The organism is Streptomyces sp. NPDC086077 (genome assembly GCF_040686175.1).
Classification (GTDB): domain Bacteria; phylum Actinomycetota; class Actinomycetes; order Streptomycetales; family Streptomycetaceae; genus Streptomyces.
On the sequence record NZ_JBFBJT010000027.1, the window covers coordinates 1 to 55726 of the forward strand.

At 71.4% G+C, this 55726-nt stretch carries 57 protein-coding genes and 2 riboswitches (1 of these 59 cut by a window edge); of the genes, 39 read left to right on the top strand and 18 right to left on the bottom strand.

Annotated features, from left to right (window positions below):
- The 3 genes from AB0O67_RS10875 to AB0O67_RS10885 all read left to right on the top strand — a co-directional run.
- A partial coding sequence (locus tag AB0O67_RS10875; RefSeq protein ID WP_365448437.1) for a cbb3-type cytochrome c oxidase subunit I occupies positions 1-1186 on the top strand: 1186 nt, incomplete at its 5' end.
- Entirely contained in the window at positions 1183-1581 is a 399-nt protein-coding gene (locus AB0O67_RS10880) for a cytochrome c oxidase subunit 4 (protein WP_365448439.1), read from the top strand. The genes AB0O67_RS10875 and AB0O67_RS10880, both read left to right, overlap by 4 nt.
- Positions 1582-1721: 140 nt before the next feature.
- The gene (locus tag AB0O67_RS10885) at positions 1722-2984 is read left to right on the top strand and encodes an Ig-like domain-containing protein (protein WP_365448441.1); all 1263 of its coding nucleotides are present in this window, start codon (positions 1722-1724) and stop codon (positions 2982-2984) included.
- Positions 2985-3078: 94 nt separating this feature from the next.
- On the opposite strand, the gene AB0O67_RS10890 is transcribed toward AB0O67_RS10885, so the two are convergent.
- Positions 3079-3480 (bottom strand): hypothetical protein, encoded by a 402-nt coding sequence (locus AB0O67_RS10890; protein ID WP_365448443.1) that lies wholly within the window; start codon positions 3478-3480, stop codon positions 3079-3081.
- 192 nt (positions 3481-3672) lie between these two features.
- On the opposite strand from AB0O67_RS10890, the gene AB0O67_RS10895 reads away from it, so the two are divergent.
- The 6 genes from AB0O67_RS10895 to AB0O67_RS10920 all read left to right on the top strand — a co-directional run bounded on the left by AB0O67_RS10895 (position 3673) and on the right by AB0O67_RS10920 (position 10777).
- Positions 3673-4293 (top strand): heme-copper oxidase subunit III, encoded by a 621-nt coding sequence (locus tag AB0O67_RS10895; protein WP_365448445.1) that lies wholly within the window; start codon positions 3673-3675, stop codon positions 4291-4293.
- Between the two features lie 64 nt (positions 4294-4357).
- Positions 4358-5170 carry a c-type cytochrome gene (locus AB0O67_RS10900; RefSeq protein ID WP_365448447.1) on the top strand — a complete coding sequence of 271 codons (813 nt, stop codon included), beginning with the start codon at positions 4358-4360 and terminating at the stop codon, positions 5168-5170.
- Positions 5167-6216: a Rieske 2Fe-2S domain-containing protein gene (locus tag AB0O67_RS10905; protein ID WP_365448449.1), complete on the top strand. Its 1050-nt coding sequence runs from the start codon at positions 5167-5169 to the stop codon at positions 6214-6216. The genes AB0O67_RS10900 and AB0O67_RS10905 overlap by 4 nt, the downstream gene beginning before the upstream one ends.
- A complete protein-coding gene (locus AB0O67_RS10910; RefSeq protein ID WP_365448451.1) occupies positions 6213-7850 on the top strand; it encodes a cytochrome bc complex cytochrome b subunit in 1638 nt (545 codons plus the stop codon). The genes AB0O67_RS10905 and AB0O67_RS10910 overlap by 4 nt, the downstream gene beginning before the upstream one ends.
- A gap of 137 nt (positions 7851-7987) precedes the next feature.
- Positions 7988-9052, top strand: coding sequence for an anthranilate phosphoribosyltransferase (gene trpD / locus AB0O67_RS10915; protein WP_365448453.1), 1065 nt, complete (start codon positions 7988-7990; stop codon positions 9050-9052).
- A gap of 84 nt (positions 9053-9136) precedes the next feature.
- Positions 9137-9253, top strand: a riboswitch (SAM riboswitch).
- 162 nt (positions 9254-9415) lie between these two features.
- Complete coding sequence (locus tag AB0O67_RS10920) at positions 9416-10777, top strand: aminotransferase class V-fold PLP-dependent enzyme (protein ID WP_365448455.1); 1362 nt, start codon at positions 9416-9418, stop codon at positions 10775-10777.
- Between the two features lie 129 nt (positions 10778-10906).
- Here the strand turns inward: AB0O67_RS10920 and AB0O67_RS10925 are convergent, their stop codons facing one another.
- The gene (locus tag AB0O67_RS10925) at positions 10907-11188 is read right to left on the bottom strand and encodes an Lrp/AsnC ligand binding domain-containing protein (protein ID WP_365448457.1); all 282 of its coding nucleotides are present in this window, start codon (positions 11186-11188) and stop codon (positions 10907-10909) included.
- A complete protein-coding gene (locus AB0O67_RS10930; RefSeq protein ID WP_365448459.1) occupies positions 11185-11919 on the bottom strand; it encodes a rhomboid family intramembrane serine protease in 735 nt (244 codons plus the stop codon). The genes AB0O67_RS10925 and AB0O67_RS10930 overlap by 4 nt, the downstream gene beginning before the upstream one ends.
- Positions 11920-12092: 173 nt before the next feature.
- Here AB0O67_RS10930 and AB0O67_RS10935 point away from each other — a divergent pair, with 173 nt between their 5' ends.
- The 9 genes from AB0O67_RS10935 (at position 12093) to AB0O67_RS10975 (ending at position 21443) form a co-directional block, all read left to right on the top strand.
- Entirely contained in the window at positions 12093-12332 is a 240-nt protein-coding gene (locus AB0O67_RS10935; RefSeq protein ID WP_365448461.1) for a hypothetical protein, read from the top strand.
- Positions 12333-12367: 35 nt separating this feature from the next.
- Complete coding sequence (locus AB0O67_RS10940) at positions 12368-13717, top strand: NYN domain-containing protein (RefSeq protein ID WP_365448463.1); 1350 nt, start codon at positions 12368-12370, stop codon at positions 13715-13717.
- Between the two features lie 240 nt (positions 13718-13957).
- On the top strand, positions 13958-14992 hold the full coding sequence (locus AB0O67_RS10945; protein WP_365448465.1) for an NlpC/P60 family protein: 1035 nt from the start codon (positions 13958-13960) through the stop codon (positions 14990-14992).
- Between the two features lie 246 nt (positions 14993-15238).
- The gene (locus tag AB0O67_RS10950) at positions 15239-16261 is read left to right on the top strand and encodes an NlpC/P60 family protein (RefSeq protein ID WP_365448467.1); all 1023 of its coding nucleotides are present in this window, start codon (positions 15239-15241) and stop codon (positions 16259-16261) included.
- 33 nt (positions 16262-16294) lie between these two features.
- A complete protein-coding gene (locus tag AB0O67_RS10955) occupies positions 16295-17467 on the top strand; it encodes a hypothetical protein (RefSeq protein ID WP_365448469.1) in 1173 nt (390 codons plus the stop codon).
- 105 nt (positions 17468-17572) lie between these two features.
- The gene (locus AB0O67_RS10960; RefSeq protein ID WP_365448471.1) at positions 17573-17983 is read left to right on the top strand and encodes a VOC family protein; all 411 of its coding nucleotides are present in this window, start codon (positions 17573-17575) and stop codon (positions 17981-17983) included.
- Positions 17984-18110: 127 nt separating this feature from the next.
- Positions 18111-20504, top strand: coding sequence for an excinuclease ABC subunit UvrA (locus AB0O67_RS10965; protein WP_365448473.1), 2394 nt, complete (start codon positions 18111-18113; stop codon positions 20502-20504).
- A gap of 128 nt (positions 20505-20632) precedes the next feature.
- Positions 20633-21007: a helix-turn-helix transcriptional regulator gene (locus AB0O67_RS10970; protein WP_365448557.1), complete on the top strand. Its 375-nt coding sequence runs from the start codon at positions 20633-20635 to the stop codon at positions 21005-21007.
- A gap of 10 nt (positions 21008-21017) precedes the next feature.
- Complete coding sequence (locus AB0O67_RS10975) at positions 21018-21443, top strand: VOC family protein (RefSeq protein WP_365448475.1); 426 nt, start codon at positions 21018-21020, stop codon at positions 21441-21443.
- Here the strand turns inward: AB0O67_RS10975 and AB0O67_RS10980 are convergent.
- Positions 21412-22644 carry a glycosyltransferase family 87 protein gene (locus AB0O67_RS10980; protein WP_365448477.1) on the bottom strand — a complete coding sequence of 411 codons (1233 nt, stop codon included), beginning with the start codon at positions 22642-22644 and terminating at the stop codon, positions 21412-21414. The genes AB0O67_RS10975 and AB0O67_RS10980 overlap by 32 nt on opposite strands.
- 180 nt (positions 22645-22824) lie before the next feature.
- Between AB0O67_RS10980 and AB0O67_RS10985 the strand changes: the two genes are divergently transcribed.
- Positions 22825-23967, top strand: a complete 1143-nt coding sequence (locus AB0O67_RS10985; protein WP_365448479.1) for a glycosyltransferase family 4 protein — start codon at positions 22825-22827, stop codon at positions 23965-23967.
- 69 nt (positions 23968-24036) lie between these two features.
- Here the strand turns inward: AB0O67_RS10985 and AB0O67_RS10990 are convergent, their stop codons facing one another.
- On the bottom strand, positions 24037-25833 hold the full coding sequence (locus AB0O67_RS10990) for an AMP-dependent synthetase/ligase (RefSeq protein ID WP_365448481.1): 1797 nt from the start codon (positions 25831-25833) through the stop codon (positions 24037-24039).
- 338 nt (positions 25834-26171) lie between these two features.
- Between AB0O67_RS10990 and AB0O67_RS10995 the strand changes: the two genes are divergently transcribed.
- From AB0O67_RS10995 to AB0O67_RS11020, 6 genes are all read left to right on the top strand, one after another.
- Entirely contained in the window at positions 26172-26969 is a 798-nt protein-coding gene (locus AB0O67_RS10995) for a metallophosphoesterase (protein ID WP_365448483.1), read from the top strand.
- A 123-nt stretch (positions 26970-27092) separates the two neighbouring features.
- Positions 27093-27533 (top strand): SRPBCC family protein, encoded by a 441-nt coding sequence (locus AB0O67_RS11000; protein ID WP_365448485.1) that lies wholly within the window; start codon positions 27093-27095, stop codon positions 27531-27533.
- Between the two features lie 65 nt (positions 27534-27598).
- Positions 27599-28768, top strand: coding sequence for an ArsA-related P-loop ATPase (locus AB0O67_RS11005; RefSeq protein WP_365448487.1), 1170 nt, complete (start codon positions 27599-27601; stop codon positions 28766-28768).
- Between the two features lie 57 nt (positions 28769-28825).
- A complete protein-coding gene (locus AB0O67_RS11010; protein ID WP_365448489.1) occupies positions 28826-29344 on the top strand; it encodes a DUF5304 domain-containing protein in 519 nt (172 codons plus the stop codon).
- A 55-nt stretch (positions 29345-29399) separates the two neighbouring features.
- Positions 29400-30353: an ROK family glucokinase gene (locus AB0O67_RS11015; protein ID WP_365448491.1), complete on the top strand. Its 954-nt coding sequence runs from the start codon at positions 29400-29402 to the stop codon at positions 30351-30353.
- A gap of 131 nt (positions 30354-30484) precedes the next feature.
- Positions 30485-31240, top strand: coding sequence for an endonuclease/exonuclease/phosphatase family protein (locus AB0O67_RS11020; protein ID WP_365448493.1), 756 nt, complete (start codon positions 30485-30487; stop codon positions 31238-31240).
- A 6-nt stretch (positions 31241-31246) separates the two neighbouring features.
- On the opposite strand, the gene AB0O67_RS11025 is transcribed toward AB0O67_RS11020, so the two are convergent.
- Both AB0O67_RS11025 and AB0O67_RS11030 read right to left on the bottom strand, forming a co-directional pair.
- Positions 31247-31879: a hypothetical protein gene (locus tag AB0O67_RS11025; protein WP_365448495.1), complete on the bottom strand. Its 633-nt coding sequence runs from the start codon at positions 31877-31879 to the stop codon at positions 31247-31249.
- Entirely contained in the window at positions 31872-32651 is a 780-nt protein-coding gene (locus AB0O67_RS11030) for an alpha/beta fold hydrolase (RefSeq protein ID WP_365448497.1), read from the bottom strand. The genes AB0O67_RS11025 and AB0O67_RS11030 overlap by 8 nt, the downstream gene beginning before the upstream one ends.
- Positions 32652-32839: 188 nt before the next feature.
- On the opposite strand from AB0O67_RS11030, the gene AB0O67_RS11035 reads away from it, so the two are divergent.
- The 5 genes from AB0O67_RS11035 to AB0O67_RS11055 all read left to right on the top strand — a co-directional run bounded on the left by AB0O67_RS11035 (position 32840) and on the right by AB0O67_RS11055 (position 37788).
- The gene (locus AB0O67_RS11035; RefSeq protein WP_365448499.1) at positions 32840-33625 is read left to right on the top strand and encodes a lysophospholipid acyltransferase family protein; all 786 of its coding nucleotides are present in this window, start codon (positions 32840-32842) and stop codon (positions 33623-33625) included.
- Positions 33626-33649: 24 nt separating this feature from the next.
- Entirely contained in the window at positions 33650-34861 is a 1212-nt protein-coding gene (locus tag AB0O67_RS11040; protein WP_365448501.1) for a DUF5931 domain-containing protein, read from the top strand.
- A complete protein-coding gene (locus AB0O67_RS11045) occupies positions 34858-35541 on the top strand; it encodes a response regulator transcription factor (RefSeq protein WP_365448503.1) in 684 nt (227 codons plus the stop codon). The genes AB0O67_RS11040 and AB0O67_RS11045 overlap by 4 nt, the downstream gene beginning before the upstream one ends.
- A 137-nt stretch (positions 35542-35678) precedes the next feature.
- Positions 35679-36707, top strand: coding sequence for a 6-phosphofructokinase (locus tag AB0O67_RS11050; RefSeq protein ID WP_365448505.1), 1029 nt, complete (start codon positions 35679-35681; stop codon positions 36705-36707).
- Between the two features lie 85 nt (positions 36708-36792).
- Complete coding sequence (locus AB0O67_RS11055) at positions 36793-37788, top strand: 2-hydroxyacid dehydrogenase (RefSeq protein WP_365448507.1); 996 nt, start codon at positions 36793-36795, stop codon at positions 37786-37788.
- On the opposite strand, the gene AB0O67_RS11060 is transcribed toward AB0O67_RS11055, so the two are convergent.
- On the bottom strand, positions 37740-39620 hold the full coding sequence (locus tag AB0O67_RS11060; protein ID WP_365448509.1) for an anthranilate synthase family protein: 1881 nt from the start codon (positions 39618-39620) through the stop codon (positions 37740-37742). The genes AB0O67_RS11055 and AB0O67_RS11060 overlap by 49 nt on opposite strands.
- Before the next feature lie 99 nt (positions 39621-39719).
- On the bottom strand, positions 39720-39776 hold the full coding sequence (locus AB0O67_RS11065) for a trp operon leader peptide (protein WP_365448559.1): 57 nt from the start codon (positions 39774-39776) through the stop codon (positions 39720-39722).
- A 97-nt stretch (positions 39777-39873) separates the two neighbouring features.
- Here AB0O67_RS11065 and AB0O67_RS11070 point away from each other — a divergent pair, with 97 nt between their 5' ends.
- Together AB0O67_RS11070 and AB0O67_RS11075 are read left to right on the top strand one after the other, a co-directional pair.
- Complete coding sequence (locus AB0O67_RS11070; RefSeq protein WP_365448511.1) at positions 39874-41226, top strand: class II 3-deoxy-7-phosphoheptulonate synthase; 1353 nt, start codon at positions 39874-39876, stop codon at positions 41224-41226.
- 159 nt (positions 41227-41385) lie between these two features.
- Positions 41386-41631: a (2Fe-2S)-binding protein gene (locus tag AB0O67_RS11075; RefSeq protein ID WP_365448513.1), complete on the top strand. Its 246-nt coding sequence runs from the start codon at positions 41386-41388 to the stop codon at positions 41629-41631.
- Positions 41632-41639: 8 nt separating this feature from the next.
- On the opposite strand, the gene bfr is transcribed toward AB0O67_RS11075, so the two are convergent.
- A complete protein-coding gene (gene bfr / locus AB0O67_RS11080) occupies positions 41640-42158 on the bottom strand; it encodes a bacterioferritin (RefSeq protein ID WP_365448515.1) in 519 nt (172 codons plus the stop codon).
- Positions 42159-42345: 187 nt separating this feature from the next.
- On the opposite strand from bfr, the gene AB0O67_RS11085 reads away from it, so the two are divergent.
- Positions 42346-42978, top strand: coding sequence for a sulfite oxidase-like oxidoreductase (locus AB0O67_RS11085; RefSeq protein ID WP_365448517.1), 633 nt, complete (start codon positions 42346-42348; stop codon positions 42976-42978).
- A gap of 34 nt (positions 42979-43012) precedes the next feature.
- On the opposite strand, the gene AB0O67_RS11090 is transcribed toward AB0O67_RS11085, so the two are convergent.
- The 6 genes from AB0O67_RS11090 to thiO all read right to left on the bottom strand — a co-directional run bounded on the left by AB0O67_RS11090 (position 43013) and on the right by thiO (position 48738).
- Positions 43013-43483, bottom strand: a complete 471-nt coding sequence (locus tag AB0O67_RS11090) for a DUF4396 domain-containing protein (RefSeq protein WP_365448519.1) — start codon at positions 43481-43483, stop codon at positions 43013-43015.
- A gap of 136 nt (positions 43484-43619) precedes the next feature.
- Positions 43620-44495: a deoxyribonuclease IV gene (locus AB0O67_RS11095; RefSeq protein ID WP_365448521.1), complete on the bottom strand. Its 876-nt coding sequence runs from the start codon at positions 44493-44495 to the stop codon at positions 43620-43622.
- Positions 44496-44529: 34 nt separating this feature from the next.
- Positions 44530-46455, bottom strand: coding sequence for a Stk1 family PASTA domain-containing Ser/Thr kinase (gene pknB, locus AB0O67_RS11100; protein ID WP_365448523.1), 1926 nt, complete (start codon positions 46453-46455; stop codon positions 44530-44532).
- A 118-nt stretch (positions 46456-46573) separates the two neighbouring features.
- Entirely contained in the window at positions 46574-47371 is a 798-nt protein-coding gene (locus AB0O67_RS11105; RefSeq protein ID WP_365448525.1) for a thiazole synthase, read from the bottom strand.
- Positions 47372-47374: 3 nt separating this feature from the next.
- A complete protein-coding gene (gene thiS, locus AB0O67_RS11110; protein ID WP_365448527.1) occupies positions 47375-47575 on the bottom strand; it encodes a sulfur carrier protein ThiS in 201 nt (66 codons plus the stop codon).
- Positions 47572-48738: a glycine oxidase ThiO gene (gene thiO, locus AB0O67_RS11115; protein ID WP_365448529.1), complete on the bottom strand. Its 1167-nt coding sequence runs from the start codon at positions 48736-48738 to the stop codon at positions 47572-47574. Before thiO ends, thiS begins: the two co-directional genes overlap by 4 nt.
- A riboswitch (TPP riboswitch) is annotated at positions 48735-48847 on the bottom strand. (Overlaps the previous gene by 4 nt.)
- Before the next feature lie 52 nt (positions 48848-48899).
- On the opposite strand from thiO, the gene AB0O67_RS11120 reads away from it, so the two are divergent.
- The 6 genes from AB0O67_RS11120 (at position 48900) to AB0O67_RS11145 (ending at position 53800) form a co-directional block, all read left to right on the top strand.
- Positions 48900-49262, top strand: a complete 363-nt coding sequence (locus tag AB0O67_RS11120; RefSeq protein WP_365448531.1) for a hypothetical protein — start codon at positions 48900-48902, stop codon at positions 49260-49262.
- Between the two features lie 96 nt (positions 49263-49358).
- Positions 49359-50522 carry an FAD-dependent oxidoreductase gene (locus AB0O67_RS11125; protein WP_365448561.1) on the top strand — a complete coding sequence of 388 codons (1164 nt, stop codon included), beginning with the start codon at positions 49359-49361 and terminating at the stop codon, positions 50520-50522.
- Positions 50523-50599: 77 nt separating this feature from the next.
- The gene (locus AB0O67_RS11130; RefSeq protein WP_365448533.1) at positions 50600-50965 is read left to right on the top strand and encodes an Rv2175c family DNA-binding protein; all 366 of its coding nucleotides are present in this window, start codon (positions 50600-50602) and stop codon (positions 50963-50965) included.
- A 140-nt stretch (positions 50966-51105) separates the two neighbouring features.
- Complete coding sequence (gene thiE, locus AB0O67_RS11135; RefSeq protein WP_365448535.1) at positions 51106-51762, top strand: thiamine phosphate synthase; 657 nt, start codon at positions 51106-51108, stop codon at positions 51760-51762.
- 113 nt (positions 51763-51875) lie between these two features.
- Positions 51876-52799, top strand: coding sequence for a methylenetetrahydrofolate reductase [NAD(P)H] (gene metF / locus AB0O67_RS11140; RefSeq protein ID WP_365448537.1), 924 nt, complete (start codon positions 51876-51878; stop codon positions 52797-52799).
- 56 nt (positions 52800-52855) lie between these two features.
- Positions 52856-53800, top strand: coding sequence for a hypothetical protein (locus AB0O67_RS11145; protein WP_365448539.1), 945 nt, complete (start codon positions 52856-52858; stop codon positions 53798-53800).
- 122 nt (positions 53801-53922) lie between these two features.
- On the opposite strand, the gene AB0O67_RS11150 is transcribed toward AB0O67_RS11145, so the two are convergent.
- On the bottom strand, positions 53923-55416 hold the full coding sequence (locus tag AB0O67_RS11150) for an NAD(P)/FAD-dependent oxidoreductase (RefSeq protein WP_365448541.1): 1494 nt from the start codon (positions 55414-55416) through the stop codon (positions 53923-53925).
- A gap of 69 nt (positions 55417-55485) precedes the next feature.
- Positions 55486-55726, bottom strand: partial view of a DUF4126 domain-containing protein gene (locus AB0O67_RS11155; RefSeq protein WP_365448543.1) — the final stretch only. Its footprint extends 374 nt past the window's final position; 241 of the gene's 615 nt are visible here — the last part of the coding sequence; its start codon lies beyond the right edge, outside the window — the gene reads right to left on this strand; its stop codon occupies positions 55486-55488.

Genomic DNA, 55726 nt, shown 5'->3' on the forward strand with positions numbered 1-55726 from the left:
CGGCACCATCCTCGGCTCGGTCAACTTCATCACCACCATCATCTGCATGCGCGCCCCCGGCATGACGATGTTCCGCATGCCGATCTTCACCTGGAACGTGCTGCTGACCGGTGTCCTGGTCCTGCTCGCCTTCCCGGTCCTGGCGGCGGCGCTGTTCGCCCTGGAGGCGGACCGCAAGTTCGGTTCCCACGTCTTCGACGCGTCCAACGGCGGAGCGTTGCTCTGGCAGCACCTCTTCTGGTTCTTCGGGCACCCGGAGGTGTACATCATCGCGCTGCCGTTCTTCGGCATCGTCAGTGAGGTCGTCCCCGTCTTCTCCCGCAAGCCGATGTTCGGCTACTCGGGTCTGATCGCGGCGACCATCGCGATCGCGGGTCTGTCCGTGACGGTGTGGGCCCACCACATGTACGTCACCGGTGGTGTGCTGCTGCCGTTCTTCGCCTTCATGACGTTCCTCATCGCCGTCCCGACCGGTGTGAAGTTCTTCAACTGGCTCGGCACGATGTGGAAGGGCTCGCTGTCCTTCGAGACACCGATGCTCTGGGCGACCGGCTTCCTGATCACCTTCACCTTCGGTGGTCTGACCGGTGTCATCCTGGCCTCGCCGCCGTTGGACTTCCACGTCTCCGACTCGTATTTCGTGGTGGCGCACTTCCACTACGTCGTCTTCGGCACCGTCGTCTTCGCGATGTTCTCCGGCTTCCACTTCTGGTGGCCGAAGTGGACCGGCAAGATGCTCGACGAGCGGCTCGGCAAGATCACCTTCTGGACGCTGTTCATCGGCTTCCACGGCACCTTCCTGGTCCAGCACTGGCTGGGCGCCGAGGGCATGCCGCGCCGGTACGCCGACTACCTGGCGGCCGACGGCTTCACCGCCCTGAACACGATCTCGACGATCAGCTCGTTCGTGCTCGGCCTGTCGGTCCTGCCGTTCTTCTACAACGTGTGGAAGACGGCCAAGTACGGCAAGCCGGTCGGCGTCGACGACCCCTGGGGCTACGGTCGCTCGCTGGAGTGGGCGACCTCCTGCCCGCCGCCGCGGCACAACTTCCTCACCCTGCCGCGGATCCGCAGCGAATCCCCGGCGTTCGACCTGCACCACCCCGACATCGCCGCGCTCGAGGAGCTCGGTCATGGCGGGCACGGTGCCAGCGCCCTGGCGGGTAGCAAGGAGGCCGGTAAGTGAAGATCCAGGGCAAGATGTTCATGTGGCTGAGCGTCTTCATCCTGGCCATGGCGATCGTCTATGGCTTGTGGTCGAAGGAGCCGGCCGGCACCACCGCCCTCTTCCTGGCTTTCGGTCTGTCCATCATGATCGGCTTCTACCTGGGCTTCACGGCCCGGCGGGTCGACGTGGGTGCCCAGGACAACAAGGAGGCCGACGTCGCGGACGACGCGGGCGAGCTGGGCTTCTTCAGCCCGCACAGCTGGCAGCCGCTGTCCCTCGGCATCGGTGGCGCCCTCGCCTTCCTGGGTGTCGCGGTCGGCTGGTGGCTGCTGTACTTCTCCGCCCCGCTGATCCTGATCGGCATCTGGGGCTGGGTCTTCGAGTACTACCGCGGTGAGAGCCGCACCCAGTAGGGCGTGCCGAGCGCTCAAGGAGCCCGGTCTCTCCGTCAGGAGGGTCCGGGCTCCTTCGTTCTGCACGTTTCACACCCACGGTGTCCCTCGTCCGGATGACTCACCGCGCCGAGATTGACGAATCTTCCTAGCGTGAAGCCATGAGCCACTCCTCGCGCACCCGCAGAATCGCCGGTTGCACGCTGGTGGTGATCGCCCTCGGCGCGGGCGTCACCGCCTGCAGCAGCGACGGCAACCCGCTGTCCGCCACGCCGTACGACGCGGCGGAGCACATCTCCTTCAACGGCCCCACCAAGGCCGGCAAGAAGGCGGACCCGGACAAGCCCCTGGAGATCACCTCCGAGGGCTCCGAGGGCCGGATCACGGACGTCACGGCCGTGGACGCCGTCGGACGCCACGTCTCGGGCGAACTCTCCGCCGACGGGGGCCGCTGGCACAGCACCTCTCCGCTGGCCGCCAACGCCCACTACACGGTCCGGGTGAGCACCGAGGACGAGGACGGGGCACCCGGCCGACGGGTCGTCACCTTCGACACCGGCAAGCCCCGCACCCAGAAGCGACTCGACGTCACCTTCGGCCCAGAGGCGGGCAAGTACGGCGTGGGCCAGCCCATCACGGCCGACCTGAGCCAGCCCGTCAAGGACAAGGCGCAGCGCGCGATCGTCGAACGCGGCCTGAAGGTGGACTCCAGCATCGTCGTGGAGGGCTCCTGGCACTGGGTCGACGACAAGAAACTCCACTACCGGCCCAAGGAGTACTGGCCCGTCAACGCCACCCTCCAGGTGCGCAGCAACCTCGACGGCATCAAGATCAGCGACCGGCTGTGGGGCGGTACCGCGAAGCCCCTGAAGATCACCACGGGGGACCGGATCGTCGCCGTGGCGGACGGCGGCAGCCACTACATGACGATCTACAAGAACGACAAGGAGATCAACTCCATCCCGATCACCATGGGCAAGCCCGGCTTCGAGACCCGCAACGGGGTCAAGGTGGTCATCGGCAAGGAGTACTTCGTACGCATGCGCGGCACCACCGTCGGCATCGCCGACGGCACGTCCGAGTCGTACGACCTGCCCGTCTACTACGCCACCCGGGTGACCTGGAGCGGCGAGTACGTGCACGCCGCCCCCTGGTCGGTCGGCGACCAGGGCTCCGCCAACGTCAGTCACGGCTGCGTCGGCATGAACACCAGCAACGCCTCATGGTTCTACGAGACCGTCCGCCCCGGCGACATCGTCCAGGTGGTCAACTCCTACGGCAAGACGATGGAGCCGTTCGGCAACGGCTTCGGCGACTGGAACGTCGAGTGGGCGAACTGGCGCAAGGGCAGCGCCCTGGTCACCGGCGACCCCGAGGGCCCCGCGGAGACGGAGCGGGTCAGGCTGCAGCCCCAGACCGTCTGAGGCCCGGCGGAGCAAGCCCCTCAGGGGCGCGGGGAAACCACGCGACAGGCCACACAGGGCCCGCAGCCGCCCGCAACCTGTCGCCCCCACCCCCTCAGGCGCTCGCGAGCTTCTTCTGCCGCAGCAGGGCGGCCAGGGCGTTCGCGAACTCCACCGGCTCCACAGGCAGGGTCACCGCGGCGTCGGCCCGGCTCCACGTGGCCAGCCAGGCGTCCTGCGGCCGCCCGATGAGCAACAGCACCGGCGGGCAGGCGAACACCTCGTCCTTGATCTGCCGGCAGACCCCCATGCCCCCCATGGGCACGGCCTCACCGTCCAGGACGCAGACGTCGATCCCGCCCTTGTCCAGCTCCTTGAGGACGGCGGCGGGGGTGGCACACTCCACGTACTCCACCACCGGAACGTCCGGCGCGGGCCGCTTCCCCGCGGCCAGCCGCACCTGGGCGCGGGTGTTGGAGTCGTCGCTGTAGACCAGCACCGTGGCGGTCGGGTGCATGCTTCCTCCGAGACGTCGGCGTCGTACGCAAAGGCCGGGACGGAACGGCCCGATGCGGCGGATGCTACTCCCTTGAACACCTCGTCAACACCGGTTCGCACACGCCTTCCCTGGGCCATCCGGGCAGTACACACGCTGCGGACACTCCGAACGGCACCCCCCGGAGTGAGGGCGGGATAAGCGACCGACATAATGTCGGTCGTGGCGACAGCAACGACAGTAGATACCGGGCACGCGCACCCGTCGGTCAACCGGCCGAACCTCACCAGCGTCGGAACCATCATCTGGCTGAGTTCCGAGCTGATGTTCTTCGCGGCCCTCTTCGCGATGTACTTCACCCTGCGATCGGTGACCGGTCCCGAGTTCTGGCACGAGAAGGCCTCTGCCCTGAACTTCCCGTTCTCGGCGACCAACACCACGATCCTGGTGCTCTCCTCCCTCACCTGCCAGCTCGGTGTGTTCGCCGCCGAGCGCGGTGACGTGAAGAAGCTCCGGATGTGGTTCATCGTCACCTTCGTGATGGGTGCGATCTTCATCGGCGGCCAGGTCTTCGAGTACACCGAGCTGGTGAAGCACGAGGGCCTCTCGCTCTCCTCCGACCCGTACGGCTCGGTCTTCTACCTGACCACCGGCTTCCACGGCCTGCACGTGACGGGCGGACTCATCGCCTTCCTGCTGGTCCTCGGCCGTACCTATGCGGCTCGGAGGTTCACCCACGAGCAGGCGACCGCCGCCATCGTCGTGTCCTACTACTGGCACTTCGTCGATGTCGTCTGGATCGGCCTCTTCGCCACGATCTACATGATCAAGTAGCCGGGACCCGTTCCCGCGCATTCCAGAAGACTCGACGCAGAAGATCCTGACACCGGGGTAATCCGTGAAAAAGCTCTCCGCACGACGACGCCATCCGCTGGCGGCGGTCGTCGTCCTACTCCTTGCGCTGGCGGCCACTGGGGGGCTGTACGCCGTGTTCGCGCCCGCGGACAAGGCGCAGGCCGACGAAACGGCCCAGTCCCTCGCCATCGACGAGGGCAAGAAGCTCTACGCCGTCGGCTGCGCCAGCTGTCACGGCACCGATGGTCAGGGCACCTCCGACGGTCCCAGCCTGGTGGGCGTGGGCGCCGCGGCCGTCGACTTCCAGGTGGGCACCGGCCGCATGCCGGCGGCGACCTCCCAGGGCGCCCAGGTGCCGAAGAAGAAGGTCATCTACACGCAGGCCGAGATCGACCAGCTCGCGGCCTACGTCGCCTCGCTCGGCGCCGGGCCGAACATCCCGACCAAGGAGCAGTACGGCACGGAGGGCGCGGACATCGCCGAGGGTGGCGAGCTGTTCCGCACCAACTGCGCGCAGTGCCACAACTTCACCGGCAAGGGCGGTGCGCTCACTGAGGGCAAGTACGCGCCGTCCCTGGAAGGCGTCGACCCGAAGCACATCTACGAGGCCATGCAGACCGGCCCGCAGAACATGCCCTCCTTCCCCGACACGACGCTGTCCGAGCAGAACAAGAAGGACATCATCGCGTACCTGGAGGCGGTCAACAGCTCCACGACGGAGAGCCCCGGCGGTCTGGAGCTGGGCGGCCTCGGGCCGGTCAGTGAGGGCCTGTTCGGCTGGATCTTCGGTCTCGGTGGCCTGATCGCCGTCGCCGTGTGGGTCGCCGCCCGGACCGCAAAGGCCAAGAAGTCATGAGTAGCCAAGACATTCCAGAAGAGAAGCTGCCCGCGGAGCGGGCCGGCGCGGTCGACGTCGCCGACGAGAAGAACCCGTTCGCAGACCCCGGTCTGCCCCCGCACGAGCACCGGGTCCAGGACATCGACGAGCGGGCAGCCAAGCGGTCCGAGCGCGCGGTGGCCATGCTGTTCACGCTGTCGATGCTGGCCACGGTGGCCTTCATCGCCGCGTTCGTGGCGGTGCCGGTCGACAAGGCCGTCTACGTCTGGCCGCTCGGCCACGTCAGCGCCCTGAACCTCGCGCTCGGCCTGACCCTGGGCCTGGCGCTGTTCTGCATCGGCGCGGGCGCGGTCCACTGGGCCCGCACCCTGATGTCCGACGTGGAGATCGCCGACGAGCGTCACCCGATCGAGGCCTCCCCCGAGGTCCGCGCGAAGGTCCACGCGGACTTCAAGCAGGGTGCCAAGGAGTCCGCGCTCGGCCGTCGCAAGCTGATCCGCAACACGATGTTCGGCGCGCTCACGCTGGTACCGCTGTCCGGCGTCGTCCTGCTGCGCGACCTGGGTCCGCTGCCCGAGGACAAGCTCCGCCACACCCTGTGGAAGAAGGGCAAGCTCCTCGTCAACATGAACACGAACGAGCCGCTGCGTCCCGCGGACGTCATCGTCGGTTCGCTCACGTTCGCCAAGCCCGAGGGCCTGGAGGAGCACGACCACGACTTCCAGAACGAGATCGCCAAGGCGGCCCTGATGATCGTGCGGCTGCAGCCGGGCGACATCAAGGACAAGCGCGAGCTCGAATGGTCGCACGAGGGCATCGTGGCGTACTCGAAGATCTGCACCCACGTCGGTTGCCCGATCTCGCTGTACGAGCAGCAGACGCACCACGTGCTGTGCCCCTGCCACCAGTCCACCTTCGACCTGTCCGACGGTGCCCGGGTCATCTTCGGCCCCGCCGGCCACGCCCTTCCGCAGCTGCGGATCGGCGTGAACGACGAGGGTTACCTCGAGGCGCTCGGCGACTTCGAAGAGCCCGTCGGTCCTGCATTCTGGGAGCGCGGATGAGCACTACGACCACTTCCGATTCCCGCTCTCGCGGGAAGGCGCCGGCCGGCGAACGCGTCGCCGACTGGGCCGACGGCCGGCTGGGGATCTACTCCCTGGCCAAGGCCAACATGCGCAAGATCTTCCCGGACCACTGGTCCTTCATGCTGGGCGAGATCTGCCTGTACAGCTTCATCATCATCATCCTCACGGGTGTGTACCTGACGCTGTTCTTCCACCCGTCGATGAACGAGGTGGAGTACCACGGCAGCTACGTCCCGCTGCAGGGCCAGCTGATGTCGGAGGCGTTCGCCTCGACCCTGGACATCAGCTTCGACGTGCGCGGCGGTCTGCTGATCCGGCAGATCCACCACTGGGCGGCGATCATCTTCCTCGCCGGCATGTTCGTGCACATGATGCGCGTCTTCTTCACCGGCGCGTTCCGCAAGCCGCGTGAGATCAACTGGCTGTTCGGCTTCCTGCTGTTCGTCCTTGGCATGTTCACCGGTTTCACCGGCTACTCGTTGCCGGACGACCTGCTCTCCGGCACCGGTGTCCGCTTCACCCAGGGCGCGATCCTGTCCGTGCCGATCGTCGGCACGTACATCTCGATGTTCCTGTTCGGCGGGGAGTTCCCCGGGACCGACTTCGTCGCCCGGTTCTACTCGATCCACATCCTGCTGCTGCCCGGCATCATGCTCGGGCTCGTGGTCGGCCACCTGATCCTGGTCTTCTACCACAAGCACACGCAGTTCGCGGGCCCCGGCAAGTCGAACAAGAACGTCGTCGGCATGCCGCTGCTGCCGGTCTACACGGCCAAGGCCGGAGGCTTCTTCTTCCTGGTCTTCGGTGCCATCTCGGCCCTGGCCGGCATCGCGTCGGTCAACCCGATCTGGGTCCTCGGCCCGTACCGGCCGGACCAGGTGTCCACGGGCGCCCAGCCCGACTGGTACATGGGCTTCGCCGAAGGCCTCGTCCGCGCCATGCCCGGCTGGGAGATCAACTTCTGGGGCCACACACTGGTCCTGGGTGTGTTCGTCCCGCTGGTGCTGTTCGGGTTGTTCCTCGGCGTGATCGCCGTGTACCCCTTCATCGAGTCGTGGGTCACCGGCGACAAGCGCGAGCACCACATCCTGGACCGCCCGCGCAACGCCCCGACCCGTACGGCCTTCGGCGTCGCCTGGGTCACCGGCTACATGATCATGCTGATCGGTGGTGGCAACGACATCATCGCCACGCACTTCCATCTGTCGATCAACGCGGTCACCTGGTTCGTCCGGATCGGCTTCTTCGCCGGACCGGTCCTCGCCTTCGTCGTCACCAAGCGGATCTGCCTCGGCCTGCAGCGCCGGGACAAGGACAAGGTGCTGCACGGGCGGGAGACCGGCACCATCAAGCGTCTGCCGCACGGTGAGTTCATCGAGGTCCACGAGCCGCTCAGCCAGGAGGCGCTGTACACGCTCACGGCACACGAGCAGTACCAGCCGGCCGAGATCGGCCCGGCGGTCGACGAGAACGGCGTCGAGCGCAAGGTGACGGGCACCGAGAAGCTGCGCGCCAAGCTCAGCAACTCCTACTACGGTGAGGACGCCCAGATCCCCAAGCCCACCGTCGATGAGTACAAGGAGATCACGAGCGGCCACGGCCACCACTGATCGCCGCACTCGCCACGCCACGGCGAAGGGCCCCGTCCGATGTTCGGACGGGGCCCTTCGCCGTGCCCGGGGCTGGATAGGGTGGACCCAGTTCGAGACACGTGTCCCGTACGACGGGACTGGACCAGGAGCGGCTCATGAGCGCTGTGACCCCCGCTGGAGGCGACACCGCGGCGGGCCGCTCCTGGCCCGCCCTGCTGAACGGCTTGCTGGACGGCCGTGACCTGAGCGCCGACGACACCGCTTGGGCGATGGACCTGATCATGCGGGGCGAGGCGACGGACGCGCAGATCGCCGGCTTCGCGGTGGCGCTGCGGGCCAAGGGCGAGACCGTCGAGGAGATCAGCGGGCTCGTGCGCACGATGTACGAGCACGCGAACGTCATCGAGGTGCCGGGCGAGACGGTCGACATCGTCGGGACCGGCGGCGACGGCGCGAAGACGGTGAACATCTCCACCATGTCGGCGATCGTCATCGCCGGTACGGGCGCGAAGGTCGTCAAGCACGGCAACCGGGCCGCGTCCTCCGCCTCCGGGGCCTCCGACGTGCTGGAGAAGCTGGGCGTCAACCTGCAGCTGACACCGCGGCGGGTCGCCGAGGTCGCCGAGGAGGCGGGGATCACCTTCTGCTTCGCGGTGAAGTTCCACCCGGCGCTGCGTCATGTGGCCGCCGCGCGAGGCCAGTTGGGCATCCGGACGACGTTCAACTTCCTGGGCCCGCTGACCAACCCGGCGAAGGTCAAGGCGCAGGCGGTGGGTGTCGCGGACCTCCGGATGGCGCCGATCGTCGCCGGTGTCTTCGCCGGGCGCGGCAACTCCTCGCTGGTCTTCCGCGGCGACGACGGCCTGGACGAGCTGACGACCACGTCGACGTCGCGGGTGTGGGTTGTCCGCGACGGCAAGGTGACCGAGGAGGCCTTCGACCCGCGCGACGTCGGCCTCGACCTGGTGCCGGTTCAGGCGCTGCGCGGCGCGGACGCCTCGTACAACGCCGAGGTCGCCCGGCGCCTGCTGGACGGCGAGCCGGGCCCCGTACGGGACGCGGTGCTGCTGAACGCCGCGGCGGCGCTGGTGGCGCTGGAGCCCGGCGACGGGCCGCTGGCCGAGCAGATCGGCGCCGGGATGGCGAGGGCGGCGGAGGCGATCGACTCGGGTGCCGCCAGGCGGGTGCTGGACCGCTGGGTGGCGGCGAGCAACGCCTGAGGCCGCCTGCGGTGACGCGGGGCGCGGTCCGGATTCTGGACCGCGCCTTGCGAGCCGAAGATCATGTGGCAGGATGCTGTACCAGGTCATGAGCGACAGCTGAAAGGCCCCGGCCGGCTGTCCGGCAACCCTCCGTCCGTGGCGGGGTGCCCCGGGTGAAGACCAGGTCGTAGGCAGTGAGGCCTACGACAAGCGCGGACCCCTCGCGTCACCAGGGGTCCTGGTCGTCGAGGGAGCCTTCCGTGAGCCAGCGAATGCGATAGGGCCGCAGAGCCCCGCCTCCGCATACCCCTTTCTCTCCACCCCCGCGCTCGAGCGTGTCGCTCGCGTGGTGGTGTCCGTCTGTCTCACGGGAGTACACCCATGTCCGTCGCCACCGCTGCCGCCGACCAGTCCGTTTGTGCCCCGCTGCCCGTTCTGGGCCGGGATGTGACCGTCCCGCTCGTCACCGGGGGCGAGGTCACCTACGCGGCCCTCGACTACGCGGCCAGCGCCCCCGCCCTCCAGCGCGTCTGGGACGACGTGGCGGCCTACGCGCCGTACTACGGCAGCGTCCACCGCGGTGCCGGCTACCTCTCCCAGCTGTCCACCGACCTCTTCGAGAACGCCCGCAGGACCGTCGCCGAGTTCCTCGACTGCCGTGACGACGACCAGGTGATCTTCACCCGGGCCACCACCGACTCGCTCAACCTGCTCGCCGGCGCCCTTCCCGCCGGCTGCCAGGTCTTCGTCTTCGAGACCGAGCACCACGCCTCCCTGCTGCCCTGGCGGGACGCCGACGTCACCTACCTCGACGCCCCGCGCACCCCGCGGCAGGCGGTGCGGACCCTGGAGCGCGCGCTGGCCGGGCGCGGGTCCCGGGGCCCGGCCCTGGTCTGCGTCACCGGCGCCTCCAACGTCACCGGCGAACTGTGGCCCGTACGGGAGCTCGCCGCGGCCGCGCACGCGCACGGCGCCCGGATCGTGCTGGACGCCGCCCAGCTCGCGCCGCACCACCCGGTCTCCGTGCGGGAGCTGGACGTCGACTGGGTGGCCTTCTCCGGGCACAAGCTGTACGCCCCGTTCGGCTCCGGCGTGCTGGCCGGCCGGGCCGACTGGCTGCGCGAGGCCGAGCCGTACCTCGCGGGCGGCGGTGCCAGCCGCACGGTCGCCCGGCGTGCCGACGGCGGCGTCGACGTGGAGTGGCACGACAGCGCCGCCCGGCACGAGGCGGGCTCCCCGAACGTGATCGGCGCCTACGCCGTCGCCTCGGCCTGCAAGGCCCTCGCCGAGGCCGGATACGACGCCCTGGTCGCCCGGGAACAGCACCTGATCCGCAAGGTCCGCGACGGCCTCGCCGGGGTGCCCGAGGTCCGGATCCTGTCCCTGTTCGGCGACGACGCCCCCCGCGTCGGGGTGCTCTCCTTCGTCGTCGAGGGCTGGAACAGCTCGCACTTCGCCGCCGCCCTGTCCGCCGAGTACGGCATCGGCGTCCGCGACGGGCTCTTCTGTGCCCACCCCCTCGTCCGTACGCTGCTGGGCGGCGACCCGCAGACCCAGGGCGAGTGCGGTGCCCCCGAGGCGGCTCCCGGCGAGAAGTCGCTGAACGCCGTCCGGGTGAGCTTCGGCGCGGGGACGCCGGACGAGCATGTCGAGCGGTTCGTCGGGGCGGTGCGGGAACTGGTCCGGGACGGCGCGAAGTGGAACTACCGCACGGTGGAAGGGCGTTGCGTCCCCGCCGTGTGATCCCGCTGTGTGATCCCGCTGTGTGATCCCGCCGTGTGATCCCGCCGTGTGATCCCGCCGTGTGATCCCGCCGCGCTTGCGGGGGGATCGCCACCGCGCGGTTCGACGCCTAGGGGCGGTGTCCGCGGGCTAGCTGTCCAGCCCGATCGCGAACGCCGCCTCCAGGTCGTGCTGGGAGTACGTACGGAACGCCACGTGGGTGTCCGTCGCCTCCACGCCGGCGATCTTGCTGATGCTGCCGGGAATGACGTCGGCGAGGTTCTCGTGCTGCTTCACCCGGACCATGGCGATCAGGTCGTAGGTCCCGGTGACGGAGAAGACCTCACTGACGGAGTCCAGCGCGGCGATCTGCTCGGCGATCTCGGGGATCCGGTCCACGCTGGTCTTGATCAGGACGATCGCGGTGATCACGGCTGGTTCTCTCCCTCGGGGGCCGGAGCAGGGGCGGGCTTCACTCTAGTCGTACGGCCGAATCGCGCCCACGCGTAGGCGAAGCCCAGGCCGAAGCCCACCAGGTGGGCCAGATAGGCCACCCCCGGACCGCTGGAGGCCTGGCCCGCCGCGAGCCACTGGAGAGCCACCCAGAAGGGCAGCACCACCCAGGCCGGGAAGCGCAGCGGCAGGAAGAACAGGAACGGCAGGAGGCTGGTCACCCGGGCCCGGGGGAAGAGGAAGAGAAAGGCGCCGAGGACCGCCGAGATCGCCCCCGAGGCGCCGACCAGGGACTGCTCGGAGTCGGCGTTGGCCACCGCGTACCCCAGCAGCGCGAGGTAGCCGCAGCCTAGGTAGAAGAGGGTGAACTCGACGCGGCCCATCCGTTCCTCGGTCATCACGCCGAAGACATAGAGGAAAAGCATGTTGCCGAGCAGATGCACCCAGGTGCCGTGCACGAAGAGGCCCGTGGCCGGGGTGAGGACGGCCCGGGGGGAACCCTCGAACAGTTCTGCGGGTACCACTCCCCAGCGGCGGAAGTACGCCCGCTGCGCGGCGAGCAGCTCGTCGCCCAGGCCGTACACCGGATTCAGGCCCGAGGCGGGGCCGATCAGGAAGATCAGGCAGCACAGGACGATCAGTGCGTACATCACCGGCGCCTGCCGTCGGGGGCCTGTCCGGCGGCCCACCGTGCTCCAGAAGCTGATCATGGACACAGAGCATGACGTAAGGGGACGCAACCGTGCAGACCGCCTCGCCGCCCGGGACGGACGGGCGTCGAGGACCCGCCAGGCCGTAGGGTTACGAGCCACACGCTCCAGGGAATCTGGCGCAGCACGGAAACGACGCATCACCGAAACTAGAAGGAAAGCGAACAGCCACGATGACGGTTCCCCTGCCGACGGACACCACGCGGTGGCGCTGCACCCTCTGCGGCAATCTGACGCGCTTCGACGTGACGCGCTCCTCGAAGGTCGTCGAGTACGTCCACCTCGACCTCGCCGGTGCGCCGAAGGTCGAGGAACGCGAGGTGGTCAGTGAGACCATCGAGTCGGTGCGGTGCCGGTGGTGCAATGCCGTGGATCAGGTGGAACTCGTGGACAGGCCGGGCACCGGCTCCTGACAGGGACCGGCCCCGAAGGGGTAGTGGGGTGACGGATGGTGGAGACCGCAGGCGGGGGGCCGGGCGACGGCGCCGCTGAGGTGCTCGACCGTCCGCTGCCCGAAGGTGTGCGCCGGAAGGTCGTGCAGATCGTCTCCGACGGTTTCGGCGGCCTGACGATGGCCGAACTGCCCGCGCAGCTACGGCAGTACGCCCGGTTCGCCCCGAATCGCCGGGCCAAGTTCGCCGGCAACGCGATGGCCGCGGCGCTGGAGACCGACCCGCTGTTCCGGCAGCGCATCGGGGAGAAGTTCCGCGAGACCCAGCCCGAGCTGGCCGGTGCCCTCGCCGCCGGTTCGCCGCCCCCGGCCGCGGATCCGCTGGACGTGGCGGCCGCCGCCTACGTGCTGCGCCCGTCCGGCTGGGTGAAGCTGGTCGCGGCCGCCGGTGAGGAGGCCCAGCGGGCCGACGCCGAGCGCGCGGACGAGGAGAGCCGCGCCGAACTGGAGCGGCTGCGCGCCGAACTCGCCGCCGCGCGCGACCACACCCGGGCCGAGACCGAGCGGCTGCGCACCGAGCTGGACGGGGCCCGCAAGGAAGCCGAATCGCTTCACCGCAAGCTGCGGGCCGCGTTCAGCGACGTCAAGCGCGGCGAGGCGGCGTTGCGCAAGGTGCAGGGCGAGATGGAGGCCGTACGCGCGGAGGGGCACGCCCAGGTGTCCGCCGCCGAGAGCGAGACGCGGCGGCTGAAGGCGCGGTTGGGGGAGGTCGAGGCCTCCCTGGAGGCCACCCGGCGCGCCGCCCGCGAGGGCCGCAGCGTCGAGGACATGCGGGTGCGGCTGTTGCTCGACACCGTGCTCGACGCGGCGCAGGGGCTGCGGCGGGAACTGGCGCTGCCGCCGGTGTCCGTCCGCCCCGCCGAGACCGTGGACGCGGTGGAACCGGGACGAATGACCCCGAAGGACATCGCCGCGCGGGCGCTGTCCGACAGTGACCCCGCGGTCCTGGACCAGCTCCTCGCGCTGCCGCAGGCCCATCTGGTCGTCGACGGTTACAACGTCACCAAGACCGGCTATCCCCAAATGCCTCTGGAGAAGCAGCGGCTGAGGCTGCTCGGGCAGCTCTCGCAGCTGGCCGCGCAGTCCGGCGCCGAGGTGACCTGTGTCTTCGACGGCGCCGAACTGGCCGCGCCGGTGCTGCTGGCGCCCCCGCGTGGCGTGCGGGTGCTGTTCTCCAAGCCGGGCGTCACCGCCGACGAGCTGATCCGCCAACTGGCGCGCGCCGAGCCGCCCGGGCGGCCGGTCATCGTCGTCTCGACCGACCGTGAGGTGGCTGACGGGGTGGCCCGGGCCGGGGCACGGCCGGTGGCGTCGGCGGTACTGCTGAAGCGGCTCTCGCGCAGCTGAGACGCGCCCCTTGCGCAACCTAAGTCCCAACCGCCCAATGTGCCCCGGGAATGCCCGAATTGACGGGACCGTCACGCAACGTAGCGTCAACATGCATCACTGCACGTGAGTTGTAGGTAAAGGATGCGCTCGGTCACCGAGATTTTTCATGTGAGGATTTGATCTGATCACAGCTGGGTCACTAGGGTCTGGCCTCGAACCTCCGATCGGGTGATCACTCACAAGAAGGAGATTGCCCCCGTGGCGTCCCACCGTCGACCCAAGCAGCCGAGTCGCACCCGTGTGACCGTGCTGACCACCGCAGCCGCCGCTGCCGTCGCCCTCAGCTCGCAGGCCGCCAACGCCGCGCCGAGCGAGAAGCCGAGCAAGGACGAGGTCAAGGCCAAGGTCGACAAGCTCTACGAGGAGGCCGAGCAGGCCACCGAGAAGTACAACGGAGCCAAGGAGAGGCAGGAGAAGCTCCAGAAGGAGATCTCCACGATCCAGGACAACGTCGCCCGTGGCCAGGAAGAGGTCAACGAGCTGCGTGACGGCCTGGGTTCGATGGCCAGCGCCCAGTACCGCTCGGGCGGCATCGACCCCTCCCTGCAGCTGTTCCTCTCCGCCGACCCGGACGACTACCTCGACAAGGCCTCCACGCTCGACCAGTTGAGCGCCCAGCAGGTCGAGTCGCTGAAGAAGATCCAGGAAAAGCAGCGCGAACTCGCCCAGGACCGCGCCGAGGCCTCGGACAAGCTCAAGGACCTCGCCACCACCCGCAGCGAGCTGGGCAAGAAGAAGAGCCAGGTGCAGGGCAAGCTCGCCGAGGCGCAGAAGCTGCTCAACTCCCTCACCGCCGCCGAGAAGGCGGCCCTGGCGGCCGAGGAGGACCGGGCCAGCCGGGCCAGCGAGCGCACCGCCCTCGGTGGCTCGGGCGCCCCCGCCACCGGCCGCGCGTCCTCGGCCTACGCCGCCGCCCAGAGCGTGATCGGCTCGCCCTACGTCTACGGCGCCTCCGGCCCGTCCTCGTTCGACTGCTCGGGCCTGACCTCCTGGGCCTTCGCCCAGGCCGGTATCGGTATCCCGCGTACCTCGCAGGCGCAGGCCAACGCCGGCACCCGGATCTACTCGCAGAGCGACCTCCAGGTCGGCGACCTGGTGATCTTCTACGGCGACCTGCACCACGTCGGCTTCTACGCCGGCAACGGCCAGGTGCTGCACGCCCCGCGCAGCGGCACCGTCGTGCGCTACGAGTCGATCAACAACATGCCGTACCAGTTCGGCGTCCGGATCTGAGGCCTCCCGGCCCCTTCGAGATCAGGACTCCGTACCGCCCGTTCGGGCGAATTACGGGAACGGGCTGTGACCCCACACCCCGCCGGTGACCTGCGTCAGCGGCGGGGTGTCACGTTGTGTGCCCGCCTCGGTCTTTGGCCGCTGCCCCACGGCGGGGCTACTGTCTGCCGCGTTTCCCCCACCACCGGGCCGCCGCCCGGGGTCGGGGGATTTTCCTGTCAGCCAGTGGAAGGAGCGCGGCTTCCCGTGGGGTCCCATCGCCGCCTTGCACCGTCCGGGTCCGACCGGGGCGCCTGCGTGGCCCGTCTCACCGTCGGCGTGCTGTCCGCCGCCGCGGCCGCCTTCGCCGCCGTCCCGGCGCACGCCGTTCCGCACGACGACACGCGCTCCGAGGTGGACCGCCTCTACGCGGAGGCGGAGAAGGCCACCGAGGCCTACAACAAGGCCGACGAGCGCGCCGACGCGCTGCGTGGGGAGGTGGGCCGGGCGCAGGACCGGATCGCCCGCCAGCAGGAGCGCATCAACTCCATGCGGGACGCGCTGGGTTCGCTGGCCGGGGCCCAGTACCGCTCCGGCGGCCTCGACCCCTCCCTCGCGCTGCTGTTCTCCGACGACCCGGACGACTACCTCGACAAGGCCGCCGCCCTGGACCGGATCACCGTCCACCAGGCCGCGCAGCTGAGGGAGCTCCAGGAGGCCATGCGCGACCTCACCCAGGAGCGCACCCGGGCCGCCGAGAAGCTCGGCGAACTGGAGAAGAGCCGCAAGGCCGTCGCCTCCCACAAGCGCACCGTCGAGAGGAAGCTCGCCACGGCCCGCGAGCTCCTCAACGCCCTCCCGGAAGGCGAGCGCGCCGCCTACGACCGGGCCTCCCGCTCCGGCCGCTACGACATGCCCGAACTCGGGGAGGCCGCCCCCGCCTCGGGCCGGGCCGCCGCCGCGGTCGCCGCCGCCCGTGCCGCGCTCGGCAGGCCCTACGTCTGGGGCGCGTCCGGGCCGGGCGGCTTCGACTGCTCAGGCCTGATGCAGTGGTCGTACGCCCAGGCCGGGGTCGCGCTGCCGCGCACCTCGCAGGCCCAGCGCGCGGCCGGCCATCAGGTCCCGCTCTCCGAGGCCCGGCCCGGCGACCTGATCACCTACCGGGGCGATGCCAGCCACGTCGCGATGTACATGGGCAACGGCCAGGTCGTCCACGCCCCCTATCCGGGCGCGCCGGTGCGCTACGACCCGGTCGGCATGATGCCGGTCTCGGGGGTCACCAGGGTCTGACCCGGCGCCGCCGGCCCCCGTACGATCGGGAACGTGGCAGGTCGAAGGCGGGCGTCGGGTTCCTCGGTGGTGGCGCTCTGTCTGCTGCTCGTCGCCCTCGTCGGCTGCGGGGGCGGCCCCGTCGCCGACACCGCCCGGGACGACGTGCAGCGGCTGCTCGACCGGCGGGCGGCCGCGGTCCTCGGCCGGGACGAGAGCGGGTACCGGCGCACCGGGTCGGCGGCCGGGTTCGCCGCCGTGCGGGCGCTGCCGCTGGCGGACTGGTCGTATCGGGTGACGGGCCTGCACCGCACCGGCGACCGGGCCACCGCCGACGCCGAACTGCGCTACCGGATCGACGGGTTCGACAAGGCGCCCGTGGCGGCGCGGCGCACCCTGGGCCTGGCCCGGGACGCGGGTGGCCGGTGGTCCGTCACCTCCGACCGGCCCGCGCCGCGGTCCCCCGAGCAGCTGTGGGACCGGGGCGAGGTGACCGCCGTCCGCGGCGAGCACACCCTGGTGCTCGGGGCCGGTCAGTCACGGGAGACCCTGGAGACCTACGCGGACCTGGGCGACCGGGCCGTCCCCGCGGTGTCGCGGGCGTGGGGGACGGACTGGAGCGGGCGTGTCGTCGTGCTCGTACCCGAGTCGCTGGAGGCGATGGCCGGGCTCCTCGCCTCGCCCGCCTCCTCGTACCGGGGGATCGCCGCCGTGACGACCGGCGAGACGGGAGCACCACGGGCGCCCGCCGACCGGATCATCGTCAACCCCGAGGCGTACGGCGTGCTGGGCTCCGTCGGGAAGCAGGTGGTCCTCACCCACGAGACCACCCATGTCGCCACCCGCGCCCACACCGGCACCGGCACCCCGCTGTGGCTGTCGGAGGGGTACGCCGACTGGATCGGCTACCGCGACAGCGGCCGCACGCCGGCCGAGGCCGCACCGGAACTGGCCCGCGCGGTGGCCGCGGGGGACGTCCCGTCCGTGCTGCCGGACGACGCGGCCTTCGGCTTCACCGGGGACGCGACCGCGCTGGCCCAGGCCTACGAGGGCGGCTGGCTGGCGGGCCGGCTGATCGCGGAGCGGTGGGGCGCGGGGCGGCTGGGCGAGTTCTACCGGGCGGTGGCGGCCGACGGCGTGGACGCCGCGACGGCGGACGTCCTGGAGACCACACCACAGGAGTTCACCGCGCTGTGGCAGGAGTATCTGCGCGCTGAGCTCGGCTGAGGCGCGCGGGACGGGCCAGGACGGTCGGGTCCGGGACGGGCCGGTCCGGGAAGCGGTCAGGAATCGAGAAGCGCCCCGGTCCGGGTCCCGCCTAGCGTGACGGGCATGGACATCTCCCTGCACGCGAGCTTCCTGCCGCACGACGACCCCGACGCCTCCCTGGCCTTCTACCGGGACACCCTCGGCTTCGAGGTACGTGCCGACGTCGGACACGAGGGAATGCGGTGGATCACGGTCGGCCCCGCCGGGCAGCCCGGCACCTCCCTCGTGCTCCAGCCGCCGGTCGCCGACCCCGGCGTCACCGAGGACGAGCGGCGCACCGTCGTCGAGATGATGGCCAAGGGCACGTACGCCGGGATCCTCCTGGCCGCCCCCGACCTCGACGCCGTCTTCGCCCGGCTGCGGGCCGCTGACGCCGAGATCGTGCAGGAGCCGACCGAGCAGCCGTACGGAGTGCGGGACTGCGCCGTCCGCGACCCAGCGGGCAACATGATCCGGATCCAGGAACTCCGCTGAGCCTGTGACCTGGACAGATGTCCGGGCCGGTGCAGCGCCGTCCCGTGCCACGCACGAAACTGGTTGGATCGAGCCGGGCGACGCCCGCGGAGCCCGCGACGGCGGCCCCGCCCCGAAGGATGGAGACATGAGCATGCCCACGAGAAGGAACACACAGTCGCCTGCGCCGCACGCCGCCGACAGCCACGACATGATCCGCGTGCACGGCGCGCGCGAGAACAATCTCAAGGACGTCAGCATCGAGATCCCCAAGCGCAGGCTGACGGTGTTCACCGGTGTGTCCGGCTCGGGCAAGAGCTCGCTGGTGTTCGACACGATCGCCGCCGAGTCCCAGCGGCTGATCAACGAGACGTACAGCGCCTTCGTGCAGGGCTTCATGCCCACGCTGGCGCGGCCCGAGGTCGACGTGCTCGACGGGCTGACCACGGTGATCAGCGTCGACCAGCAGCGGATGGGTGCCGACCCCCGCTCCACCGTCGGCACCGCCACCGACGCCAACGCCATGCTGCGGATCCTCTTCAGCCGCCTCGGCAAGCCGCACATCGGCCCGCCCAGCGCCTACTCCTTCAACACCGCCTCCGTCCGGGCGAGCGGCGCGATCACCGTGCAGCGCGGAGCCAAGACCAAGTCCGAGAAGGCGACCTTCGAGCGCACCGGCGGCATGTGCACCCGCTGCGAGGGCCGCGGCACGATCTCCGACATCGACCTCAGCCAGCTCTACGACGACTCCAAGTCGATCTCCGAGGGTGCCTTCACCATCCCCGGCTGGAAGTCCGACAACGTCTGGACCGTGGGCCTGTACGCCCAGTCAGGCTTCCTCGACCCGGACAAGCCGATCAGCCGGTTCACGAAGAAGGAGATGCAGGCCTTCCTCTACGGCGAGCCGACCAAGGTGAAGGTCAACGGAGTCAACCTCACCTACGAGGGCCTGATCCCCAAGATCCAGAAGTCCTTCCTGTCCAAGGACAAGGAGGCGATGCAGCCGCACATCCGGGCGTTCGTGGAGCGGGCGGTCACCTTCACCACCTGCCCCGAATGCGACGGCACCCGGCTCAGCGAGGGCGCCCGGTCGTCGAAGATCAACAAGGTCAGCATCGCCGACGCCTGCGCCATGGAGATCCGGGACCTGGCCGAATGGGTCCGCGCCCTGCGGGAACCCTCGGTGGCGCCGCTGCTCACCGCGCTCCAGCAGACCCTCGACTCGTTCGTGGAGATCGGCCTCGGCTACCTCTCGCTGAACCGGCCGTCCGGCTCGCTGTCGGGTGGTGAGGCGCAGCGCGTGAAGATGATCCGCCACCTCGGCTCCTCGCTCACCGACGTCACCTATGTCTTCGACGAGCCCACCATCGGCCTGCACCCGCACGACATCCAGCGGATGAACGACCTGCTGCTGCGGCTGCGGGACAAGGGCAACACGGTGCTCGTCGTGGAGCACAAGCCGGAGGCGATCGCCATCGCCGACCACGTCGTCGACCTCGGCCCCGGGGCAGGCACGGCGGGCGGCACGGTCTGCTTCGAGGGCACCATCGAGGGCCTGCGGGCCAGTGGCACCGTCACCGGCCGCCACCTCGACGACCGGGCGTCCCTGAAGGAGTCCGTGCGGACGCCGAAGGGCGTGCTGGAGATCCGCGGCGCGACGGCGAACAACCTGCGCGACGTCGACGTCGACATCCCGCTCGGGGTGCTGTGCGTCGTCACCGGCGTCGCCGGGTCCGGCAAGAGCTCGCTCATCCACGGCTCGATCCCGGCCCGCGAAGGCGTGGTCTCGGTCGACCAGAGCCCCATCCGCGGCTCCCGGCGCAGCAACCCGGCGACGTACACGGGACTGCTCGACCCGATCCGCAAGGCCTTCGCCAAGGCCAACGGTGTCAAGCCGGCGCTGTTCAGCGCCAACTCCGAGGGCGCCTGCCCCACCTGCAACGGCGCCGGTGTCATCTACACCGACCTGGCGATGATGGCCGGCGTGGCCACCACCTGCGAGGACTGCGACGGGAAGCGGTTCCAGGCCGACGTGCTGGAGTACCGACTCGGCGGGCGCGACATCAGCGAGGTGCTCGCGATGTCGGTGACCGAGGCCGAGGAGTTCTTCGGCGCCGGGGAGGCGGCCACGCCGGCCGCGCACAGGATCCTCGACCGGCTCGCCGACGTCGGTCTGGGCTACCTCACCCTCGGTCAGCCGCTCACCACGCTGTCCGGCGGCGAGCGGCAGCGGCTGAAGCTGGCCACGCACATGGCCGACAAGGGCGGCGTGTACGTCCTCGACGAGCCGACCACAGGCCTGCACCTCGCCGACGTCGAGCAGTTGCTCGGTCTGCTCGACCGGCTCGTGGAGTCCGGGAAGTCGGTCGTCGTCATCGAGCACCACCAGGCGGTCATGGCGCACGCCGACTGGATCATCGACCTCGGCCCCGGCGCCGGTCACGACGGCGGCAAGGTCGTCTTCGAGGGCACGCCGGGAGACCTGGTGGCCGGCCGCTCCACCCTCACCGGTGAGCACCTCGCGGCGTACGTCGGCGGCTGACCGTGCTGCTCGCCGACCCCCGGGTGCCGGCTCGGCCCGTCACCCGGGCCGGCGCCCTGTGCGAGACTCGGCGGGTGAAACGGCAGGATCTCGACGACCTCGTCCGGCTGCGGCGGGCCCGCGACCGGATGGACCGTGACTACGCCGAGCCGCTCGACGTCCCGGCGCTGGCGCGCGAGGCCCTCATGTCGGCGGGGCACTTCTCCCGCAGCTTCCGCGCCGCCTACGGGGAGACGCCGTACAGCTATCTGATGACACGCCGGATCGAGCGTGCCAAGGCGCTGCTGCGGCGGGGCGACCTCACCGTGACCGAGGTGTGTTTCGCGGTGGGTTGTACGTCGCTCGGGTCGTTCAGCTCGCGCTTCACCGAGCTGGTCGGCGAGACACCGAGCGCCTACCGGGCCCGCGGGCACGACGACGGCGCCGCCATCCCGGCCTGCATCGCCAAGATCTACACCCGACCGGTCAGGAACGGAGAAGCCGGCCGCGTCGATCGGCCGTAGCCTCTGCCGCATGGACATCACGCTTTCCACCTGCTTCATCGCCGTCGACGACCATGACAAGGCGATCGCCTTCTACCGCGACGTGCTCGGCCTGGAGGTGCGCGCCGACGTCGGGTTCGAGGGGATGCGCTGGGTGACCGTCGGGTCGCCCGCCCAACCGGACGTGAGCCTCGTGCTGGAGCCGCCCGCCGCCGACCCGAGCACCTCGCCGGCCGACAAACAGGCCCTGGCGGAGCTGATGGCCAAGGGCCTGCTGCGGGGCGTCATCTTCACGACGGAGGACTGCGACGCAACCTTCGAGCGCATCAGCGGCGCGGGCGCGGAGGTGCTGCAGGAGCCGATGGACCAGCCCTACGGCGTCCGCGACTGCGCGTTCCGCGACCCCGCCGGCAACCTGCTGCGCTTCAACCAGCCCCTCGGGAAGCCCGGGAAGTGAGCCCACCGGTCAGGGGCGCGTCGTCGGTGTCCCGTGGGGCGAGGGGCTCCTGCCGCCGGGGCGCCGAGGCGCGCCACAGCTCGCGGGCCGCGACGAGGGTGGCCAGCACCAGCAGGCCGTTGCGGACGAACAGCAGGGTGACGCCGAGCGGGTCGCCGGCGACGACGTGCGAGAACCAGAGCGGGAACTCCAGCATCGTCACGAACGACGCCAGCAGGACGAGGGCGGCCGGTACGCGCATGCCGGAGCGGCCGAAGCACAGGCAGGTCGCCGCGAGCCCGACCAGCCACACCATGTACTGCGGGCTGATCACCCGGCTCGTGGTCGTGAACATCAGCACCGCCACGAAGGCGGCGTCCGCCGGTGTGTGCGGCAGGAACGCCGCGGCCGTCAGCCGCCACAGCAGCAGCCAGCCGAAGGCGATCCCGGTCAGTACCAGGGCGCCGGTGCTCACCGCGTCGACGTGGGGACCGAGGAACTCCACCGAGCCGTAGTTGAGCAGCACCTGCCCCTCCCAGCCGAAGTGCCGTGCCACATGGAACACCAGTGCGCCCAGCGACTCGACCTCGGTGCCGCGGTCCCGCTGGAAGGTCAGGAACGCGAAGGCCCCCGGCATCGCCAATGCGAAAAGTGCCGCCAGCGTCCCCGCCGTCAGGCCGGCCGCGACCCACGCCCGGCGTCGCACGGCGCCGATCAGCAGCAGCACCGGCCACACCTTCAGCATCGCCCCGAGGCCCGCGAGCGCCCCCATCAGGCGGGGCCGGCGGGCGCCCGCGAGCAGCGCGGCCACGGCGACGGCCGTGACCATCACGTCGTAGCGCGCGTACACCGTCGGGCCCAGCAGCGGGACGCCCACCACCCACACCCAGGCGCCGCGCATCGTCCGGCCGCGGCGCAGGCCCGTGTTCCACAGCAGGGCGAGGACGGCCAGGTCGGCGAGGAGGACGAGGACGAAGAAGGCGTGCGCGTAGTCGAGGAAGGACAGCAGCGCCGGGGAGAGGATCGCGAGGGCGGCCCCGGGTGGGTACTGCCAGGTGACGTCGTCCAGAGGGAACGTTCCGGTGCGCAGCACCTCGTACCAGCCCTGGTAGATCACGGAGACGTCGCCCGTGACGTCCGGGCCGGGGAAGACGTAGACCTTGAAGACGAGCAGGAGCAGCAGCAGCCGGGTCGGTGCCCAGAGCGCGAGGAGTCCGGTCACGGATCGCGTCCTGTCCGTCCTGTCCACCCTGCGCCCCTGTTCGTCTCGCTGCGGCCTTCGGCGCGTCGGCCGTGTGCTGTCCGTCGTCCGACGGGGCCATGATCCCCCGGCCACCCGTGCGGGAACGACGCAGCGCGGCCGTGCCGAGCCGCGAGTGTACGTTCGGTAGGGTCGGCGCTGATGCGCAAGACCTTGATCGTGACGAACGACTTCCCGCCCAGACCCGGCGGCATCCAGGCGTTTCTGCACAACATGGCGCTCCGGCTGGACCCCGACCGGCTCGTCGTCTACGCCTCGACGTGGAAGCGCGGCCACGAGGGCGTCGAGGCCACCGCCGCCTTCGACGCCGAGCAGCCCTTCACCGTCGTACGCGACCGGACGACCATGCTGCTGCCGACGCCCGCCGCGACCCGGCAGGCCGTCGCCCTGCTGCGCGCGCACGAGTGCACGTCGGTCTGGTTCGGCGCCGCGGCACCGCTCGGGCTGATGGCACCGGCGCTGCGCCGGGCGGGCGCCGAGCGGCTGGTGGCCACCACCCACGGGCACGAGGCCGGATGGGCCCAGCTGCCCGCCGCCCGTCAGCTGTTGCGCCGGATCGGTGACTCCACCGACACCCTCACCTACCTCGGTGAGTACACCCGCTCGCGGATCGCGAAAGCGCTCACCCCGGACGCCGCCGCGCGGATGACCCAACTGCCGCCCGGTGTCGACGAGAAGACCTTCCACCCCGGCTCCGGCGGCGACCGCGTGCGGGCCCGGCTCGGGCTCACCGACCGGCCCGTCGTCGTGTGCGTCTCCCGGCTCGTGCCGCGCAAGGGGCAGGACACGCTGATCCTCGCGATGCCGCGCATCCTGGCCAAGGAGCCGGACGCCGTGCTCCTGATCGTCGGGGGCGGGCCCTACGAGGGGGAGCTGCGCAAGCTGGCACGGGAGACCCGGGTCGAGGACTCCGTCGTCTTCACGGGCTCCGTGCCCTGGTCGGAGCTGCCCGCCCACTACGGGGCCGGCGACGTCTTCGCCATGCCGTGCCGCACCCGGGGCGGCGGGCTCGACGTCGAGGGGCTCGGCATCGTCTACCTGGAGGCGTCCGCGACCGGGCTGCCGGTGGTCGCCGGCGACTCCGGGGGCGCGCCCGACGCCGTCCTCGACGGGGAGACCGGATGGGTCGTGCGCGGCGGCTCCGTGGAGGACTGCGCCGACCGGATCGTCACGCTCCTCGGGGACGCCGAGCTGCGCCGCCGGATGGGGGAGCGGGGGCGTGCCTGGGTCGAGGAGAGGTGGCGGTGGGACCTGCTGGCCGAGCGTCTGAAGGAACTGCTGTAGACATGGCACGGCGCGGGTCCCGTCGACCCGACCGGGCACCCGCGCCATGACGGTGCGTCACATGCCGCGCTACTTCTGGTAGATCGCCTCGATCTCGGTCGCGAAGTCCTTCGCCACCACGTTCCGCTTCAGCTTCAGCGAGGGGGTGAGGTGCCCCGAGTCCTCGGTGAACTGCGAGTCCAGGATGCGGAAACTGCGTACCGACTCCGCCTTGGAGACCGCCGCGTTGCCGTCGTCGACGGCGGACTGGATCGCCGCCAGCAGGTCGGGATCCTCGCGCAGCGACGCGGCCGTGGAACCGGCCGGCTTGCCGTGGTCGGAGGCCCAACGGCCGAGGAACTCCTCGTCGATGGTGATGAGCGCGCCCACGAACGGCCGCGCGTCGCCGACCACCATGCACTCCGCGACCAGCGCGTGCGCCCGGATCCGGTCCTCGATCACGGCCGGCGCCACGTTCTTGCCGCCGGCGGTGACGATGATCTCCTTCTTGCGGCCGGTGATCCTGAGGTACCCGTCCTCGTCGAGGGTGCCGATGTCACCGGTGTGGAACCAGCCGTCGGCGAGAGCTTCCTCGGTGGCGCCCGGGTTGTTCCAATACAACTTGAACAGGTGCTCGCCGTGCAGCAGCACCTCGCCGTCGTCCGCGATCCGCACCACCGAGCCCGGCAGCGGCTGGCCGACCGTGCCGATCTTCTGCCGGTCCCACGGGTTGAAGGCGGTGGCGGCACAGGACTCGGTCAGGCCGTAGCCCTCCAGGACCGTGAAGCCGATGCCGCGGAAGAAGTGGCCGAGGCGCTCGCCGAGCGGGGCGCCGCCGGAGATGGCGTACTCGCCACGGCCGCCGAGGACCCCGCGCAATTTGCTGAAGACGAGCTTGTCGAAGACCTTGTGCTTGATCCGCAGGCCCATCGAGGGACCGGACGGGGTGTCCATGGCCTTGCTGTACGCGATGGCCGTGTCGGCGGCCTTGTCGAAGATCTTGCCCTTGCCGTCCGCCTGGGCCTTGGCCCGGGCCGAGTTGTAGACCTTCTCGAAGACGCGCGGCACACCGAGGATCAACGTCGGCCGGAACGAGGCCAGTTCGTCGGTGAGGTTCTTGATGTCCGGGAGGCAGCCCAGCTTGATCGGCGCCATCATCGGGGCGACCTGGACCAGCCGGCCGAAGACGTGGGCGAGCGGCAGGAAGAGCAGCACGCTGCACTCGCCGGTGCGGAACAGGGGGCGCAGGCGCTCGACCACGTTGCCGCACTCCGCGAAGAAGCTGCGGTGGGTGAGCACGCAGCCCTTGGGGCGGCCCGTGGTGCCGGAGGTGTAGACGATCGTCGCGGGGTCGTCGGCCTTCGCCAGCGAGCTGCGCTCCTCGACCGCCGCGTCGCTGACGTCCTGGCCGAGGCGGCCCAGCTCGTCGACGCCGCCGCCCTCGATCTGCCAGACGTGCTTGAGCTCGGGCAGTCCGTCGCGCACCGACTCGACGGCGGCCGTGTGGCTGCCCGTCTCGACGACGCAGGCGGTCGCGCCCGAGTCGCTGAGGATCCACTGCACCTGCTCCGGGGAGCTGGTCTCGTAGACCGGCACGGTGATCGCGCCCGCGCTCCAGATCGCGAAGTCCAGCAGCGTCCACTCGTAGCGGGTGCGGGACATCAGGCCGACCCGGTCGCCCGGCTGCACGCCGGAGGCGATCAGGCCCTTGGCGGCGGCCCGGACCTCGTCGAGGAAGGCGGCGGCCGTCACGTCCTGCCAGGCGGCGCCTTCCTTGCGGGCGATCACGGCGACGTCCGGATGCTGCGCGGCGTTTCTGCGGACGATGTCCGTCAGGTTGCCGTCCGAGGGGACCTCGTACAAAGCCGGAAGGCTGAACTCGCGCAAGACTGCTGCTCCTCATAGGGCGCCGGCGCCACGACGTTGTGTGATGCGACGGTCCGGTCCAAGGCTCGGGCAGGATGCTCAGGATCCGGCGGGAGCCGAGGGATCCCACTGGTTGAAAACCTGAGCACGACGGGACTGCCCGGACGTTACCCGCCGGTATGGCGTCTAGGACAGGGGGGTCCGGCGAGATGTTCGCTGCGTCACACAGGTGGTGCGTCAACGATGTTCCTGTTGGTGCTCCTGCGCGCACAGTAGTCGACGGCTTTCCCGACTGGCGAGTAATCGCAGGTCCAACCGCCACTGTTCACGTTTGTCGCACACGCTTACCCTTGATCACCATGGCACCCACACCAGCCGGCAACCGCCGGACGCGGATCCACGTGGTCAGCGACGTGCACGGCAACGCGCGTGACCTGGCACGGGCCGGGGACGGCGCGGACGCGCTCGTCTGCCTGGGGGACCTCGTCCTCTTCCTCGACTATGCCGACCACTCGCGGGGCATCTTCCCCGACCTGTTCGGCGTGGAGAACGCCGACCGCATCGTCGAACTGCGCACCGCCCGCCGCTTCGAGGAGGCGCGTGAGCTGGGCGCGCGGCTGTGGGCCGGAGTGGGGGAGGACCGGGCCGCGGTGATCGAGCGGGCGGTGCGCAAGCAGTACGCCGAGTTGTTCGCGGCGTTCCCGACACCGACGTACGCCACCTACGGCAATGTCGACATGCCGACGTTGTGGCGGGAGTACGCCGGACCGGGCACGACGGTGCTGGACGGCGAGCGGGTGGAGATCGGCGGCCGGGTCTTCGGCTTCGTGGGCGGCGGCCTGCGCACGCCGATGCGCACGCCGTACGAGATCGGCGACGAGGAGTACGCGGCGAAGATCGAGGCGGTCGGCGAGGTCGACGTGCTGTGCACGCACATCCCGCCGGACGTGCCGGACCTCGTCTACGACACGGTGGCGCGGCGCTTCGAGCGGGGGAGCCGGGCGCTGCTCGACGCCATTCGCCGCACGCGGCCCCGCTACTCCCTCTTCGGGCACGTCCACCAGCCGCTCGCCGCCCGGATGCGGATCGGGGCCACCGAGTGTGTGAACGTGGGGCACTTCGCGAGCACCGGGCGGCCGTGGGCCCTGGAGTGGTGAGGCCCGGGGCCGGTCGGCGCAGGTAGCGGTGACGGCGGGGGGTGCGCCGCGCGGTAGCCTTCACGCTGCACACACGTGCGCACGACCACCTCTTGCCCGACCGCGTTCGGAGGAGCCACGGCGATGGCGGAACACACCAGCTCGAGCATCGAGATCGAGGCGGCTCCGGCCGACGTCATGGCGGTGATCGCCGACTTCGCCCGCTACCCGGACTGGACCGGTGAGGTGAAGGAGGCGGAGGTCCTCAAGACCGACGGCCAGGGCCGCGCCGAGCACGTCCGGCTGGTCATGGACGCCGGCGCGATCAAGGACGACCAGACGCTGGCCTATAAGTGGACCGGCGAGCACGAGGTCTCCTGGACGCTGGTGAAGTCCCAGATGCTGCGCTCCCTGGACGGCTCCTACCTCCTCAAGCCGGCCGGTCTGGGCGGCACCGAGGTCACCTACCAGCTGACGGTGGACGTCAAGATCCCGATGCTGGGGATGATCAAGCGCAAGGCGGAAAAGGTGATCATCGACCGCGCGCTGGCGGGCCTGAAGAAGCGCGTGGAATCCGGCCAGTAGGTTTCCCCACCACGCCGTCGGCCGCACGCGGCCGGGCCGCCCCCACCCCGGTACGGTTCACCCTCATGCGCACCATCCTGATCACCGGGCCCGGCGGCAGCGGCCGTACCACCATCGCCGCGGCCACCGCGCTCGCCGCCGCCCGTGAGGGCGTCCGCACCCTCGTCCTCGGCACCGACCGCGGCGACAGCCTCGGGGCAGCGCTCGGGACCGCGACCGGCCCCGCCCCCGTGGCGGCCGCGCCCGGACTCACCGCCTGGCGGCCCGACCCCGCCGCCGGTTTCCGCGACGACCTCACCCGGCTCCAGGAACGTGCGTCCGGACTGCTCGACCTGCTCGGCGCCGGTCCGCTCGACCCCGAGGAGTTCACCCCGCTACCCGGCGCCGGGGAAATCGCCGTGCTCCGCGCCCTGCGCGACGCCGCCCTCGCCGAGGCGCACGAGCTGCTCGTCGTCGACCTGCCGCCCACCCCGCAGGCCCTCGCCCTCCTCGCCCTCCCCGAGGAGCTCCGCCGCTACCTGCGCCGGCTGCTCCCGCCCGAGCGGCAGGCCGCCCGCGCCCTGCGCCCGGTACTCGGCCGGCTGGCCGGCGTCCCGATGCCCGCGGACTGGCTGTACGAGAAGGCCGCCCGCTGGGACCTCGAACTCGCCGCCGTGGAAGCCGTCCTGGCCGAGCGGGCCACGACCGTACGGCTCGTCGCCGACCCCACCCCGGCCGGCGGCGACGCCGTCCACACCGCCGCCCTCGGCCTCGCCCTGCGCGGCCTGCGCCCGGACGCGCTGATCGCCAACCGGGTGCTCCCCGAGGAGGAGGGCGACGGCTGGCTCGCCCGGCCGCTCGCCCAGCAGCGCAAGGCCCTCGACGACTGGCGCACCGCCTACGACCTGCACCCCGTGCCGCATCTCGGGCACGACCCGAGGGGCACCGACGACCTCGCCGGCCTCGCCGTGCCCGTGCTCAGGACCGCCCCCACCAAGGTCGGGTGGCCCGTCGAGGACCGGCTCGCCGAGGACGGCGTGCTCGTCTGGCGCCTCCCGCTGCCCGGCGCCGTGCGCGAGGAGCTCGATCTCGTCCGGCGCGGTGACGAAGTGGTCGTCACCGCCGGTCCGTTCCGCCGGGTCGTGCAGCTGCCGTCCGCCCTGCGCCGCTGCGCCGTCGCCGGGGCGGGCCTGCGCGAGGGAGAGCTGCGCATCCGGTTCACCCCGGACCCGCAGCTGTGGCCGCGGACGCCGTGAAACCGCCGCGCCCGTTCGGGTAACGTCGTAGGGACGAGACGTAGTCAGGAGCCCGCCATGAGCGAAGAGCGCCCCCACCCCGACGCCGCTCAGGACCAGCCGGCCGACGAGCCGCTTCCCACGGGTGACGCCGACGCGTGGGCGACCGCGTGCGCCGAGGACCTGGAGGCGGAGAAGGCCCGCCGCCGGGAAGAGCACGGGCCGCCTCCCGGCTCGGCCGCCGAGGAGCTGCGCCGGCTCGTCGACACGGTCGCCGACAAGCTGTCCGGACTGCAGGCCCCGCTGTTCGGCGCCGTCGCCGGGCCCGCCGCCCAGCAGGTGGTGCAGCAGGTCGTGCAGCAGGCCAAGGCCGCCGTGGAACCCGTGATCGAGCGCAACCCGGATGTCTTCGACCACCTTGCCGCGGCCGGCCACGAACTCCTCGCCGCCTACCGCTCCGCGGTCCAGGCCCAGGAGCGCCGCTGGACGGCCGGCCCGGACGCCGCCGGCGCCTCCGACGAACTGAAGAACCTCGACGAGACCCCTCGCGACCCCGGTGAGGGCACGGGTCCCGGCCAGCGCATCGACTTGGACTGACCCTCTGCTCGGGTACGGTTGGCCGTAGCGGGGCTCGACCGGAACTGAGGGATTCATGGGACTCACCATCGGCGTCGACATCGGCGGCACGAAGATCGCGGCCGGCGTGGTAGACGAGGAAGGCAACATCCTCTCGACCCACAAGGTGCCGACCCCGGGCACGCCCGAGGGCATCGTGGACGCCATCGCCTCCGCGGTGGAGGGCGCACGCGCGGGGCACGAGATCGTGGGTGTGGGCATCGGTGCGGCCGGATACGTCAACCGGCAGCGCTCGACGGTCTATTTCGCCCCCAACATCGACTGGCGCAACGAGCCGCTCAAGGAAAAGGTCGAGGCACGCACCGGGCTGCCCGTCGTGGTGGAGAACGACGCCAACGCCGCCGCGTGGGGCGAGTACAAGTTCGGCGCGGGCAAGGGCCACCGCAACGTCATCTGCATCACGCTCGGCACCGGCCTCGGCGGCGGCATCATCATCGGCAACAAGCTGCGCCGCGGCCACTTCGGCGTGGCCGCCGAGTTCGGCCACATCCGGATGGTGCCGGACGGGCTGCTGTGCGGCTGCGGCTCGCAGGGCTGCTGGGAGCAGTACGCCTCGGGCCGCGCCCTCGTGCGGTACGCCAAGCAGCGCGCCAACGCCACTCCGGAGAACGCCGAGGTGCTGCTCGGCCTCGGCGACGGCAGCCCCGACGGCATCGAGGGCAAGCACATCTCCATGGCCGCCCGCCAGGGCGACCCCGTCGCCGTCGACTCCTACCGCGAGCTCGCCCGCTGGGCCGGCGCGGGCCTGGCCGACCTCGCCTCGCTCTTCGACCCCTCCGCGTTCATCGTCGGCGGCGGGCTGTCCGACGAGGGCGAGCTGGTCCTGGACCCGATCCGCAAGTCGTACAAGCGCTGGCTGGTCGGGGGCAACTGGCGCCCGGTCGCCGAGGTGATCGCCGCGCAGCTGGGCAACAAGGCCGGCCTGGTGGGCGCCGCCGACCTGGCCCGGGAGCCCGACCCGATCATGTAAGGGACGACGCTCGCACGCCTTCAGGGGCGCGGGGAACTGCGCGACCGGCCACACACCACGGGCAGTCGCACACGAATCCGCGCCCCGAGTCGTCAGGCGCCGAAACCCCGGTCCGGACTACATTGACCTGCATGGCAACCTCCTCGCCGCTCCCCAACTCCCGCACCGAGGACGACGGTTCCGTAATCCTTCGCGTGCTCAGCTACAACATCCGCTCGATGCGTGACGACGCCGCCGCGCTCGCCCGCGTCATCGGCGCCTGCGACCCCGACCTGGTCCTGATCCAGGAAGCCCCCCGCTTCTTCCGCTGGCGCAAGAAGCTGGCCCGGCTGGCGGCCGCCTCCGGCCGGATGATCCTCTCGGGCGGGGCCACCGCCGCGGGCCCGGCGCTGCTGTGCTCGCCGCGGGCCACCGTGGAGCGCACCGAGGACGTGCTGTTGCCGCTCACCCCCGGACTGCACCGGCGTGGCTTCGCGACCGCGGTGGTCCGCTTCGGTGGCGCCCGCCTCGGCGTGGTCAGCTGTCACCTGTCGCTGCAGAAGGACGAGCGCCACACCCAGGGCGGCATGCTCCTCGACCGGCTCGCCGGCCTGGGCACCGAGCATGTGATCGCGGGCGGCGACCTCAACGAACGGCCCGGCGGACGCACCTTCCGGCTCCTGGCCGACGGGCTCCAGGACTGCTGGGCCACCGCTCCCTGGGGCGGCGAGTACACCTCGACCCCGGCCGACCCGCACCAGCGCATCGACGCGATCTTCGCGACCAAGGGGATCGAGGTCCTCGGCTGCGGGGTGCCGCACGGTCAACCGGGGGTGACGGAGACAGACCTGAGGGCGGCCACGGACCATCTTCCGGTCCTGGCCGCCCTCAGGGTCCCGCGTGCGTGAGCGGGGTCAGACCACCGCGCCCCGCCCCGGATCGTCGTCGTCCTCCTCGTCCGTCCGCATCCGCGTCACCAGCGTCGCGAAACCGCCCAGGAAGCCGCCGATGCCGAGCGTGGTCAGCCACCACGTCATGTCCCAGCCGAGCAGCACCGCCAGCAGAAGCAGCACCGGGCCGCCCAGCACGCCCAGCCACGCGAACTTCGCCGTGGCGTCGGCGGCGGGCAGCGGCGGCGGCTCGGGCGGTACGAAGTGGCCCTCGTCGTCGTCGGTGAAGTCGTCCTCGGACGGCTCGGGCGCCGTGTAGTCACGGGGTCCGCCGCCCACGCCGGGCGCGAAGGTCACGGAGCTGCCGAGCGGCTCCGGCGTCTCCTTCTTCGGCTTCGGCTCCGGCTGGCGCTCGGCCGGTTCGCCGCCGCCGTCGTTCGTCTCGGGCTCCAGCAGGGCCAGGTCCTCGACCGACTTGAAGGGCTTGGCCCCGGGCGGGTCCGGCGGCTCCTCCCCGAACCCGGCGACGATCGCCGCCCAGGCGGCGTCCTCGTCGAACGGCACGTGCTGCTCACCGGGCTCGCGCCCCTTGCCGGCGCGGGCCTCCCGATCCTCCCGCTCTTCGCGGTCCTCGCGGTCGGAGTCGTGCTCAGCCACCTGCGGCCGTCCCTTCCTTGCCGACACTGGGTGCGAGCCGGCCGATGAACGCGAGGCTCTCCTCGAAGATCCGGTCCGCGTCGTAGTCCAACGTCGCGACGTGGTAGCTCTGTTCCAGCAGGCCCTCCCGCACGTCCGTGGACGACACCCGGCTCAGGATCCGCGCCGAGTCGGCAGGTGGCACCACGTGGTCCTGCGGGCTGTGCAGAAGCAGCAGCGGCTGCGTGACCTGCGGAAGCTCGCCGTCGACGACCCGGAAGAAGGTCCGCAGGGAGTGCGCGGCGTGCAGCGGGACCCGGTCGTAGCCGACCTCCACCCCGCCGGGCCGGGCGATGTCGCTGGTGATGCCCTTCGTCGACCGCACGAGATGGCGGGCGACGGGCAGGGCGTACGCCGACAGTCCGTGCACCTTGTTCGCCGGGTTGACGACCACGACACCGCTGACCGCGTCCCCGTGCCGGGCCGCGAGCCGCAGCGCGAGGGCGCCGCCCATCGACAGGCCGAACACGAACACCTGTGCGCAACGCCGGCGGAGCGCGCGCAGCTCGCGGTCCACCTCGGCGTACCAGTCCTGCCAGCTGGTCAGCTCCATGTCCTCCCATCGCGTGCCGTGCCCGGGCAGCAGCGGCAGGGCGACGGACAGACCGCGCTCGGCGAGGTACTCCGCCCAGGGGCGCAGTGACTGGGGGGAACCGGTGAAGCCGTGGCAGAGCAGGACGCCGACTTCTCCACCGTCGTGGCGGTACGGCTCGGCTCCAGGAAGGACCGGCACCTTCGGTCTCCTGTTCATGTGAGAGGGGCGTGAGAAGAGTTCAGGTTGCTTCACCGTACGCGACCGCACTGACACGGACCAGGGCCGTCGGAGTCCTGGGGCCGCCCGGCCCGGGGACGCCCTGGCCGGGTGGCCGGGTTAAGGTCTCATCGACAGACACAGGAGGCACTCGGTTGTTGTACGGCGCGATGAAGGTTTCCATCGGGGGACCGCTGAAGCTCGTCTTCCGGCCCTGGGTGGAGGGCCTGGAGAACGTTCCCGCCGAGGGCCCCGCCATCCTGGCGAGCAACCACCTGTCCTTCTCCGACTCGTTCTTCCTGCCCGCGGTGCTCGACCGCAAGGTCACCTTCATCGCGAAGGCCGAGTACTTCACCACGCCCGGGGTCAAGGGGCGCCTGACCGCCGCCTTCTTCAAGGGTGTCGGCCAGCTCCCGGTGGACCGCTCCGGAGGCCGCGGCGCGGGCGAGGCGGCGATCAAGAGCGGTATAGAGGTCATCGAGCAGGGTGAGCTGTTCGGCATCTACCCGGAGGGCACCCGCTCGCCCGACGGCCGCCTCTACCGCGGCAAGCCCGGCGGGCTCGCGCGCGTGGCGCTCGCCACGGGAGCGCCCGTCATCCCGGTCGCGATGATCGACACGGAGAAGATCCAGCCGCCCGGAAAGGTCCTGCCGAAGCTGATGCGGCCCGGGATCCGGATCGGCAAGCCGCTGGACTTCGGCCGCTACCAGGGCATGGAACACGACCGGTTCGTGCTCCGGGCGGTGACCGACGAGGTCATGTACGAAATCATGAAGCTCTCCGGCCAGGAGTACGTCGACGTGTACGCGACCGCCGCCAAGCGGCAGATCGCGGACGCGGCCAAGGCGGAGAAGGAAGCGGCCAAGGCCGCCAAGGCGGCGCTCGCGCAGGCGGAGAAGGAACAGGCGCAGAAGGAACAGGCACAGAAGGAAAAGGACCAGGCCGACCAGGGGTGACGGCCGAGCGGGGGACGGGGGGACATGGCCGCGCGCGAGAGAGTCATGAGGATGTCGGTCGAGCAGCCGCTGTGGCGTGCGCTCGCCGGCTACCGCGTACTGACCATGCTGTACGCGATCGCGGTGTTCGCCACCTCCTACCGGGAGTTCGCCCGGCCCTGGGTCGCCGTCGGCTACTTCACCGTCCTGTGCGTGTGGACCCTGGCCACCCTGCCGCTGGTCTCCGGCGCCGCGAGGTGCACCAAGCGCTTCCTCACCGCCGACCTCACCGTCGCTCTCACCGGCATCCTGCTCACCCTGGTGGCGGACACCCCGGAGCGGATCGCCGACGGCCGCCCGACACTGCCGACGATATGGACCGCCGGCTCGGTGCTGGCCTTCGCGATCAAGGGCGGCTGGCGCTGGGCGGCCGTCGCCTCCAGCCTGGTCGCCGCAGCCAACCTGGTGCAACGCGGCGGCCCGGCCCGAGACACCGTGCACAACGTGATCCTCGTCTGGGTCGCCTCCATCGCCATCGGCTACGTCGTCGAGGTGGCCCGCGCCTCCGAGCGCACCCTCGCCCGGGCCCTGGAGATCGAGGCCGCGACCCGGGAGCGGGAGCGGCTCGCCCGTGACATCCACGACAGCGTGCTCCAGGTGCTGGCGATGGTGCAGCGGCGCGGCGCGGTCATCGGCGGCGAGGCGGCCGAACTGGGGCGCCTCGCCGGTGAGCAGCAGGTCGCCCTGCGCACCCTGGTCTCCGGCGGTCTGCTGCCCGTGTCCCGGGTGTCGGAGGACGCCGCCGGGGGGGCGGTCGTACGCGCCGTGGAGGAACCGGACGACGACGGCGGCCCCGTCGATCTGCGGACGCTGCTCGCCCCGTTCGCCGCCGCCCGCGTCAGCCTCGCCGAGCCCGGCGCACCGGTCCGGCTGCCGCCGCCGGCCGCGCGGGAGCTGGCCGCCGCCGTGTCGGCGGCCCTGGACAACGTCCGCGAGCACGCCGGCGCGGACGCGCGGGCCTGGATCCTGGTCGAGGACGAGCCCGACGTGGTGATCGTGACCGTCCGCGACGACGGCCCCGGCATCCCGGAAGGCCGTCTCGCGCAGGCCGAGGACGAGGGGCGGCTCGGCGTGGCGCTGTCGATCCGGGGCCGGCTGCGCGACCTGGGCGGCACGGCCGAGCTGGTCTCGACGCCCGGACAGGGCACGGAAGTAGAGCTGAAGGTACCGAAGCAGATGTCACGGGGGCGGCGATGAGCGCACGGCAGGGCCCGATCAAGGTGATGGTGGTCGACGACCACCCCATGTGGCGCGACGCCGTCGCCCGTGACCTCGCCGAGGCCGGTTTCGAGGTGGTCGCCACCGCTGGCGACGGCGACCAGGCGGTACGACGTGCCAAGGCGGCGGCGCCCGACGTCCTCGTCCTCGACCTGAACCTGCCCGCCAAGCCCGGGGTCCAGGTGTGCAAGGAACTCGTCGCCCACAATCCGGCGTTGCGCGTGCTGGTGCTGTCCGCGAGCGGGGAGCACGCCGACGTTCTGGAGGCCGTGAAGTCCGGCGCGACCGGCTATCTGCTGAAGTCGGCGTCCACGGAGGAACTGCTGGACGCGGTGTGCCGTACGGCCGTCGGGGACCCGGTGTTCACGCCGGGCCTGGCCGGGCTGGTGCTCGGTGAGTACCGGCGCCTCGCCGCGGACCCGGCGCCGGGCGCCGCGACGGACGCCGACGAGCCCAAGGCGCCCCGGCTGACCGACCGTGAGACCGAGGTGCTGCGGCTGGTCGCCAAGGGTCTCGGCTACAAGCAGATCGCCGAGCGGCTGGTCATCTCCCACCGCACGGTCCAGAACCACGTCCAGAACACCCTCGGCAAGCTCCAGTTGCACAACCGGGTGGAGCTGGTGCGGTACGCGATAGAGCGCGGCCTCGACGAGGAGTGAGGGCGGGGGGCGGTCCCGGACCCCGCCAACCGGTCGCCGACTCACCGGAATTGCCCTTACGGGCCATGCCGTAGTGACCTGAGTCACCATTAGCGTGCTCGTACGGCACACGGCAACCGCGGCGAAGGGACAATTCCATGCGGGTCGGAGTACTGACCGGAGGCGGCGACTGCCCCGGGCTCAACGCCGTCATCCGGGGCATCGTCCGCAAGGGCGTGCAGGAGTACGGCTACGACTTCGTCGGTTTCCGGGACGGCTGGCGCGGTCCGCTCGAAGGTGACCTCATGCGCCTCGACATCCCGGCCGTGCGGGGCATCCTGCCCCGCGGCGGCACGATCCTCGGCTCCTCGCGCACCAACCCGTTCCAGCACGAGAACGGTGTCGCCCGGATCAAGGAGAACCTCGCCAAGCAGGAGGTCGACGCGCTCGTCGTGATCGGCGGCGAGGACACCCTGGGCGTCGCCGCACGCTTGTCCGACGACTACGGCGTGCCCTGCGTCGGCGTCCCGAAGACGATAGACAACGACCTGTCCGCCACCGACTACACCTTCGGCTTCGACACCGCCGTCGGCATCGCGACCGAGGCGATCGACCGTCTGCACACCACCGCCGAGTCCCATATGCGCGTCCTGGTGGTGGAGGTGATGGGCCGGCACACCGGCTGGATCGCCATCCACTCCGGCCTGGCCGGCGGCGCCAACGTCATCCTCATCCCCGAGCAGCGCTTCGACGTCGGCCAGGTCTGCGCCTGGGTGACGTCCCGGTTCAAGGCGTCGTACGCGCCGATCGTCGTCGTCGCCGAGGGGGCCATGCCCAAGGACGGCGACATGGTGCTCAAGGACGAGTCCCTCGACTCCTTCGGGCATGTGCGGCTGTCCGGGGTCGGCGAGTGGCTGGCCAAGGAGATCGAGCGGCGGACCGGCAAGGAGGCCCGCACGACGGTCCTCGGGCACGTCCAGCGCGGCGGCACGCCCAGTGCCTTCGACCGCTGGCTCGCCACCCGCTTCGGCCTGCACGCCATCGACTGCGTCCGCGAGGGCGACTTCGGCTCGATGGTCGCCCTGCGCGGCACCGACATCGTCCGGGTCCCGATCGCCGCCGCCACGGCCCGCCTGAAGACGGTCGACCTGAGGCTGTACGAGGAGGTCGGCGTGTTCTTCGGCTGACCGGCGTCGTACGGGTATGGACCCTATATTCGGCGTATTCGGCTCATACCCGTACAGGCTCATACCCGTACAGAACGGAGATGTCGTGGAGATCCTGGCCTTCGGTGTGCAGGCCGACGAGAAGCCGCTGATCGAGCGGGCGTTCAAGGGCCACCACGACATCCACTGCCTGGGCGTCTTCCTCACCGAGGACACCGCGCCCATCGCCGCCGGCCACGAGATCGTCTCCACCAGCGTCAACGCCGACCTCGGCGCGCCGGTCCTGTCCGTCCTGGCGGCCGGCGGGACCCGGATGGTCGCCCAGCGCTCGACGGGCTTCAACAACATCGACCTCGACGTCGCCGAGAGGCTCGGCATCACGGTGGCCCGGGTGTCGTACTACTCGCCGTACGCGGTCGCCGAGTTCGCCTGGACCCTCGCCATGGCGGTCAACCGCCGCGTCGTCCGCGCCTCCACCCGCACCCGCGACTTCGACTTCCGCCTGGACGGCCTGATGGGCCGCGACATGTACGGCCGCACGGCCGGCGTCATCGGCACCGGGAAGATCGGTGAGGCCTTCGCCCGGATCGCGCACGGCTTCGGCATGCGACTGCTCGGCTGGGACATCGCCGAGAACCCCGCGTGCATGCAGCTCGGCATGGCCTACGTGCCCAAGGAGCAGCTGCTCGCCGAGTCCGACCTGGTCACCCTGCACGTGCCGCTGATGCCGGAGACCCGGCACCTCATCGACGCGGACGCCCTGAGGACGATGCGGGACGACGCGATCCTGATCAACTCCAGCCGTGGCGGGCTGGTCGACACCGCCGCCCTCGTCCACGAGCTGCGCGCGGGCCGCTTCACGGGTGTGGGTCTCGACGTGTACGAGGCGGAGGCCGGGCTGTTCTTCCTCGACAAGTCCCTGCAGGCCGTGGCGGACGACACCCTCGCCCGCCTCGTCACCTTCCCCAACGTCCTCGTCACGTCCCACCAGGCGTACTACACCGAGGACGCCGTCGGCCAGATCGTCGACACCACGGTGCGCAACGTCCTCGACTACCTCGCGGGCCGCCGCTCCGAGAACGTGCTGGTGCCGCGCAGCTGACCGATCAGGTCCCGGACGATTCCTGCGCCGTCCAGCGTCAGCACCGACTCCGGGTGGAACTGCACCCCGGCGAACCCGGGCCCCCGCAGGGCGTGCACCTCCCCTGAGCCGCTACGGGCGACCTCGATGCCGTGCGCGGCCAGCTCCGCCGCCGCTCCGTCGTCGCAGTGCGCCACGAAGCTGTTGTAGAAGCCGACGGTCTCGGCCCGGCCGAACAGGTCGACGGTCGTCTGCGCCCCCTGGTACGGCACCTCCTTGCGCACGAGGTCCAGCCCGAGCTCGGCCGCGACCAGCTCGTGCCCGAGGCAGACGCCGAGCACCCCGTGGCGGCGGCCGCGCAGCACCTCGGCGGTCAGCTCCCGCAGCAGGCGCATCTTCGGATCGCCCAGGTCGGACGGGTCGCCGGGGCCGGGCCCGATGACGAGCGGTCCCCCGTGCGCGAGCACGGCCGCGCGCAGTCCGGGCTCGTCGTAGCGGCGGACGGTGACGGTGAGGCCCGAGGAGCGCAGCACGTGCGCGAGCATCACCGTGAAGGTGTCCTCGCCGTCGACGACCAGGGCGTGCCCCGTGAGGTCCGCCGTCGGCTCCTGCATCCGCAGCCAGAACGGCGCGAGGGACGCCCGGCGCCCGTCCAGCGCGGCCCGCACCCGGGAATCGTCGGCCAGCACCGGCCGTACGGCCTCCTCGGGCGGCCGCCGGTCGCGCACGCCCAGCGCCGCCAGCACCCCCGCCGCCTTGGCGTGGGTCTCCGCGACCTCGCCCGCCGGATCCGAGCCGCGCACGAGCGTGGCGCCCACCGGCACCCGCAGCCGCCCGGCCGCGTCGATGTCGGCGGTGCGGATGAGGATGGGGGAGTCCAGGGTCTGCGCCCCGCCGGAGTCCCGGCCGAGGAGGGCGAGGGCCCCGCCGTAGTAGCCGCGCCCGCCGGCCTCGTGCCGTTCGATGACCCGGCAGGCGTTCTGCACCGGTGAACCGGTGACGGTCGCCGCGAACATGGTCTCCTTCAGCACCTCCCGCACATCCAGCGAGGACCGGCCGCGCAGCTCGTACTCGGTGTGCGCGAGGTGCGCCATCTCCTTCAGCCGCGGCCCGACGACCACCCCGCCCATGTCGCCGACCGTGCACATCATCTTCAGCTCCTCGTCGACGACCATCGACAGCTCCTCGATCTCCTTGCTGTCGGCGAGGAAGGAGAGCAGGTGCTCCGGCGTGGGGCCTTCGGCGGGATAGCGGTACGTCCCGCTGATCGGGTTCATGACGACGGTGCCGCCCGACATCCGCACATGGACCTCGGGGCTGGCCCCGACGAGGGTCCGGTCCCCGGTGTGCACCAGGAACGTCCAGTACGCGCCCCGCTCCCCGACCAGCAGCCGCCGGAACAGCGCCAGCGCGTCGGCCCGGCCGAACCCCGGGATCCGGCCCTCGTACGCGCGCCGGATGACGAAGTTGGCGCCCTCGCCCCGCCCGATCTCCTCCCGCAGCACCCGCCCGACGATCCCGGCGTAGTCCTCGTCCCCGACGTCGAAGCCGCCGCCCTCTACGCGCACCTCGTGCGCCGGGAGCTGCCGCAGCGCCTCGGCGAGCGGGATGCCGTACGTCTCCTCGGGCGTGAGCGCCAGCAGCGGGGTGCCGTCGTCGCGGACCTCGAAGCCGCGCTCGCGGATCTGACGGTACGGGACGAGTGCGAGGCTCTCGTCGGGGAGGTCGGCGAGGCGGTCGTAGGTGCTCACCGGGCCGAGCAGCAGTTCCACGGTGTCGTGGTCGTGGCCCGGGGTGCGGCGGCGGAGCAGGGCGAAGGGGCGGTCGCCGTGCGCGAGCTGTGCCAGGTCCATGGTTCCTCTTCCGTCGTCGTGACCGGTTCGGGGAACGGGCTCCGCAAACGCCGAAGGCCGCCCCTCGGGCGGCCTTCGCGAAATCTTTCGTACGCGCAGTCAGTGGGCCGCCGAGGAAGCGGTCCACCACCAGTTCTGGATCGAGTGCGCGAACATGTGCCGCACCTTACCCCATGTCCACAGAGCGTCACCCGCGTCTCACTCCCTGGGCGGCGGGCGGGACGGCCGCACAGCACCCCGTAATGTTGGGGTTGTGACCGTGAACGCTAAGACCAGCGCCAGCGCTGGCAACACCTGGCGAGACCTGCCCGCGGCGCAGCAGCCCGAGTACCCCGACACCGAGGCTCTGCGCGCAGTGATCGCGGACCTCGAGTCGTATCCGCCGCTCGTCTTCGCGGGCGAGTGCGACCAGCTGCGCGCCCGGATGGCGGCCGTCGCCAGGGGAGAGGCGTTCCTGCTCCAGGGCGGCGACTGCGCCGAAGCCTTCGACGCGGTGTCCGCGGACCAGATCCGCAGCAAGCTCAAGACCCTGCTCCAGATGGGCGCCGTGCTGACGTACGCCGCTTCCGTGCCCGTGGTGAAGGTGGGCCGGATCGCCGGCCAGTACTCCAAGCCGCGCTCCAAGCCGACCGAGACCCGCGACGGCGTGACGCTGCCGACCTACCGGGGCGACTCCGTCAACGGCTTCGACTTCACCGAGGCGGCCCGCGTTCCGGACCCGGAGCGGCTGAAGCGGATGTACCACGCGTCCGCCTCCACGCTGAACCTGGTGCGCGCCTTCACCACCGGCGGCTACGCCGACCTGCGCCAGGTGCACGCCTGGAACCAGGACTTCGTGAAGTCGTCCCCGTCCGGCCAGCGCTACGAGCAGCTCGCCCGCGAGATCGACAACGCGCTGAACTTCATGCACGCCTGCGGGGCCGACCCGGAGGAGTTCAAGACCGTCGAGTTCTTCTCCTCGCACGAGGCCCTGCTGCTCGACTACGAGTCCGCGCTCACCCGCGTCGACTCGCGCACCGGGCAGCTGTACGACGTCTCGGGCCACATGGTGTGGATCGGTGAGCGCACCCGGCAGCTGGACCACGCGCACATCGAGTTCGCCTCGAGGATCCGCAACCCGATCGGCATCAAGCTCGGCCCGACGACCACGCCGGAGGAGGCGCTCCAGTACATCGAGCGTCTCGACCCCGAGCGGGAGCCCGGCCGGCTGACCTTCATCGTCCGCATGGGCGCCGACAAGATCCGCGACCGGCTGCCCGACCTGGTCGAGAAGGTCACGGCGTCCGGCGCGGTGGTGGCCTGGGTGACCGACCCGATGCACGGCAACACCTTCGAGGCGGCCTCCGGCCACAAGACCCGCCGATTCGACGACGTGCTCGACGAGGTCAAGGGCTTCTTCGAGGTGCACAAGGGCCTCGGCACGCACCCGGGCGGCATCCACGTCGAGCTGACCGGTGACGACGTCACGGAGTGTGTGGGCGGCGGCGACGAGATCTTCGTCGACGATCTGCACCAGCGCTACGAGACGGCCTGCGACCCGCGGCTGAACCGCAGCCAGTCGCTCGACCTGGCGTTCCTGGTCGCGGAGATGTACCGGGACCAGTAGGCACCCAGCAGCCGCGCCGGGCCGCTGCCGGCACGTGCGATGGGGCGCGGATCACAAATGATCCGCGCCCCTCCACTTTTGCGGCCCGGATGTGCCAGGTAAGGTTAGGTTAGCCTCACCGACTACGGGGACGGCACCACCGATCGACCCCGCCAGGAGGTGAACCGCGTGTACGTCTGCAGTTGCTTCGGTGTCACCGAGCAGCAGGTCAAGAACCACGCGGAGAACGGTGCCTGCACCCCTCGCCAGATCGCCTCGGCCTGCAAGGCGGGCACGGACTGCGGCGGCTGTGTACGCCGTATCCAGGCGCTCCTCGGCCGCGGCAGCTGCCCGCGCCGGGAACTGGCGGAGCAGGGCAGGTCACCCCTGACCGAGGTGGCGCAGGTGACCGCCGAGGCCGCCTGAGCCCTGAGCTAGTGGGTGGAGAAGCCGCCCGTGCCCGGTCCGGAGGCGTCCGGCTGGCTCTGCTCGATCAGCGTCGACAGGTAGAGCGACTCTCCGAGCTTGTCGATCAGTTCGAGCTGCGTGTCCAGGTAGTCGATGTGGTGCTCCTCGTCGGCGAGGATCGCCTCGAAGATGTTGGCCGAGGTCACGTCGTCCTTGGCGCGCATGACCTCCACACCGCGCCGCAGCCGGTCGATGGCCTCGACCTCGATCTGCCGGTCCGCCTGGAACATCTCGGTCACCGTCTGGCCGACGCTGACGTGGAACAGCCGCTGGTAGTTGGGCAGGCCGTCCAGCAGCAGGATGCGGTCGGTCAGTACCTCCGCGTGCCGCATCTCGTCGAAGGACTCGTCCCGGGTGTACTTGGCGAGCTTCGTCCACCCCTTGTGGTCCTGCAGCTTGGAGTGCAGGAAGTACTGGTTGATCGCGGTCAGCTCGGCGGTCAGCTGCTCGTTGAGCAGTTCGAGCACCTCGGGGTCGCCCTGCATTGGGGGCTCCTTCCACGTCGGGAGGTCGAAACTGGAGGTTGCGCCGCATGATGGCACCGGGCATCCAAGATCGTCCAGTAAGTGCGTGCTTAGTAACTAAGTACATGCTTAGCCTAAATTGCACGAGTTGCCCGATTCTGAACGGGGCTGGTCCTGTGCACCGTCCACCGTCTGTCAGGATGGAGTCATGGGTCACCCGGAGGAGCGCGAATCTGCGGCAGCGGCATCGTTCGAGCTTCCGCCGGGGCAGCGGGTACAGCGTGGATGGCCGGTCACGCACTACGGGCCGGTGCCCAAGTTCCGGTCCGAACGCTGGGAGTTCAGGGTCTTCGGCGCCACCGCCGACGGGGACAAGCACTGCTGGACCCACGAGGAGTTCACGGCCCTGCCGTACACCTCCGTGGTGGCCGATCTGCACTGCGTCACCAAGTTCAGCATGCTCGGTGCGGAGTGGGGTGGCATCCCCGCCCGGACCGTCGTGGACCTCGCGCCGCCCGCCTCGAATGTCACCCATGTGATGGTGTGGGCGGAGTACGGCTTCAGCTCGAACCTGCGGCTCGCGGACTTCGCCGACGAGCGCACGATCTTCGCCACCCACAAGGACGGTGAACTGCTCACCGCCGAACACGGCTTCCCGCTCCGCCTGATCGTGCCGCACCTCTACGCCTGGAAGGGGCCGAAGTGGGTGCGCGGCGTGGAGTACATGACCGCCGACCGCCGCGGTTTCTGGGAGGAGCGGGGCTACCACAACATCGGCGACCCCTGGCGGGAGCAGCGCTACTCGTACCAGGAGGAGCCCGGGGACGGCCCCGAGCTCTGACTCCTGCTGACCGCGACCGCCGGTGCGGCTGTGTTCAGTGGTGGTACTGGTGCACCACCGCGTGGCCCTTGCCCCGGCCGATCATCCACTTGTTGACCGGGACCGTGACCACGAAGGCGACCGCGAGGGCGATCGCCAGGACGACCCAGAAGAGCGCGGAGTCGAGCCCCGCGTCCATCGCCCCCGGCCAGAACGCGATCACGCCGTTGTCGACCAGCTCCATCACGGCGATCGACAGCGTGTCCGCGGCCAGTGCCACCCGGACGCCGGCCCGCAGGCCCACGCCCGCCTTCAGCACCCCGCGCAGGGTGAGGGCGTAACCGAAGAAGAAGGCCAGCACGATCGCCAGGACCAGGGTGGACACGTCGCCCCAGCCGAGCGCGGTGCCGATGACCATGCCGAGCACCTCGCCGATGGCGCAACCGGTCAGGCAGTGCAGGGTGGCCCGCACGGCCATGGGCCAGCCGGCGGGGGTGTGGCTGTGGTGCGTGTGTGCGTGCTGCATTCGAGCCCCCTGTGTCAGGTGATGGTTCCCGCATCGAGCAGGAACCATATACCCCCCGGGGGTATTCCGGGAGTCCTCGACCGCCCGGATCTCGCCAGCCGCCCCGGAGCTCTGCTCGGATGTCCCGGCGTTCCGCTCAGCCCTCCCGGAGCTTCTTCAGCCGCTCCACGTCGGCCGCGTGCCCCTCCTTGCCGCCGGGCGTCTCGATGATCAGCGGTACGCCCTCGGTGGCGGGGTGGGTCATCAGGGCGCGGAACGGGTCCTCGCCGATGTGGCCGGCGCCGATGTTCTCGTGCCGGTCCTTGTGGGCGCCGGCCAGGTCCTTGGAGTCGTTGGCGTGGATCAGCTTCAGCCTGCCCTCACCGACCGTGCCGACCAGCAGGTCCAGCGTCTGGTGCATGCCGTCCGGGCCGGTCAGGTCGTGGCCGGCGGCGAAGACGTGGCAGGTGTCGAGGCAGACGCCCAGCTTCGGGTGGGCGTCCAGGGCCTCGAAGTAGGGCCCGAAGTCCCATGTGCGTGAGCACAGCGAGGCGCCCTGACCCGCCGTGGACTCCAGCAGGACGTAGGGGTCGTCGTCGGTGAGCTCGTCTAGCAGCGGCAGCAGGTACTCCCGTACCTGCTGCAGCGCCACCGACCGGGCCCGCCCGCCGGTCGCGCTCCCGGTGTGCACGACCACGCCGAGCGCGCCGATGGCCCGCCCGCGCCGCAGCGAGTGCCGCAGCGACTCCACCGACCGCTCGGCGGTGGCTTCCGTGTGCGAGCCGAAGTTGATCAGGTACGGCGCGTGCACATAGGCCGGGATCGACTCCTCGGCGCACGCCGCGCGGAACGCCTCGTCCTGCCGCGGATCACCGGCAGGCGTGGCCCAGCCACGCGGGTTGGCGACGAAGACCTGCACGGTCTCGGCCTTCAGGTCGTGGGCGTAGGTGAGACCCACGGAGTGCAGTCCGCCGGCCACGGGGACGTGGCCGCCGACGGGGTTGCGGGAGGGGCCGGGGCGCTGACTGTTCACCCGTTCAGGGTGTCATGCGCCCCGCGGCCTCCCGTCAGCGGATCTTGAGGGTGATCGTCGACCCCTTGGGCGCGGTCTCCCCGCCCTGCACGGACTGGTCGCGCACGGTGTCGCCGAACAGGCCGAGCAGGCCGCGGTCCTCCTCGACCTCGAAACCGGCGCCCTGAAGCTTCTGCTTGGCCTCGCCCACGCCGTCGCCCACCACGTCCGGGACCTCGATCATCTCCGGGCCCTTGGAGAGCGTCAGCGTCACCGTGTCACCCTCGGCGGCCTCGCCGCCGGGGCCCGGGTTCTGCCGGGCGACCCGGCCCGCCTCGTGCTCCGAGTTGATCCGCTGCGTGGCGACGCGCACCTTCAGGCCCGCCTCCTGGAGCTCCTGCCTGGCCTCGGCCGGGTCGCCGCCGGTGACGTCCGGGATGTCGACGGGGGCGCCCTTGCTGACGGTGAGCGCGATCGCGGTGCCGGCCCGCGTCGTGGTGCCCGTCGCGGGGTTCGAGCTGATCACGGAGCCCCGCGGGACGTCCTCGCTGAACTCCCGGGTCACCATGCCCGGCTCCAGGCCGCTGCCCTGGAGGAGGTCGCGCGCCTTGTCCAGCCGGTGGCCCGCGACGTCCGGCACCTTCACCGTCTCGGGGCCGTCGGAGACGGTCAGCGTCACGGAGTCGTTGTGCCGGATCCGGGCGCCGGGCGCCGGGTCGGTGCTGATGACCGTGCCGCGCCTCACCGTGTCGCTGTAGGCGTGCCTGACCTGCCCGACCTCCAGACCGGCGTCCGCGAGCCGGTCCTCGGCCTGCGCCTCGGTCTTCGCCAGCAGCGGCGGGACCTCGGTGAACTGGCCGGAGTTGATGTACCAGACACCCAGACCGAGGCCCAGTGCCAGCAGGACCGCGGCGACGAGCGTGACGACCGTGCGCCGCGGGCGGGGGCTGCGGCGCGGGGTGTCCAGGGGCGGCGACTCCAGACGGCTGGTCCGGTGGTACCGGGACTCGTCGTCGTCCTCGTTCACGGGCAGCTGCCGCAGCGCGGTGAGCGCGCGCGGGATGACGCTCGTGCGGTCGTCGGCGTTGTCGTGCTGCGCGGTGACCGCCTGCGGGGGCACCGCGTCGAGCTGCTCGGCACCGAGCGCGGCCCGCGACTCGCGGACCCGGGCGAGCAGCGCCACGGCGTCGTACGGGCGGATCTCCGGCATGCGGGCGGTCGCCGCGGCGACCAGCTCGTCCAGCTCGTACGCCAGGCCGGGCACGGCCGCCGAGGGCGGCGGGACGTCCTCGTGCACATGCCGGTAGAGCACCTGGGCGGGCGATTCCCCGGTGTGCGGCTTGCCGCCGGTCAGCATCTCGTAGAGCACCACACCGCACGCGTACACGTCGACGCGGGGATCGGCGCTGCCGTGCTCGATCTGCTCGGGCGCGAGGTAGGAGACGGTGCCGAGGACGGACCCGGTGGTCTGGGTGACCGTGTCCACGGACCGGACGAGCCCGAAGTCGGCGACCTTGACCCGGCCGTCGTCCCCTATGAGGACGTTCTCCGGCTTCATGTCCCGGTGCACGAACCCGGCGCGGTGGGCGGCGCCCAGCGCGGCCAGGACCGGCTCCAAAATGTCCAGCGCGGCCCGCGGCTGCAGCGCCCCGCGCTCGCGCAGCACGTCCCGCAGGGTGCAGCCGGAGACGTACTCCATCGCCAGGTAGACGTACGATCCGTCCGCCCCCTGGTCGAACACCTGGACGACATTCGGGTGGGCGAGCCGGGCCACCGACTTGGCCTCGCGGATGAAGCGCTCGACGAAGGAGACGTCGGCGGCCAGGGTCGGGTGCATCACCTTGAGCGCGAGGACGCGGTCGAGGCGGGTGTCCACGGCTCGGTAGACCGTGGCCATCCCGCCGACCGCGATCCGCGCGTCGACGCGGTAACGGCCGTCGAGCAGTCGCCCGACCAGAGGGTCTTGAAGGGTCGTGTCCACGCAGGCGAGTGTACGAGCCGTCACCGACACCGCTCGCCGGTTCCCGGAGCATCGGGGCGGTACTGCAGCGGACCTGTGACGTGTCTGGCGCGCGCACGCGCGACCACGTGGTAGGGGATCACTGGAAGGCGGGCCGCTCCGGGTCCAGCGCGGCCATCCCCGCCACCGGCGAGGAGGCCTCCGCGAAGTGCCGCCGGGGGATACGCCCCGCCAGCCGGGCCAGCCGTCCCGCCTCCACGCCGTTGCGCATGGCGGCGGCCATCAGCACCGGTTCCTGGGCCCGGGTCACGGCTGAGGCCAGCATCACACCCGCGCACCCCAGCTCCATCGCGAACGCCGCGTCCGACGCCGTGCCCGCTCCCGCGTCCAGGATCACCGGCACGCGCGCGTGCTCGACGATCAGCTGGAAGTTGTGCGGGTTGCGGATGCCGAGCCCCGAGCCGATCGGCGACCCGAGCGGCATGATCGCGGCACAGCCCACGTCCTGGAGCCTGCGCGCCAGCACAGGGTCGTCGTTGGTGTAGGGCAGCACCGTGAAACCGTCGTCCACCAGCGTCTCCGCGGCGTCCAGCAGCTCGATCGGGTCCGGCAGCAGGGTGCGTTCGTCGGCGATGACCTCCAGCTTGACCAGGTCGGTGCCGAGGGCCTCGCGCGCGAGGCGGGCGGTCAGCACGGCCTCCCCGGCCGTGAAGCAGCCGGCCGTGTTGGGCAGCATCCGGATGCCCAGCCTGTCCAGCACCGACAGGACGGAGCCGTGCACATCGGGGTTGACGCGCCGCATCGCCACGGTGGTCAGCTCCGTTCCGGAGGCGACCAGCGCCCGCTCCAGCACGTCCAGGCTGGGCGCACCGCCGGTGCCCATGATCAGCCGCGAGGTGAAGGTCGTACCCCCGAGGACGAAGGGATCGTCGGCCATGGGTCAGCCTCCTTGGACGGCGGTGAGGACCTCGACACGGTCACCCTCGGAGAGGGGCGTGACGGGCCACTGCGCGCGCGGGACGACGGTTTCGTTGAGGGCGGCGGCCACACCGGAGGGCGCCGCGGTGAGCGTGCGTACGAGGGTGTCGAGGGCCGTGCCGTCGGTGATCCGGCGGGGCTCCCCGTTGACGGAGATGATCATGCGGGCTGCTCCGTGAGTACGGCGCCGAAGCGCTTCGGCGTGAAGGGACGGGCCTCGTCCGGGAGTTCACCGGTGGTCAGGACGTGCGCCATGGCGTCGCCGGTGACCGGGGTGAGCAGGACACCGTTGCGGTAGTGGCCGGTGGCCAGCAGCAGGCCGTCCAGGCCGGTCGGGCCGAGCAGGGGGGCGTTGTCGGGCGACCCGGGGCGCAGACCCGCGCGGGTCTCGGTAAGGGGCAGCTCGGTGATGCCGGGGACCAGCTCGTGCGCGTCGCGCAGCAACTCGTACACGCCCCCGGCGGTGACCGTGGTGTCCCAGCCCAGTTCCTCGCTGGTGGCGCCGACGACCAGCTCGCCGCTCTCGCGCGGCACCAGGTACACATGGCTGCCGCGCACCACCGCGCGCACGGTGCGGTTCAGGAACGGCGCGTGGGCCGGGGGCACGGTCAGTCGCAGCACCTGCCCCTTCACCGGCCGCACGGGCGGCAGCACGGCGTCCGGGACGCCCGCCAGCCGCCCGCTGAGGCTCCCGGCGGCCAGCACCACCTGCCCGGCGCCCACCTCGGTCCCCGCGCGCGTGACGACGCCCGCCGCCCGCTCCCGGACGACCAGCAGCCGCTCGGCCCACTCCCGGTGGAAGATCACGCCCGCCCGGCCGCAGGCGGCCACCAGGGCGGCCGAGAGCCGCCGCGGGTCGATCTGGTGGTCGCCGTCCACCCGCAGCCCGCCGCGCACACCCGGCGCGAGCATCGGCTCCAGGCGGCGGCACTCCCGGCCCGACAGCCACTCGGAGTCCAGCCCGTAGCGCCGTTGCAGGGCATGCAGTTCGCGCAGGTGGGCGCGGTCGTCGGCGTCCAGTGCGACGGCCAGGGTGCCGCACCGGCGGTAGCCGAGGTCGTGTCCGGTGAGGTCGGTGAGCTCGGCCGCGAAGTCCGGATAGCGGCGGGCCGAGGCGAGGTTCAGACCGAGCAGGGTCTCCTCGCCGTAGTGGAGTTCCGTGACGGCGGCGAGCATGCCGGCCGCCACCTGGGCGGCCCCGCCGCCGGGTTCGGGGTCGAGTACGGCGGTGGCGAGTCCACGCTGTGCGGCCCGCCAGGCCGTGACCAGGCCGATGATTCCGCCCCCGATGACGAGGACGTCTGACGTACGTGCGGAGGACGACACGGGCTTCAGCCCCTCCCTTCGCCGGCATGACCCGGATCAGGTTCGTACGGTCGGAGGCCGGCCAGCCTCCCTCTCAGCCCGGTACGTCCGGGCTCCCGCGAGTGCTCTACGGTGGCCACCCTAGCTCTTGCCCGCACGCCTCTGTAAGGGAGCCTCCCGGCATGGCCCGCTCACTGGACGGACTCGTCCTCGCTCCCGTCGCCGACCAGGCCCCGGGACAGGTCGGGACGCGCACCCGGTTCACGTACCACGAGCAGGACGGCGAGATCCGGGCCGAGTACGCCGGTGGGGACGTCGTGCGCGGATACCTGGTGGGCACCCGCGAGGGCGACCGGCTGGACTTCCGGTACGTGCAGCTCAAGCAGGACGGTACGACGTCCTCGGGGCACTGCGTTTCGACGGTCGTGGAACTGCCCGACGGGCGGGTGCGACTGGAGGAGAGCTGGGAGTGGGAGTCGCAGGCGGGCAGCGGGACGAGCGTGGTCGAGCAGGTCGGCCGGAGATCCGGGGAAGGCGACCGGTAGCACCCCCTTACTGACAAACTGTCAGTTGTCTATGGTGATCAGGTGAGCGAGCAGAAGAGGGCACAGGCGCGGCGCGTGGTCGTCGTGGGGGCGGGGATGGCCGGGGTGCAGACCGCGGTGGCCCTGCGGGAACAGGGCTTCCCCGGCACCGTGACGCTGATCGGCGCCGAGCCGCACCAACCGTACGACCGGCCGCCGCTCTCCAAGGCGGTCCTGCTCGGCAAGGCCGAGGGCTCCGCCTTCGACGTCGACTTCGAGGCGCTCGGCATCGAGCTGCACCTGGGGCGCGAGGTGACCGGCGTGCGCCTCGCCGACCACGGGCTGGACACCGAGTCCGGCCCGGTGCCCTACGACGTGCTGGTCCTCGCCACCGGTGCCGAACCCGTCACCCTGCCGGGCGCGGAGGGCGTCCCCGGTGTGCACCTGCTGCGCACCCTGGACGACGCCGAGCGGCTGCGGCCGGTGCTCGCCCTGCAGCACGACATCGTGGTCGTCGGCGCTGGCTGGATCGGCGCGGAGTTCGCCACGGCCGCCCGGGAGGCCGGCTGCGCGGTGACCGTCGTCGAGGCCGCCGCCCGTCCCCTCGCCGGGGCACTGCCCGCCGACGTGGCCGCGCCGATGAGCGCCTGGTACGCCGACAGCGGCGCCGTCCTGCGCACCCACGCGCGCGTGCGGAGCGTCGAGCCGGGCGCGGTCGTCCTGGACGACGGCACGCGGGTGCCCGCCGGCGCCGTCGTGGTCGGCATCGGCGCCCGGCCCGCCACGCGCTGGCTCGCCGGCTCCGGCATCGAGCTCGGCTGGTACGGCGAGGTCGTGGCCGACGACCACCTGCGCACCTCGGCGCCGGACGTCTACGCGGTCGGCGACTGCGCGTCCTTCCCCTCGGGGCGCTACGGCGAGCGGCTGATGGTGCACCACTGGGACAACGCCCTGCAGGGCCCCCGCACGGTCGCCGCGAACATCATCGGCGAGGCACCGGCGGTCTACGACCCGGTGCCGTACTTCTGGTCCGAGCAGTTCGGGCGGTTCGTGCAGTACGTCGGGCACCACACCACCGCAGACACCACCGTGTGGCGCGGTGACCCCGCCGGGCCCGCCTGGTCGGTGTGCTGGCTGCGCGAGGGCCGGCTCGCCGCGCTGCTCGCGGTGGGCCGCCCGCGGGACCTGGCGCAGGGCCGGCGGCTGATCGAGGCCGGGACCGTGATGGACCCGGACCTGCTGGCCGACCCGGCACGCCCTCTGAAGGCGGCCACGGCGTAACGCGTCGTCGCAGGTGGGCGGGGTCGGTGGGCGGGGCTGACTTCCGACTGTCGGTGGGGGATGGCAGGCTTGTTCCCGTGACCGAGATTGACGCAAAGATCGATGCTCTCGTCCCCGCCTGGCTCACCCTCCCCGACATCGCCGAAATGCTCGGCGTCGAGGTGACGCGTGTGCGGCAGCTGGTCAAGGACGGCCAGCTCATCGCCGTGCGCCGGGGTGAGAACCGCGCGCTGCACGTGCCCGCCGCCTTCATCGACGGGGACAAGGTCGTCAAGGGCCTGTCCGGGACCCTGACGCTCCTGCGGGACGACGGCTTCACGGACGAAGAGATGGTGGAGTGGCTCTTCACCCCCGACCCGAGCCTGCCGGGCACGCCCGCGCAGGCGCTCAGCGAGAATCGCGGCACGGAGGTGAAGCGGCGGGCCCAGGCACTCGCCGTCTGATCCCAGCCCGACCCGAAAGAGCCTGACCGGCGTACGGGCCGCGGTCCGCGGGCCCCGGCCCCGGGCCGACCGCGCCCGGCGGGGCCCGTACGCCACCCGCAGGCACACCCAGAGGTACTGATCCACGGGGGGACCCACGCATGCCCGACACCGCCGCCACCGCTCGCGCCCGGCTCGCCGACGCCCGTGTCTACCTGTGCACGGACGCCCGTCAGCGCCAGGGCGACCTGCCCGAGTTCCTGGACGCAGTCCTGGCCGGCGGGGTCGACATCGTGCAGCTGCGCGACAAGGGCATGGAAGCCGCCGAGGAGCTGGAGCACTTGGAGGTCTTCGCCGACGCCTGCGCCCGGCACGGCAAGCTGCTCGCGGTCAACGACCGCGCGGACGTAGCCCACGCCGCCGGCGCCGGTGTGCTCCACCTCGGCCAGGGCGACCTCCCGGTCCCCGCGGCCCGGGCGATCCTCGGCGACGACGTCCTGGTAGGCCGCTCCACGCACGCGGAGGCCGAGGCCGAGGCGGCGGCCGTCCAGGAGGGCGTCGACTACTTCTGCACCGGACCCTGCTGGCCCACCCCCACCAAGCCCGGCCGTCACGCCCCCGGCCTCGACCTCGTCCGGCGCACGGCCGCGCTGGGCACCGACCGCCCCTGGTTCGCCATCGGCGGCATCGACCTCGGCAACCTCGACGAGGTCCTCGACGCGGGTGCCCGCCGGGTCGTCGTCGTCCGCGCGATCACCGAGGCGGACGATCCGGGCGCGGCCGCGGCGGAGTTCGCCAAGCGGCTGCGTGGCGCCTGAGGCGTGACCCCATGTGACCGCCGGGTGTCCAAGGGATGGACAACGAGCCGACAATCCGGGCAAATTTCCTGCATCCGGTTGGGGGACAGGCGCCCCCTGGCTAACCTGCCCGTATGGCCCTCGGAACCGCATCCACCAGGACTGATCGCGCACGCACCGTGCGTGACATGCTCGCCCCCGGCAGGACCACGTACTCGTTCGAGTTCTACGCGCCGAAGACGGCCAAGGGCGAGCGCAGCCTGTGGGAGGCGCTGCGCAGGGTCGAGGCGGTGGCCCCCGACTTCGTCTCCGTGACGTACGGCGCCGGAGGTTCCACCCGCGCGAGCACGGTCAAGGAGACGCAGCAGATCGTCGCCGACACCACGCTCACCCCGGTCGCCCACCTCACGGCCGTCGACCACTCGATCGGTGAGCTGCGCAATGTGATCGGCCAGTTCGCCGACGCCGGCATCCGCAACATGCTCGCCCTGCGCGGCGACCCGCCCGGCGACCCCATGGGTGACTGGGTGCCGCACCCCAAGGGCCTGGCCTACGCCGCCGAACTCGTCCGCCTCATCAAGGAGTCGGGCGACTTCTGCGTCGGCGTCGCGGCCTTCCCGGAGATGCACCCGCGCTCCGCCGACTGGGACACGGACGTCGAGCACTTCGTCGACAAGTGCCGAGCCGGCGCCGACTACGCGATCACACAGATGTTCTTCCAGCCGGAGTCCTACCTTCGACTGCGTGACCGAGTGGCCGCCGCGGGCTGCGAGACGCCGGTCATCCCCGAGGTCATGCCCGTGACCAGCGTGCGGATGCTGGAGCGGCTGCCGCAGCTCAGCAACGCTCACATTCCGTCCACCCTGAAAGAGCGGATCCTCACAGCGAAAGACAATCCGTCCGCTGTACGCTCCATTGGGATCGAGTTCGCCACGGAGTTCTGCGCACGGCTGCTGGCGGAGGGAGTGCCGGGTCTGCACTTCATCACGCTCAACAACTCCACGGCGACCCTGGAAATCTACGAGAACCTGGGCCCGCACCACCCACCGCGGGCCTAGACCGGTCGCACGCTCATACGACACACTGCGTAGCGGCCACTGGGAGAGGGGCGTACATGGGCTGGACGGTCCTCTACATCGCGTTCGGCATCGTCGCGCTGTGGCTGCTCGGCGAGGTGCTGCTGCAGTACAAGGCGCGGCTTCGCTGGCGGTTGCTGGCGTTCGCGGGCTTCCTCGGTGTCGTCGTCGGGGTACTGATCCCGTCCGTCATCGTGATCGGACTGGGCGCGGCCGCCTTCGCGGTCGGGCAGACCTACGTCACGCTGTCGTTCCGCCGTGGCTTCGCCGCCGGATGGGCGGTCACCGGGCGTCCGAGTCTGGGCGGCAGCAAGCGCCGCCGCGGTGAGCCGGAGCACCAGGACCCGGCGCTGGAGGTCTCCGACCTCGAAGCGTCCGGCTACGGTGACGGCGACGGCAAGTACGAGCAGGGCGGCGCCGGATACGGCCAGGACGACTACGAGCGCGACGACGTCTTCACGCCCGCCCGCCCCGGCGCCGCGACGGCCGCCGAGACCACCTCCGTGTACGAGCCGCAGCCGCTGCCCGACGACACCGGCTCCTACGGCGTGTACGGCGACACCGGCGCCCACGCCACCCAAAGCCAGACCCAGGACCAGTACGCGGCGGCCGCCCAGTCCAGCGACCAGGCCTACGCCTACGACGGCTACTCGGGCTACGGCCAGCAGCAGTACGGCTACGACACCACCGGTCAGCAGCAGTACGCGGCCTACTCCGACCCGTACATCGGCACCCAGACCTACGGCGGGTCGTACGACACCGGGTACGACCAGCAGCAGTACGGCCAGCAGAGCTACGGTCAGGACCAGTACGCCACCGGCGGCTACGGCGGCGAGACCCCGTCCGGCGGTGTGTGGGTGCCGCAGCAGCGCAACACCGACGACCCGTACGGGGGCGAGCTGCCGCAGGAGCAGCCGTATCCGTATCAGGGGGACGGTCAGGCGCAGCAGGGGAACGGGTACGACGAGCGGTACCGGTTCTGAGTCACTGAACGTGCGGAAGTAGTGGGTTCTTGGGAGCCCCGCGGATCCTCGTGAGGGGAACCGCGGGGCTCACTGCCGTCCGGGAGCCTCGTCGCAGAACGGAATCCGGCGGCCGCGTGTCCTCACTGGGAGCCGCGGAAGTCGGGGCCCTCCACGATCAGTCCCGACACCAGCGCGCCCGACATCCCGGCGTGCGGGAGGCCACCGCCCGGGTGGGACCAGCCGCCGACCGCGAACAGGCCCGGCAGCGCGGTGCTGTTGGAGGGATGCAGCAGTCTGCCCCCGGCCGCCGCCAGCGCCGGAGGCGGGATCGCTCCGCCCTGCGCCCCGGTCGCCTCGGCGATGTCGGCCGGGGTGTACGGCTCGTGCCGCAGAAGGCGGGAACGGAGGTCCGGGATCGCGCGCTCGGCAGCGGTGATCATGGCTTCGGCCTGGTCGGCGCAGCTCTGCGGCGAGGCCGACGCCGGCACGGTGGCCGTCAGGGTGGCCGCCTCGTGGCCGGAGTCCGGGACGAGACGCGGATCGTCGGGGCGCAGGACCGTGACCGTGGGGTGCCAAGCCCCGGGTCCCGGCAGCCCGGCGCCGAAGACGGCCTCCAACTCGCCCTCCCTGTCCGCGGTGTGCACCACCGTCCGGTGCGGTGTGCCCTGCGGACGGGGGCCGCGCAGCGCCAGCAGCACCGTCAGGCGGCTGGGCAGCCCGTGCCGGGGCGGGACCTCGCCGGTGGTTCGCGGCGGCATGTCCGGCAGCGCGCCGGGCGCGACACCGGCGACCACGAAGTCCGCCTCCGCGACCGTCCCGCCGGCCAGCTCCACGCCCGCCGCCCGGCCGTCCTTCTCCAGGAGTCCGGTGACCTCGGCGCCGAAGACGAACTCGACCCGGCGGGCCAGACACCGCTCGTGGACCGCGCGCGCCAGCTCCCGGATGCCGCCGCGCACGTACCAGGCGCCGAAGGCGTGCTCCATGTACGGCAGCACGGCCGCGCTCGCCGGCGCGACGCGCGGGTCGAGGCCGTACGCCAGCGCGTGGCTCTCCAGCAGGGCGATCAGCCGGGGCTCGCGCAGCTCCCAGGCGCCGACCTCGGCGAGCGTGCCGGCCCGGCGGGTGCGCAGCAGCTTCTTGTGCGGGACCGAGGGGTAGGGCTCGCGCTCGGCGAGCACCGGCCAGTCGGGCCAGAGCGGCTCCTCCAGGAGCGGCCGGCGCGTCCGGTCCCAGGCCTCGCGGGCCCGCACGAGGAAGTCGCCCCAGCGGTCGCCCGCGCCGGAGCCCAGCGCCTCGTCGAGTGCGGCGACGACGCCCGCGCGCGAGGCGTTCGGCAAGGAGACCTCCGTGCCGTCCGCGAAGACGTGCCGGGCCGACGGGTCGACCTGCGTCAGCTCGACGCACGCCTCCAGCGGCTCCTTGCCGGTCTTGAGGAACAGGTCCCGCCAGACCGCGGGCAACGGCAGCAGGCCGGGACCGGTGTCGAAGGCGAACCCGTCCCGCTCCCGCCGCCGCACCGCCCCGCCGTACGTCTCCGTACGCTCGTACACCGTCACTCGGTGGCCCGCCACGGCCAGCCGCGCGGCAGCCGCCATGGCGCCCATCCCGGCGCCGATCACCGCAATCCGTGCCATGCCCGCGACTTTATCGGCCACCGCTGACACCGCGTGACCGGGCCTCTGACCTGGGGCGGACGCCCGGCCTCACCCCGGCGGACCGCCCTCCCGCTCCGCCAACCGCCGTTCCTCCCGGCGTTGTGCTCTGCGGCGCAGGAAGCGGTGGATGCGGGAGGCCAGGAAGTACAGGGTGATCAGACCGGTGACCAGCAGGATCGCCGCGATGATCGCCGCCGCCTCGGGGTAGAAGATCGCGAACGTCACCAGCCCGCCGACGCCCAGGTCCTCGGCGATGCTGATGATCACGTTGCTGAAGGGCTCCGGCGAC

Excerpts from the sequence above, each read along its gene's own strand:
- AB0O67_RS11085 (WP_365448517.1), top strand. The coding sequence starts at position 42,346 with ATGGGTCACCCGGAGGAGCGCGAATCTGCGGCAGCGGCATCGTTCGAG.
- AB0O67_RS11125 (WP_365448561.1), top strand. The coding sequence starts at position 49,359 with ATGGCCGGGGTGCAGACCGCGGTGGCCCTGCGGGAACAGGGCTTCCCC.
- bfr (WP_365448515.1), bottom strand. The coding sequence starts at position 42,158 with ATGCAGGGCGACCCCGAGGTGCTCGAACTGCTCAACGAGCAGCTGACC.
- thiE (WP_365448535.1), top strand. The coding sequence starts at position 51,106 with ATGCCCGACACCGCCGCCACCGCTCGCGCCCGGCTCGCCGACGCCCGT.
- AB0O67_RS10985 (WP_365448479.1), top strand. The coding sequence starts at position 22,825 with ATGCGCAAGACCTTGATCGTGACGAACGACTTCCCGCCCAGACCCGGC.
- AB0O67_RS10895 (WP_365448445.1), top strand. The coding sequence starts at position 3,673 with ATGTCGGTCGTGGCGACAGCAACGACAGTAGATACCGGGCACGCGCAC.
- AB0O67_RS10930 (WP_365448459.1), bottom strand. The coding sequence starts at position 11,919 with ATGATCAGCTTCTGGAGCACGGTGGGCCGCCGGACAGGCCCCCGACGG.
- AB0O67_RS10885 (WP_365448441.1), top strand. The coding sequence starts at position 1,722 with ATGAGCCACTCCTCGCGCACCCGCAGAATCGCCGGTTGCACGCTGGTG.
- AB0O67_RS10910 (WP_365448451.1), top strand. The coding sequence starts at position 6,213 with ATGAGCACTACGACCACTTCCGATTCCCGCTCTCGCGGGAAGGCGCCG.
- AB0O67_RS11090 (WP_365448519.1), bottom strand. The coding sequence starts at position 43,483 with ATGCAGCACGCACACACGCACCACAGCCACACCCCCGCCGGCTGGCCC.
- AB0O67_RS10890 (WP_365448443.1), bottom strand. The coding sequence starts at position 3,480 with ATGCACCCGACCGCCACGGTGCTGGTCTACAGCGACGACTCCAACACC.
- AB0O67_RS11010 (WP_365448489.1), top strand. The coding sequence starts at position 28,826 with ATGAGCGAAGAGCGCCCCCACCCCGACGCCGCTCAGGACCAGCCGGCC.
- trpD (WP_365448453.1), top strand. The coding sequence starts at position 7,988 with ATGAGCGCTGTGACCCCCGCTGGAGGCGACACCGCGGCGGGCCGCTCC.
- AB0O67_RS11150 (WP_365448541.1), bottom strand. The coding sequence starts at position 55,416 with ATGGCACGGATTGCGGTGATCGGCGCCGGGATGGGCGCCATGGCGGCT.
- AB0O67_RS10905 (WP_365448449.1), top strand. The coding sequence starts at position 5,167 with ATGAGTAGCCAAGACATTCCAGAAGAGAAGCTGCCCGCGGAGCGGGCC.
- AB0O67_RS10995 (WP_365448483.1), top strand. The coding sequence starts at position 26,172 with ATGGCACCCACACCAGCCGGCAACCGCCGGACGCGGATCCACGTGGTC.
- AB0O67_RS11000 (WP_365448485.1), top strand. The coding sequence starts at position 27,093 with ATGGCGGAACACACCAGCTCGAGCATCGAGATCGAGGCGGCTCCGGCC.
- AB0O67_RS11045 (WP_365448503.1), top strand. The coding sequence starts at position 34,858 with ATGAGCGCACGGCAGGGCCCGATCAAGGTGATGGTGGTCGACGACCAC.
- AB0O67_RS11015 (WP_365448491.1), top strand. The coding sequence starts at position 29,400 with ATGGGACTCACCATCGGCGTCGACATCGGCGGCACGAAGATCGCGGCC.
- AB0O67_RS11020 (WP_365448493.1), top strand. The coding sequence starts at position 30,485 with ATGGCAACCTCCTCGCCGCTCCCCAACTCCCGCACCGAGGACGACGGT.
- AB0O67_RS11060 (WP_365448509.1), bottom strand. The coding sequence starts at position 39,620 with ATGGACCTGGCACAGCTCGCGCACGGCGACCGCCCCTTCGCCCTGCTC.
- AB0O67_RS11105 (WP_365448525.1), bottom strand. The coding sequence starts at position 47,371 with ATGGCCGACGATCCCTTCGTCCTCGGGGGTACGACCTTCACCTCGCGG.
- AB0O67_RS11040 (WP_365448501.1), top strand. The coding sequence starts at position 33,650 with ATGGCCGCGCGCGAGAGAGTCATGAGGATGTCGGTCGAGCAGCCGCTG.
- AB0O67_RS11145 (WP_365448539.1), top strand. The coding sequence starts at position 52,856 with ATGGGCTGGACGGTCCTCTACATCGCGTTCGGCATCGTCGCGCTGTGG.
- AB0O67_RS10935 (WP_365448461.1), top strand. The coding sequence starts at position 12,093 with ATGACGGTTCCCCTGCCGACGGACACCACGCGGTGGCGCTGCACCCTC.
- AB0O67_RS11050 (WP_365448505.1), top strand. The coding sequence starts at position 35,679 with ATGCGGGTCGGAGTACTGACCGGAGGCGGCGACTGCCCCGGGCTCAAC.
- AB0O67_RS10965 (WP_365448473.1), top strand. The coding sequence starts at position 18,111 with ATGAGCATGCCCACGAGAAGGAACACACAGTCGCCTGCGCCGCACGCC.
- AB0O67_RS10975 (WP_365448475.1), top strand. The coding sequence starts at position 21,018 with ATGGACATCACGCTTTCCACCTGCTTCATCGCCGTCGACGACCATGAC.
- AB0O67_RS10970 (WP_365448557.1), top strand. The coding sequence starts at position 20,633 with ATGGACCGTGACTACGCCGAGCCGCTCGACGTCCCGGCGCTGGCGCGC.
- AB0O67_RS11120 (WP_365448531.1), top strand. The coding sequence starts at position 48,900 with ATGGCCCGCTCACTGGACGGACTCGTCCTCGCTCCCGTCGCCGACCAG.
- metF (WP_365448537.1), top strand. The coding sequence starts at position 51,876 with ATGGCCCTCGGAACCGCATCCACCAGGACTGATCGCGCACGCACCGTG.
- AB0O67_RS11035 (WP_365448499.1), top strand. The coding sequence starts at position 32,840 with ATGAAGGTTTCCATCGGGGGACCGCTGAAGCTCGTCTTCCGGCCCTGG.
- AB0O67_RS10920 (WP_365448455.1), top strand. The coding sequence starts at position 9,416 with ATGTCCGTCGCCACCGCTGCCGCCGACCAGTCCGTTTGTGCCCCGCTG.
- AB0O67_RS10960 (WP_365448471.1), top strand. The coding sequence starts at position 17,573 with ATGGACATCTCCCTGCACGCGAGCTTCCTGCCGCACGACGACCCCGAC.
- AB0O67_RS10940 (WP_365448463.1), top strand. The coding sequence starts at position 12,368 with ATGGTGGAGACCGCAGGCGGGGGGCCGGGCGACGGCGCCGCTGAGGTG.
- thiS (WP_365448527.1), bottom strand. The coding sequence starts at position 47,575 with ATGATCATCTCCGTCAACGGGGAGCCCCGCCGGATCACCGACGGCACG.
- AB0O67_RS11005 (WP_365448487.1), top strand. The coding sequence starts at position 27,599 with ATGCGCACCATCCTGATCACCGGGCCCGGCGGCAGCGGCCGTACCACC.